Source organism: Hymenobacter ginkgonis (genome assembly GCF_009755225.1).
Lineage (GTDB): Bacteria > Bacteroidota > Bacteroidia > Cytophagales > Hymenobacteraceae > Hymenobacter > Hymenobacter ginkgonis.
The window spans coordinates 1,147,119-1,204,789 of the sequence record NZ_WQKZ01000002.1 but is presented as its reverse complement, the minus strand read 5'-3'; the positions used below and the strand labels follow the sequence as shown (position 1 = coordinate 1,204,789).

53 protein-coding genes (2 of these 53 cut by a window edge) are annotated in these 57,671 nt (G+C 59.2%); 32 read left to right on the top strand and 21 right to left on the bottom strand.

What is annotated here, in order from left to right:
* Positions 1-423, top strand: the 3' portion of a protein-coding gene (locus tag GO988_RS10915; RefSeq protein ID WP_157565120.1) for a hypothetical protein. Its footprint begins 60 nt before the window's first position; 423 of the gene's 483 nt are visible here — the last part of the coding sequence; its start codon lies off the left edge, out of view; the stop codon is at positions 421-423.
* 28 nt (positions 424-451) lie between these two features.
* Here the strand turns inward: GO988_RS10915 and GO988_RS10910 are convergent, their stop codons facing one another.
* Positions 452-721, bottom strand: a complete 270-nt coding sequence (locus GO988_RS10910) for a hypothetical protein (RefSeq protein ID WP_157565118.1) — start codon at positions 719-721, stop codon at positions 452-454.
* Positions 722-725: 4 nt separating this feature from the next.
* Between GO988_RS10910 and GO988_RS10905 the strand changes: the two genes are divergently transcribed.
* Both GO988_RS10905 and rlmB read left to right on the top strand, forming a co-directional pair.
* A complete protein-coding gene (locus tag GO988_RS10905; RefSeq protein ID WP_198172630.1) occupies positions 726-2,021 on the top strand; it encodes a GWxTD domain-containing protein in 1,296 nt (431 codons plus the stop codon).
* The gene (gene rlmB / locus GO988_RS10900) at positions 1,994-3,055 is read left to right on the top strand and encodes a 23S rRNA (guanosine(2251)-2'-O)-methyltransferase RlmB (RefSeq protein ID WP_157565114.1); all 1,062 of its coding nucleotides are present in this window, start codon (positions 1,994-1,996) and stop codon (positions 3,053-3,055) included. Before GO988_RS10905 ends, rlmB begins: the two co-directional genes overlap by 28 nt.
* 187 nt (positions 3,056-3,242) lie before the next feature.
* On the opposite strand, the gene GO988_RS10895 is transcribed toward rlmB, so the two are convergent.
* The 3 genes from GO988_RS10895 to GO988_RS10885 all read right to left on the bottom strand — a co-directional run bounded on the left by GO988_RS10895 (position 3,243) and on the right by GO988_RS10885 (position 6,446).
* The gene (locus GO988_RS10895) at positions 3,243-4,331 is read right to left on the bottom strand and encodes a mannose-1-phosphate guanylyltransferase (protein WP_157565112.1); all 1,089 of its coding nucleotides are present in this window, start codon (positions 4,329-4,331) and stop codon (positions 3,243-3,245) included.
* A 52-nt stretch (positions 4,332-4,383) separates the two neighbouring features.
* Positions 4,384-5,217, bottom strand: coding sequence for a dolichyl-phosphate beta-glucosyltransferase (locus GO988_RS10890; RefSeq protein WP_198172628.1), 834 nt, complete (start codon positions 5,215-5,217; stop codon positions 4,384-4,386).
* 230 nt (positions 5,218-5,447) lie between these two features.
* Positions 5,448-6,446 carry a KpsF/GutQ family sugar-phosphate isomerase gene (locus tag GO988_RS10885; protein ID WP_317164840.1) on the bottom strand — a complete coding sequence of 333 codons (999 nt, stop codon included), beginning with the start codon at positions 6,444-6,446 and terminating at the stop codon, positions 5,448-5,450.
* A 186-nt stretch (positions 6,447-6,632) separates the two neighbouring features.
* On the opposite strand from GO988_RS10885, the gene recQ reads away from it, so the two are divergent.
* Positions 6,633-8,843: a DNA helicase RecQ gene (gene recQ / locus GO988_RS10880; protein ID WP_157565107.1), complete on the top strand. Its 2,211-nt coding sequence runs from the start codon at positions 6,633-6,635 to the stop codon at positions 8,841-8,843.
* 194 nt (positions 8,844-9,037) lie between these two features.
* Here recQ and GO988_RS10875 read toward each other — a convergent pair whose 3' ends face one another.
* Positions 9,038-9,460 (bottom strand): BrxA/BrxB family bacilliredoxin, encoded by a 423-nt coding sequence (locus GO988_RS10875; protein WP_157565105.1) that lies wholly within the window; start codon positions 9,458-9,460, stop codon positions 9,038-9,040.
* 306 nt (positions 9,461-9,766) lie between these two features.
* Here GO988_RS10875 and GO988_RS10870 point away from each other — a divergent pair, with 306 nt between their 5' ends.
* From GO988_RS10870 to GO988_RS10855, 4 genes are all read left to right on the top strand, one after another.
* On the top strand, positions 9,767-13,543 hold the full coding sequence (locus GO988_RS10870) for a PKD domain-containing protein (protein WP_157565103.1): 3,777 nt from the start codon (positions 9,767-9,769) through the stop codon (positions 13,541-13,543).
* A gap of 300 nt (positions 13,544-13,843) precedes the next feature.
* Positions 13,844-17,497 (top strand): hybrid sensor histidine kinase/response regulator, encoded by a 3,654-nt coding sequence (locus tag GO988_RS10865; protein WP_198172626.1) that lies wholly within the window; start codon positions 13,844-13,846, stop codon positions 17,495-17,497.
* A 137-nt stretch (positions 17,498-17,634) separates the two neighbouring features.
* Positions 17,635-18,384 carry a LytR/AlgR family response regulator transcription factor gene (locus GO988_RS10860; protein WP_157565098.1) on the top strand — a complete coding sequence of 250 codons (750 nt, stop codon included), beginning with the start codon at positions 17,635-17,637 and terminating at the stop codon, positions 18,382-18,384.
* A 181-nt stretch (positions 18,385-18,565) separates the two neighbouring features.
* Positions 18,566-19,114, top strand: a complete 549-nt coding sequence (locus GO988_RS10855) for a PKD domain-containing protein (protein ID WP_157565096.1) — start codon at positions 18,566-18,568, stop codon at positions 19,112-19,114.
* A 20-nt stretch (positions 19,115-19,134) separates the two neighbouring features.
* On the opposite strand, the gene GO988_RS10850 is transcribed toward GO988_RS10855, so the two are convergent.
* Positions 19,135-20,607, bottom strand: coding sequence for a hypothetical protein (locus GO988_RS10850; protein WP_157565094.1), 1,473 nt, complete (start codon positions 20,605-20,607; stop codon positions 19,135-19,137).
* A gap of 400 nt (positions 20,608-21,007) precedes the next feature.
* Between GO988_RS10850 and GO988_RS10845 the strand changes: the two genes are divergently transcribed.
* From GO988_RS10845 to GO988_RS10830, 4 genes are all read left to right on the top strand, one after another.
* Positions 21,008-21,226 carry a hypothetical protein gene (locus tag GO988_RS10845; protein ID WP_157565092.1) on the top strand — a complete coding sequence of 73 codons (219 nt, stop codon included), beginning with the start codon at positions 21,008-21,010 and terminating at the stop codon, positions 21,224-21,226.
* A 185-nt stretch (positions 21,227-21,411) separates the two neighbouring features.
* Positions 21,412-23,007: an ABC transporter substrate-binding protein gene (locus GO988_RS10840; protein ID WP_198172625.1), complete on the top strand. Its 1,596-nt coding sequence runs from the start codon at positions 21,412-21,414 to the stop codon at positions 23,005-23,007.
* Positions 23,008-23,010: 3 nt separating this feature from the next.
* Positions 23,011-24,081 (top strand): ABC transporter permease, encoded by a 1,071-nt coding sequence (locus GO988_RS10835; protein WP_157565088.1) that lies wholly within the window; start codon positions 23,011-23,013, stop codon positions 24,079-24,081.
* 50 nt (positions 24,082-24,131) lie between these two features.
* Positions 24,132-25,163: an ABC transporter permease gene (locus GO988_RS10830; RefSeq protein ID WP_198172623.1), complete on the top strand. Its 1,032-nt coding sequence runs from the start codon at positions 24,132-24,134 to the stop codon at positions 25,161-25,163.
* A 290-nt stretch (positions 25,164-25,453) separates the two neighbouring features.
* Here GO988_RS10830 and GO988_RS10825 read toward each other — a convergent pair whose 3' ends face one another.
* The 8 genes from GO988_RS10825 to GO988_RS10790 form a co-directional block, all read right to left on the bottom strand.
* The gene (locus GO988_RS10825; protein WP_157565084.1) at positions 25,454-25,594 is read right to left on the bottom strand and encodes a hypothetical protein; all 141 of its coding nucleotides are present in this window, start codon (positions 25,592-25,594) and stop codon (positions 25,454-25,456) included.
* 255 nt (positions 25,595-25,849) lie between these two features.
* The gene (locus GO988_RS10820) at positions 25,850-26,761 is read right to left on the bottom strand and encodes an SDR family oxidoreductase (RefSeq protein ID WP_157565081.1); all 912 of its coding nucleotides are present in this window, start codon (positions 26,759-26,761) and stop codon (positions 25,850-25,852) included.
* A gap of 75 nt (positions 26,762-26,836) precedes the next feature.
* Positions 26,837-27,448 (bottom strand): peptidylprolyl isomerase, encoded by a 612-nt coding sequence (locus GO988_RS10815; protein WP_232341458.1) that lies wholly within the window; start codon positions 27,446-27,448, stop codon positions 26,837-26,839.
* An 84-nt stretch (positions 27,449-27,532) separates the two neighbouring features.
* Positions 27,533-28,474 (bottom strand): hydroxymethylbilane synthase, encoded by a 942-nt coding sequence (gene hemC, locus GO988_RS10810; protein WP_157565077.1) that lies wholly within the window; start codon positions 28,472-28,474, stop codon positions 27,533-27,535.
* 69 nt (positions 28,475-28,543) lie between these two features.
* Positions 28,544-29,500 (bottom strand): DUF2279 domain-containing protein, encoded by a 957-nt coding sequence (locus GO988_RS10805; RefSeq protein WP_157565075.1) that lies wholly within the window; start codon positions 29,498-29,500, stop codon positions 28,544-28,546.
* A 52-nt stretch (positions 29,501-29,552) separates the two neighbouring features.
* Positions 29,553-30,686 (bottom strand): DNA polymerase III subunit, encoded by a 1,134-nt coding sequence (locus GO988_RS10800; protein WP_157565073.1) that lies wholly within the window; start codon positions 30,684-30,686, stop codon positions 29,553-29,555.
* A complete protein-coding gene (locus tag GO988_RS10795) occupies positions 30,687-31,895 on the bottom strand; it encodes a GlmU family protein (RefSeq protein WP_157565071.1) in 1,209 nt (402 codons plus the stop codon).
* Between the two features lie 171 nt (positions 31,896-32,066).
* Positions 32,067-32,336 carry a type B 50S ribosomal protein L31 gene (locus tag GO988_RS10790; protein ID WP_157565068.1) on the bottom strand — a complete coding sequence of 90 codons (270 nt, stop codon included), beginning with the start codon at positions 32,334-32,336 and terminating at the stop codon, positions 32,067-32,069.
* A gap of 350 nt (positions 32,337-32,686) precedes the next feature.
* Here GO988_RS10790 and GO988_RS10785 point away from each other — a divergent pair, with 350 nt between their 5' ends.
* The 9 genes from GO988_RS10785 (at position 32,687) to GO988_RS10745 (ending at position 40,976) form a co-directional block, all read left to right on the top strand.
* Positions 32,687-33,010, top strand: a complete 324-nt coding sequence (locus GO988_RS10785) for a hypothetical protein (RefSeq protein ID WP_157565065.1) — start codon at positions 32,687-32,689, stop codon at positions 33,008-33,010.
* A 142-nt stretch (positions 33,011-33,152) separates the two neighbouring features.
* On the top strand, positions 33,153-33,734 hold the full coding sequence (rdgB, locus tag GO988_RS10780) for an RdgB/HAM1 family non-canonical purine NTP pyrophosphatase (protein ID WP_157565063.1): 582 nt from the start codon (positions 33,153-33,155) through the stop codon (positions 33,732-33,734).
* Positions 33,735-33,798: 64 nt separating this feature from the next.
* On the top strand, positions 33,799-34,431 hold the full coding sequence (locus GO988_RS10775; protein ID WP_157565061.1) for a uridine kinase family protein: 633 nt from the start codon (positions 33,799-33,801) through the stop codon (positions 34,429-34,431).
* 24 nt (positions 34,432-34,455) lie between these two features.
* Complete coding sequence (locus GO988_RS10770) at positions 34,456-34,923, top strand: DUF4268 domain-containing protein (protein ID WP_157565059.1); 468 nt, start codon at positions 34,456-34,458, stop codon at positions 34,921-34,923.
* A gap of 52 nt (positions 34,924-34,975) precedes the next feature.
* Positions 34,976-35,359, top strand: coding sequence for a hypothetical protein (locus GO988_RS10765; protein WP_157565057.1), 384 nt, complete (start codon positions 34,976-34,978; stop codon positions 35,357-35,359).
* A 145-nt stretch (positions 35,360-35,504) separates the two neighbouring features.
* Entirely contained in the window at positions 35,505-38,492 is a 2,988-nt protein-coding gene (gene secDF, locus GO988_RS10760; RefSeq protein ID WP_157565055.1) for a protein translocase subunit SecDF, read from the top strand.
* Between the two features lie 605 nt (positions 38,493-39,097).
* Entirely contained in the window at positions 39,098-39,376 is a 279-nt protein-coding gene (locus GO988_RS10755; RefSeq protein WP_157565053.1) for a hypothetical protein, read from the top strand.
* A 48-nt stretch (positions 39,377-39,424) separates the two neighbouring features.
* Complete coding sequence (locus tag GO988_RS10750) at positions 39,425-40,045, top strand: YceI family protein (RefSeq protein ID WP_232341457.1); 621 nt, start codon at positions 39,425-39,427, stop codon at positions 40,043-40,045.
* A 19-nt stretch (positions 40,046-40,064) separates the two neighbouring features.
* Positions 40,065-40,976, top strand: a complete 912-nt coding sequence (locus tag GO988_RS10745; RefSeq protein ID WP_157565051.1) for a DUF5777 family beta-barrel protein — start codon at positions 40,065-40,067, stop codon at positions 40,974-40,976.
* A gap of 68 nt (positions 40,977-41,044) precedes the next feature.
* Here the strand turns inward: GO988_RS10745 and GO988_RS10740 are convergent, their stop codons facing one another.
* The 4 genes from GO988_RS10740 to GO988_RS10725 all read right to left on the bottom strand — a co-directional run bounded on the left by GO988_RS10740 (position 41,045) and on the right by GO988_RS10725 (position 45,555).
* Positions 41,045-41,902: a CPBP family intramembrane glutamic endopeptidase gene (locus GO988_RS10740; RefSeq protein WP_157565049.1), complete on the bottom strand. Its 858-nt coding sequence runs from the start codon at positions 41,900-41,902 to the stop codon at positions 41,045-41,047.
* A 91-nt stretch (positions 41,903-41,993) separates the two neighbouring features.
* Positions 41,994-42,596, bottom strand: coding sequence for a NifU family protein (locus GO988_RS10735; RefSeq protein WP_157565046.1), 603 nt, complete (start codon positions 42,594-42,596; stop codon positions 41,994-41,996).
* Between the two features lie 341 nt (positions 42,597-42,937).
* Positions 42,938-44,017 (bottom strand): chorismate synthase, encoded by a 1,080-nt coding sequence (aroC, locus tag GO988_RS10730; protein ID WP_157565043.1) that lies wholly within the window; start codon positions 44,015-44,017, stop codon positions 42,938-42,940.
* Positions 44,018-44,043: 26 nt separating this feature from the next.
* Positions 44,044-45,555 (bottom strand): BatD family protein, encoded by a 1,512-nt coding sequence (locus GO988_RS10725; RefSeq protein WP_157565040.1) that lies wholly within the window; start codon positions 45,553-45,555, stop codon positions 44,044-44,046.
* 331 nt (positions 45,556-45,886) lie between these two features.
* On the opposite strand from GO988_RS10725, the gene GO988_RS10720 reads away from it, so the two are divergent.
* The 11 genes from GO988_RS10720 to GO988_RS10670 all read left to right on the top strand — a co-directional run bounded on the left by GO988_RS10720 (position 45,887) and on the right by GO988_RS10670 (position 55,847).
* Positions 45,887-46,624 carry a ferritin-like domain-containing protein gene (locus tag GO988_RS10720; RefSeq protein WP_157565038.1) on the top strand — a complete coding sequence of 246 codons (738 nt, stop codon included), beginning with the start codon at positions 45,887-45,889 and terminating at the stop codon, positions 46,622-46,624.
* Positions 46,625-46,659: 35 nt separating this feature from the next.
* Entirely contained in the window at positions 46,660-47,487 is an 828-nt protein-coding gene (locus GO988_RS10715; RefSeq protein ID WP_157565035.1) for a ferritin-like domain-containing protein, read from the top strand.
* Positions 47,488-47,768: 281 nt separating this feature from the next.
* Entirely contained in the window at positions 47,769-48,587 is an 819-nt protein-coding gene (locus GO988_RS10710; protein ID WP_157565033.1) for a ferritin-like domain-containing protein, read from the top strand.
* Positions 48,588-48,626: 39 nt separating this feature from the next.
* Positions 48,627-49,628, top strand: a complete 1,002-nt coding sequence (locus tag GO988_RS10705; protein WP_157565031.1) for a ferritin-like domain-containing protein — start codon at positions 48,627-48,629, stop codon at positions 49,626-49,628.
* A 420-nt stretch (positions 49,629-50,048) separates the two neighbouring features.
* On the top strand, positions 50,049-50,780 hold the full coding sequence (locus tag GO988_RS10700; RefSeq protein WP_157565029.1) for a ferritin-like domain-containing protein: 732 nt from the start codon (positions 50,049-50,051) through the stop codon (positions 50,778-50,780).
* Between the two features lie 45 nt (positions 50,781-50,825).
* Positions 50,826-51,884, top strand: a complete 1,059-nt coding sequence (locus GO988_RS10695; protein ID WP_157565027.1) for a ferritin-like domain-containing protein — start codon at positions 50,826-50,828, stop codon at positions 51,882-51,884.
* A gap of 169 nt (positions 51,885-52,053) precedes the next feature.
* Entirely contained in the window at positions 52,054-52,836 is a 783-nt protein-coding gene (locus GO988_RS10690; protein WP_157565025.1) for a ferritin-like domain-containing protein, read from the top strand.
* Positions 52,837-52,876: 40 nt separating this feature from the next.
* Positions 52,877-53,809 (top strand): ferritin-like domain-containing protein, encoded by a 933-nt coding sequence (locus GO988_RS10685; RefSeq protein ID WP_157565023.1) that lies wholly within the window; start codon positions 52,877-52,879, stop codon positions 53,807-53,809.
* A 133-nt stretch (positions 53,810-53,942) separates the two neighbouring features.
* Positions 53,943-54,635, top strand: a complete 693-nt coding sequence (locus tag GO988_RS10680) for a ferritin-like domain-containing protein (RefSeq protein ID WP_157565020.1) — start codon at positions 53,943-53,945, stop codon at positions 54,633-54,635.
* A gap of 27 nt (positions 54,636-54,662) precedes the next feature.
* Entirely contained in the window at positions 54,663-55,532 is an 870-nt protein-coding gene (locus GO988_RS10675) for a ferritin-like domain-containing protein (protein WP_157565018.1), read from the top strand.
* Between the two features lie 102 nt (positions 55,533-55,634).
* Complete coding sequence (locus tag GO988_RS10670; RefSeq protein WP_157565017.1) at positions 55,635-55,847, top strand: hypothetical protein; 213 nt, start codon at positions 55,635-55,637, stop codon at positions 55,845-55,847.
* Here GO988_RS10670 and queG read toward each other — a convergent pair.
* The 3 genes from queG to ruvB all read right to left on the bottom strand — a co-directional run.
* Positions 55,844-56,794, bottom strand: a complete 951-nt coding sequence (queG, locus tag GO988_RS10665; protein WP_157565016.1) for a tRNA epoxyqueuosine(34) reductase QueG — start codon at positions 56,792-56,794, stop codon at positions 55,844-55,846. The genes GO988_RS10670 and queG overlap by 4 nt on opposite strands.
* Before the next feature lie 15 nt (positions 56,795-56,809).
* Complete coding sequence (locus GO988_RS10660; protein ID WP_157565015.1) at positions 56,810-57,292, bottom strand: YdeI/OmpD-associated family protein; 483 nt, start codon at positions 57,290-57,292, stop codon at positions 56,810-56,812.
* Positions 57,293-57,361: 69 nt separating this feature from the next.
* Positions 57,362-57,671: the 3' end of a Holliday junction branch migration DNA helicase RuvB gene (ruvB, locus tag GO988_RS10655; RefSeq protein WP_157565014.1), read on the bottom strand. It continues 743 nt past the right edge of the window; the window shows 310 of its 1,053 coding nt (coding positions 744-1,053); the start codon falls outside the window, past its right edge; the stop codon is at positions 57,362-57,364.

The following is a 57,671-nucleotide window of genomic DNA, read 5'->3' as shown; positions in this document are numbered from 1 at the left end:
AAAATAGCTGCCAAAAAAAATTTGATTACCGTCGATAAGCAGCCCTATGCGAGCATCGAATACGATGGCGTAGACACGTACTACGTGAGCTCCCCACAGAACGAGCGTCTTTTTGTAGTGAAATGGCTGTATTTCAACGACCCCGCAGCAGCTAGCGCTACCAACGCAGGAGGTGCTACCAGCTATTTACAATTCATTTTTCCGGGCTCTCATACGCTCGTTGAAACGGCCACTCCCGCTCCTAGCTTTACAGCGTTTCCACTTATTCTAGCCCGCCAGATATACACTGCCCGGCTGCTCAAAAACGGCGCCCTCGACTCGCAGGCAGTGGCCGACTTTGCCTCCATCAATGGCCTGCTGTATTCGGCGCGGCGCCAGGCGCTCGACCGCCCCATAGTGGTGCCCGTGGGCAGCGGGTATTAAGTAAAAGGCCGGCCCTACCCGCTGCTTTTTACTTCACTTCTTCATAATCTACATACTCGCCACCCCGAAATTCGGGCTTGTGCTCGGGCTTGGTTTGCGGCGGCACGTAGTCGACGCGCACCTGCCCGGGGGCGGGGGGCGGGCCAGCAGGCGGCGTGAAACCCGGCGTAGGGCCGCCCCCGAACTGCGCCTTGTGCACCTGCTGCCGCACAAAACTGCTCAGCACGGCGCGTAGCACCCGGGGCAGTACATACCGTACAAGCAGGAAAAAGAGTAGCAGCGAAACCGTGAAGCCCATGAGGATGAAGAAAAGAGAGGCAATTTACGAACGGCCGGGTGCTGTGCTAGCCGCCGCACTGTTGCTGACTGGGCTGGCAGGCGGGGCCGCCGCGCCGCGGCTGCTGGCCCCGCCCGATTTTGCTGGCCTGTACCACGCGGTGCCCAATCGGCTGGCGCCTACCACTCGCCGCGAGGGCGACAGCCTGCGTATTTTTCTAAACCAACCTAGCCCGGCGCTGGGTTCCCCCGCACCCGCGTGGCGCCTCACGGCCTGGGCCAGCTACGAGGCCAAGCAGCCGCTGTGGCAAGAGGTGCGCCCAGCGCGCCCCTACCCCCGTAAAATGGCCGCAGGTCCGGCGCAGGTATTCACTACCGCTTTGCTAGCTAGCCGCTTAGCTCCCAGCACGGTGCTGCAAATCAGCCTCGACCAACCCACGCTTACTAACCAGCCCGCCAGCCCCGACCAAGACCCCGCTACTACCGCCTGGCTGCCCCTCACGGCCGAGCGCCTGGCGCGCCCCTTCATGCTACTCGATTCCATGGGCCTGGTGCTGGCCCACCCGTACCTGCGCGCTGGACAGGGAGTAGTGGTGGCAATGTTTGGGGCCAGCCAGCCAGTGCGCTGGCGGCGCTACCCTACCGGCACGCCAGCCCTACCCCCCTTCGCTGACCCACGCACCCAGCCGGCGGCGCCCCGCACGCTGGGCGTGCTCGACTCGTCGGCCGCGCCAGTGGCGGCGGGCGAGTTGCTGCGCTTTCCGCAAAATGGGCTGTATGCCCTCAAAGTGGGGGGTAGCGGCGGCGAGCCCGTGCGCACGGTGCCGCTGCTGGTGGTGCAAAATAGTTTTCCAGGCCAAAGCACGGCGCCCGAGCTCATTGAGCCCCTACGTTATCTCACTACTTCGGCCGAGCGCCAGCAGCTGACGCAAGCCGCCGAGCCGAAGAAGGCCGTGGACCGTTTTTGGCTGCAAGCCGCGGGCGGCGACCAAACCCGTGCCCGCGATATGATTCGGCGCTACTACGGCCGCGTAACGGTGGCCAACGAGGTGTTCAGCGGCCACAAGGCCGGCTGGCTCACCGACCGTGGCTTGCTGTATGTGGTGCTGGGCCCGCCCCAAAGTGTGCGCCACTTGCCCGATGGCACCGAGCACTGGCGCTACGACGATGCCGGCCGTCAGGGCGAGGCCGTGGCGTTTACCTTCCGCCCGCGCCCTAGTACCTTAGCACCTGATAATTACGAATTGGTGCGCCGCCCCGAGTACGAGTTGCTTTGGTATGCCGCTGTAGAACGATGGAGAAAAACGATGAGCGCCCGCTAAACGACGGGCTTAGTGACGATTACGTACCGCGCCGCTTCCGCGAAGGAGCCGATAGCGGCGAGCGCCGGGCGGGCCGCGACGCGGGCCCCAGCCGCGACGACCGCCACCCCGGCGGCAACGACGGGGGCAACCGCGCGCGCCCGCAGCGCCCTTTTTATGATGAGCGCGGCCGCCAGGTGCCAAACAAGCCCAGCAACGACCGCCCCGACCGCGGGGGCGACCGCAACGACCGGGGTGGCGACCGCGGCGGGGCTTCTTTCTTCAAGCCGCAGCACACTACGCGCCCCAACGCCGACCGCAGCATCGACATGCTGTTTGGTCTGCGCCCCATTTTGGAGGCGCTGAATGCGGGCCGCACCCTGGACAAGATTTTCCTGCTGCGCGGCACCAAAAATTCGATGACCCAGGACATTTCGACGCTGGCCCGCGAGGCCAACGTGCCCGTGTCGCTGGTGCCATTGGAAAAACTAGAGGGCCTGACCCGCAAAAACCACCAGGGCGCGGTGGCTTTTGTGTCACCCATCGACTTTGCCCCGCTCGACTCGTTGCTGGCTGGTTTGTTTGAGGAGGGCAAAGTGCCATTTTTGCTGCTGCTCGACCGCGTGACCGACGTACGCAACTTCGGCGCTATTGCCCGCACTGCCGAATGCCTGGGTGTGCAGGCCCTGGTAGTGCCCGCCCACGGTGCTGCCCAAATCAACGGCGACGCCGTGAAAACGTCGGCCGGCGCGCTCAACATTCTCCCCGTGTGCCGCGAAGCCGACTTGCGCCAAACGATTAACTTCCTGAAAGAAAGCGGCCTGACCGTCATCGCGTGTACCGAAAAAGCTGATGCTGACCTTGGCCACGCCGATGCAGCCAGCCTCAGCGGCCCGGTAGCCGTCATCATGGGGTCGGAGGAAGACGGTATCTCGCCCGAATTGCTGCGCCTCTGCGACCAGCGCCTGCGCATCCCCATGAGCGGCCAAATTCAGAGCCTGAACGTGGGCGTGGCCGCCGGCATCATGCTGTTTGAAGTAGCGAAAGGGCGATAGGCAATGATTAATGAATTAGTTGTCAATGATTAACCCATTAACAGTTAATAAAAGAACGTCCTGCTGAACGCTAGTGAAGCATCTCTACCACGCCGTAAGGATTAGTAATCCACTAAAGCGATAGAGATGCTTCGGCAAGCTCAGCAGGACGTTTTTTATTGACCGTTACCAGTAATCAATTAACAATTTAATTATACCCTACCCCCTTCTTCGCCTTCACATCGGCCACGAATTCCTTCACGCGCTGCTCTTCGCTGCGCTGGCAGATGAGCAGCACGTTGTCGTGCTCGGCGATGATGTAGCCTTCGAGACCCTGCACCACTACCAAGCGCTCGTGCGGGGTTTTGATGATACACTCGCGGGCTTCGTAAAGGAGCACGTCGCCATCAACTACGTTGCCAAAGGCGTCCTGCATTCCAATCTGGTGCAGCGAATCCCAGGTGCCGAGGTCGCTCCAGCCAATGTCGGCGGGTAGCACGTACACGTTATCGGCCTTTTCCATCACTCCAAAGTCGATGCTGATGTTGCGGCAGCGTGAGTAAGCTTCGTTGATGAAGGCTTCCTCCTGCGGGGTACCCAACTGGTCGCGGCCTTCCTCGAATACCTCGGCAATGTCGCTGAGCGACTTGTGAAACGCGTCGATGATAACCTCCGCCCGCCAGATAAACAGGCCGGCATTCCAGAGAAAGTCGCCACTCTCTACAAACATGCGGGCCAGTTCAGCGTTGGGCTTCTCCGTAAAGGTCTTGACCTTGAATAAGTTGCTATCGGGCAGCCGGTTAGCCGCACCGTCCATGTACTGAATATAGCCGTAGCCCGTGTCGGGGCGCACGGGCTGCACGCCGAGCGTGATGAGCACGGGGTGCTGGCGGGCAACCTCTACCGCCTCGCGGATAAGGCGCCGAAACTCTTCTTCGCGCAGCACGGCGTGGTCGGCGGGCGTCACCACGATGGTGGCTTGAGGGTCGCGCTGGGCAATGCGGTAGCTGGCGTAGGCGATGCAGGGCGCCGTATTACGCCCAATGGGTTCGCCCAGAATTTGGTCGAGCGGCAGCTCGGGCAAGTGCTCGTGCACCAAGTTGATGTAGTCGCGGTTGGTTACTACAAACACGTTTTCGGGCGGGCATACGCCCCGAAAGCGGTCAACGGTGAGCTGCAGCATGGAACGGCCCACGCCCATTACATCGTGAAACTGCTTGGGGTGCTGCGTGCGGCTAAAGGGCCAGAAGCGGCTGCCGATGCCGCCCGCCATCACGACGAGATATGTATTGTGCATAGTAGCAGAAAGTGCGTGGTAGAAGCACGAAGATAGAGAGTTGCTGGGTTCCCTAGCTTATCGTGGGCGGCGTGGCGCTGGCAAGCGGGGGTAGGGCTGGGTCGAGCGGGCTAGCTGCCGTGCGGGCGCGTTGCATAGCAGCATCGTAGTGGCCCTGGCCGGCGCGGCGGCGCAGTTGGCGCAGCTCGCGGAAGCCGTCGATGCCGCTCCAGATACCGACTTTGCTGCCCGCGGCGTCGTTCCACTGCACCGGCTGCTCGCGCAGGCGTAGGCCGGCGTAGTGGGCCAGGTAGAGCAGTTCCACATCAAAGCCAAAGCGGTCGAGTTGCGCGCCCTCTACCAATGGGCGGCACACATCGAGCCGAAAAGCCTTGAAGCCACACTGCGTATCCCAGTAGGGTAAGCCAGTGGCAGCGCGCATGATAAGGTTAAAAAACCGGCCGCTTAGCTCGCGTAGCAGCGGCTGGCGCACCCCAATGACGGAGCGGTCGAGGGCACGCGAGCCAAACACTACGTCGTAGCTGCCCGCCATAATGGGGTCGAGCACTAGGGGTAGCTGCGCAATGGGCGTCGAAAGGTCGGCATCCGAAAATACGGCCACTGTACCCTGAGCCGCGAGCAGGCCCTGGCGCACGGCGTAGCCCTTGCCCCGATTGGGCTGGTAGCTGATAACGCGCGTGGTCACGGCGCCCGCCTGGGCCGCGTGCTCGGCAAAGTAGCGCTCGGCTAGCTGCGCCGTGCCATCGCTGGAGCCATCATCTATCACCAGCAGCTCGCTGGTGTAGGGCTGCGCGTGCAGGTACGCCAGCACCTGCCCCAGCGTGTGGCCAAGGCGAGCCGTCTCATTATAAGCCGGAATGAGGAGCGAAACGAAGGGAGTCGGCAAGGCAAGAGCAGCGCCGCCCGCGGGCCAGCGCCTTACAGTAAAGGCATGTAAAGAAGCAGGAGCGGCCTGCGGGCGACTATGGGCACGCCGGTGCACAAAGGTATTGAGCAGCCTACTCTTTCATTTCTAGTCGAGCTTACGAAATTATTTCTTTGATAATTTATTGTATTTCAGCAATTTACAACAATAAAACCTCGGCATTACGACCAGTAGGCTGCCGCCCCTACCCCCTATACCAGCCCCTCGCGCAGCAAATCGTGCAGGTGGATAAAGCCCGCAAATGCGCCATCTTCCAGCACAATAAGCTGGGTAATGTTGCGGGCCTGCATTTGGGCCAGGGCCTCGGCGGCAAACTCGCTGATGTCGATGGTGGCCGGCCGGGGCGTGAGGATGTCGCGGGCCCGCAGCGTTTCGAGCTCGGCCAGGTGGCCGCGGCCGAGCATGCGGCGCAGGTCGCCGTCGGTAATAATGCCGGCCAGCGCGCCTGCTGCGTCGAGCACGGCGGTGGCCCCTAGGCGCTTGCCCGATATTTCGAGCAGCACTTCGCGCAGCGGCGCTTCTACACCTACCTGGGGGCGCTGGTTCTGGCGGCTAAGGTCGCCCACGGTTAGGTACAATTTTTTGCCCAGCGTGCCGCCGGGGTGCAGGCGGGCAAAATCCTGGGCCGAAAACTGGCGGCTTTCGAGCAGGCACACGGCCAGGGCATCGCCCAGCGCCAGCGCAGCGGTGGTGCTGGTAGTGGGCGCCAAGTCGTGGGGGCAGGCCTCGCGGCGCACGGGGGCGTGCAGCACGTAGTCGGCCTGCCGAGCCAGGTACGAATCGGCGTTGCTAACCAGTGCGGCCAGCCCTACCCCCTTGCGGCGCAGCAAGGGCACGAGCACCTTTATCTCGGGCGTATCGCCGCTCTTGCTAATGGCTACCACAAAATCTTCGGCCTGAATCATGCCCAAATCGCCGTGGATGGCATCGGCCGCGTGCATAAACAGGGCGGGTGTGCCCGTGCCGTTGAGCGTGGCCACCAGCTTGCCCGCAATGTGGGCGCTTTTGCCTACCCCCGTCACTACTACGCGGCCTTTGAGCTGCAGCAGGGCAGCCACGCAGTTCACAAAATCGGGGGTAGCGCCCACCGCCTGCGCCACATCGCGCAGGGCGCTGGCTTCTTCGAGCAAGACTTGGCGGGCTACGGCCAGCACATCAACAGATACGGAAGGGGGGGAGGAAGATTGCACGGTCAAATTTACGCCTTCCCGCTTCAGCACGGCCGATTGCTGGTCTAGCAGCTACTAACGACCACGCTTTGCGGAACTTTTCTGAAATGTTACGTGTCAATGACGGGTTTTTTTCAAAAAAATCCACTTTGTTCTTATCTTCGCTAATCCCGTTCCTGCTACCTGTCCGCCTTACACCGCTATTCTATGACCCTCTCCGTTCTGGAACCACCCATTACCCACGCTACCGAACTCAAAACCAAGCTAAAAGAAGTATTCGGCTTCGGCCAGTTTCGGGGCACCCAAGAGGCTGTCATTCAGAATATTTTAGCAGGTAATAACACGTTTGTTATTATGCCCACGGGGGCAGGTAAAAGCCTGTGCTACCAGCTGCCGGCGCTGGTGCTACCGGGCACGGCCATCGTGATTTCGCCGCTCATCGCCCTGATGAAAAACCAGGTCGACCAGTTGTCGGCCTTCGGCGTGAACGCACAAGTGTACAATTCGACGCTGACCAAGACGGAGATGAACCGCGTTAAGAAAGACGTGATTTCTGGCGAAGTACGGCTTTTGTACGTGGCACCTGAGAGCTTGACGAAAGAAGACACTATTGCTTTTCTCCAAAAAGCCAGCATTTCGTTTGTCGCTATTGATGAGGCGCACTGCATCTCGGAGTGGGGCCATGATTTCCGGCCCGAGTACCGCAAGATTCGCGGCATCATCGACAACCTGGGGGGTAAGATTCCGCTCATCGCGCTCACGGCCACCGCTACCCCCAAGGTGCAGCTCGACATCCAGAAAAACCTGCACATGGATGATGCGAGCGTGTTTAAAACCAGCTTCAACCGCACCAATCTCTACTACGAGGTGCGCGCTAAGCGCAACACCAAGAAGCAGCTCATTCAGTACGTGCAGCAGCACAAAGGCAAGGCAGGCATTATTTATTGCCTAAGCCGCAAGAAGGTAGAGGAAGTAGCCGAGCTGCTGCGCGTAAACGACGTGCGCGCCCTACCCTACCACGCTGGCCTCGACCCGCATACCCGCATGAACAACCAGGACGCCTTCCTCAATGAGGACTGCGACGTGATTGTGGCCACTATCGCCTTCGGCATGGGCATCGACAAGCCCGATGTGCGCTTCGTTATCCACTACGACGCGCCTAAAAGCATTGAGGGCTACTACCAGGAAACTGGCCGCGGCGGCCGCGACGGCATGGAGGGCAACTGCTTGATGTTCTACAGCTACGACGACATTCTGAAGCTCGAAAAATTCAGCAAAGACAAGCCCGTGACGGAGCGCGACAACGCCCGCCAGCTCTTGCTGGAAATGACGAACTACTCGGAAAGCGCCGTGTGCCGCCGCCGCCAGCTGCTGCATTACTTTGGCGAAAACCTGGACAAGGACTGTGGTTTCTGCGACAACTGCCGCCATCCCAAGGAGAAGTTCGACGGAGCTGAGCACGTGGGCTTGGCCCTGCGCGCGGTAGTGCAAACCGAAGCGCGCTTCGGCCTCGACCACGTGGCGCAGGTGCTGCTGGGCCTCAACAACCCGCACATCGAGAGCTATGGCCACAACGGCCTGCCGGTATACGGCCAGGGCAAGGCCCTGAGCGGCGACATGCAACACTGGCTGTCGGTGCTGCGCCAGTGCTTGCTCAACGGGTTGCTATCCAAGGATATCGACTCGATTGGCATGGTGCACATCACCGAGAAGGGCATCGATTTTATCGAAAACCCGCACGCGTTCACCCTCACCAAAGACCACGATTTCGAGGCCGAAAAGCAGGAGGAGGAAGACGAGGAGAAGGTGCAGCAGGCCGCCGGCCACGACGAGGCACTGTTTAGTCAGCTTAAGGAGTTGCGCCGGCAATACGCCAAGCAGAAGAACTTGCCGCCCTACGTGCTTTTTCAGGACCCGAGCCTGAAAGAAATGGCCACCACCTACCCGCAAACCCTGCACGAGCTGACCCACATTTCGGGGGTAGGCCAGGGCAAGGCGCAGAAGTTTGGCGCGCCATTCGTGGCGGCCATCAAGAAGTATGTGGAGGATAATGACATCGAGACGGCGGCCGACGTGATTATTAAGTCGACGGTGAACCGCTCGAAGCTCAAAATCTACATTATCCAGCAGATTGACAAGAAGATGGACCTGGCCGGCATCGCCCGCAGCCAGGGTATCACAATGGGCGAACTAGTGGAGGAAATCGAGCACATTTGCTACTCGGGCACCCGCCTCAACCTCGACTACTACATTCAGGATGTGGTGGACGAGGACAAGCAAGATGAGATTTACGACTACTTCATGAAGGCCTCTACCGACAGCATCGCAACTGCGATGAATGAGCTAGGCGCCGACGATTTCAGCGAAGAAGAGGTGCGCCTGATGCGCATCAAGTTCCTGAGCGAAGTGGCTAACTAGCCCACGGATTAGCGGGGAGTATAGCAGAGTGCACGGATTTTGTGGACAGCGCTAAGCAGCGAAAACCAGCAAAAAGGCCGCCCAATTGGGCGGCCTTTTTGCTTTATGTACTACTGCTACCGGTCTACAGGTGCGGGTACTAGCGCCGCCCACAAAATCCGTGCACTCTGCTATACTCCCCGCTAATCCGTGGGCTAGCAATACTCTTCGAAAGCGCCTTGCAAGTTATTCACAATGCGCATCAGGTCAGAGCCTTCGATGTGGTAGCGCTCAATCATGTGCACCAGTTCGCCGTCTTTGAACAGGCCGATGCAGGGCGAAGAGGGGGGGTAGGGCAGCATGTGCTCGCGCATTTTAGCCACGGCATCGGTTTCCATGCCGGCAAAAACGGTTACGAGTTTGGTGGGTTTTTTCTCGGCGCTGGCCAGGGCCAGTTTGAGGGCCGGGCGGGCTTTGCCAGCAGCGCAGCCACACACCGAGTTCACGGCTACCAGCACGGTGCCTTCGTTGGCGGCCAGGGCCGCGTCTACTTCCTGTGGCGACATCAGTTGCTCGAAGCCAGCCTCTACCAAGTCCTGGCGAATGGGGGCAACCATGTATTCGGGATAAACAGCCATCTTTTTACAACAAAAAATAAGGTATAGAACTGCGCGGAATGCTCGCCGGCGCACGTACAAAATTACGGCAGCCTCGCGCTAATTGCTAGAAACCACCAGGCTAGCAAAAGGTTCGGCCGCGGCTAATGTCTGGCGAAATGGCGATGTACAAGCTCCGATTGGTCGACGCGCGGCGGCGGCTGGGCGGCGGCGCTGCCCAACTTAGCTAGGCTAGCGCTATCTTGCTTAGCAAGCGCTAGCGCGTTGATTAGACGGCTCCTAGGTGGCCTTTTCATTCATCATTCCCTCACCCCACCCCTTGTTCGCATGAGTAAAAACGTATTCTCTCCGCCGCTGCGCTGGGCCCTGCTAGGCGTAGCAGCATGGGCTGGGCTCGGCCACGCGGCGCTAGCTCAAAAACCCGGTATAAAACTGGGGCAGCCTTCGGCGAGCCGGCTAGCTACCCACCGGCAGGCGCCCAAGCCCGCCATAGCCGCCCTGCGCACCGACCCAAAGGCGCGGCTCAGCAGCGACTTGCAGCGCCTGTACACCGCGGGGCAGGCCAACCGCAGCCTGCGCACCAGCGCCGCGGCGGCCAATGCGGCGTTTCCGCTGCTGCGGTTTAGCAAGGATGGCACGGCCGTGATGGTGCACATCACCGCTCAAAACGTGGCCGCACTGCTACCCAACTTGCAAAGCCGCGGCTTTGTAGTGGCCGCCGCCTACCCTACCCTACACTTTGTGGAGGGCCTGCTGCCGCTGAGCCAGCTAGCGGCCGGCAGCCAGGGGGTAGGCGCTTTGACTACGCAGGGGCTGCTGGGCGTGGTGCCCGCCTACCGGCCGCAATCGCGCGCAGGCGTGATTACCAGCCAGGGCGACTACGCGATGGAAGTGGCCCGCAGCCGCGCTACCCGCCCCAAAAACCTCGACGGTTCGGGGGTGCGCGTAGGGGTGCTCAGCGACTCGTTTAATTCGCAGAACGGGGCGGCCACGGATATCTCGACCGGCGACTTGCCCACCAACGGGGTGCAGGTGCTGCTCGACGATGGCACCACCGACGAGGGCCGCGCCATGTGCCAGATTGCGCACGACCTAGCGCCGGGCTCGCCGCTGGCCTTCAGCACGGCCAACGTGAGCGAGGCCGATTTTGCCAACCAGATTATTCGGCTGGCCGACCCGGCGCAGGGCAACTGCAAAGTAATTGTGGACGACGTCGGGTATTTTTTGGAGCCATTTTTTCAGGATGGTATTATTGCCCAAGCCATTACGCAGGTAGTGGGGCAGGGCGTGGCGTACTTTTCGTCAGCGGGCAACAACGCTAATAATAGCTACGAAAACACGACCCCGGCTTTCGTAAACGATGCGCAGGGGGTAGGGCGGCTGAATTTTTCAACCACCGGCACCCCCGACCTCACCCAGCGCTTTGTGGTATCGGATGGCTACGACCTGCTTTTGCCGCTGCAATGGTCAGACCCTTTTTACACCAGCACAGGCGTAAAAACCGACCTCGATATGTACCTGGTGAAGGTGCGCCCGAGTGGCGTCGTACAGAAGGGCGACACGGTGGCCAGCTCGACCATCGACAATGTTGGGTTTCAGTACCCAGCGGAAATTATTGGCTTTTCGAATGACAGCAGCCAGACGCACACTACAGCGTTTGACCTGCATATTGTGCGCCGGGCTGGCACCGCCAACCCTACCCGCCTCAAATACATCAACGAGCTTAACGGCCTGCCTGCTACCGTTGTCGGACCCACCGAGTGGCAAACGAACAGCGGCACCCTGGTGGGCCACCCAGCCGCCGTGGCCGCCATGGCGGTGGCGGCCGTGCCCTACTACAGCCCGCGCGTGCCCGAGCCCTACACGTCGCTGGGCCGGCCTACCATCTTGTTTGCGCCCAATGGCACGGCCCTAGCCACGCCCGAAGTGCGCCAGAAGCCCAATTTTGCGGCCGCGGATGGCGTGAATACGTCGTCGTTTGGCACCAGTGCAGATGACTTGGAAGGCGATGGCTTCCCTAACTTCTTCGGCACGTCGGCGGCGGCGCCGCACGCGGCGGGCATCGCGGCCCTGCTGCGGCAGTCGGAGCCAAATTTGACACCCGCCCAGGTGTACGCCCGCCTCACCTCGACGGCCCGCCTGCTGGGCGCCACTACGGCCGATTTGCAAACCGGCGCGGGGCTGATTGATGCTTTTACGGCGATTTATGGACCTGCCGTGGCCATTACGCCGCCAGCGGTAGAAGACCTCGAAAAAGGCGCCTTGCCCACTAGCTGGACGGTGAGCAGCACCCGGGGGGGTAGGGTGCAAGTGATAAATACCCTGAACCCGGCCTCGGGCACGCAGCACTTGCTGCTCGATTCGTACCCCGGCATAACGGCCAACGCACTGAATGAAGTAGTGTGGTACCTACGCGGTGTGTCGGCCAGCAGCGCGCTGCTGACTTTCCGCGAGCGCAAGTTTGCGGCCGAAACCGACCAAGTGATGCCGGCGCAGTTTACGGGCTCCAGCAACACTGATGGCGTCGCGCTGAGCGTGGATGGCGGCACCACCTGGTACCGCGTGTTCGACCTCACAGGCACCAACGCCACTACTACTTACCAAACCAAGTCGGTGAGCCTAACCCAGCTAGCCACTGCCAACGGCCTCACCCTGGGCAACGATGTGCGCCTCAAGTTTCAGCAGTACGGCACGGGGGCGGCCACGGGCAACACGGCTAGCAGCCGCGCCGGTCGCGTGTTCGACGACATTGCCGTGACGGGCCTGACGCCCGCGCCGGTAGCGCTTTATAACTCGACTCAGCCCCTCATCGGCTGCCCCGGCCTAACGGTGCAGTACGCTGATTCCTCGTTATTTAAGCCCACGAGCTACGCTTGGACGTTTGCTGGCGGCACGCCCGCCACTTCTACTTCGCGCACGCCGGCGGTGGTCTACAACACGCCCGGCCACTACGCCGTGACGCTGAGCGTAACCAATGCCAACGGCACCGTGGCGCGCACCGATACGGGCTACGTATTTGTGTACGGCCGCGCGCCGCTGGCCACCGTCACGACCACCAACGCCAGCATTTGCCCCGGCGGCACCGTCACGTTTGGCAGCACGGCAGCCTACTGCCCCGGCACGTATAGCTGGAGCTTTCCGGGCGGCTCGCCGGCTACCTCGTCGGCCCAAAACCCGGGGGTAGTAACCTACGCGGCGGCCGGCAACTACGTGGCCACGCTCACCGTGAGCAACGCCTACGGCAGCACTACTACAAACATTGCGGTGGCGGTGGGCGGCCGGGCGCTGCCCTTCACCGAGACGTTCGACAACACCGCCAACTCGCAAACCCTGCCCGCCGGCTGGAGCATCGTCAACCCCGACCAGGGCGTCACTTGGCAGATAGCCGAAGGCATTATCGGCCGCAATGGCCAAGCTAGCCGAGCGCTGCGGGCGCCCTTCTGGTTTGACTCCAATGTGGGTGAGCATGACGCGGTGTATACGCCGGCCCTGAGCCTGGTGGGCCGCACTACCCCCACCCTGCTCTTCGACGTGGCCTATGGTAAGGTGACTGATAACCAACTCGATTCGCTAACCGTGCAGATTGCCGACGCCTGCACCGGCGCCATCCTGGGCAAGCCTTATGCCAAGGGCTCGGCAGGCACGCTGCCCACCACTTCGCCCAAGGATGAGGCTATTTTCTTGCCCGCCTCGGGGGCCGACTGGCGCCAAGAGCGCGTAGACCTGACGCCCTACGCTGGCAAGTCGGTGGTGATTCGCTTTGTGGGGCGCAACGGCTTCGGCCAATACTTGTACCTCGACAATGTGCAGGTAGGCAATAACTTGTTAGCTCTCACCACCGCCGCCACCGCCGTGGGCCTCGAAGCCTGGCCCAACCCTACCCCCGCCGGCAGCAGCCTGCACGTAACGCTACCAGCCTACTCGGGCAGCGTGAGCCTGCGCCTCTTCGACAACCTGGGCCGCGTGGTGTGGCAAGAGCAGGTGCAGCAAACCGGCGCCGCCCTCGAGCGCACCCTTAGCCTGCCCGTGGCCACTGGCCTCTACAACCTGGTGTATACGCCGGCTACAGGCACGCCCGCTGCCCGCCGCATTGTGCTGGAGTAGCAACTTTTGCAGAATACCTCGAAATGGCCGGGCGAAATTCGCCCGGCCATTTTTTTATTTAGCTTACTAGTTATCCACACAAGTTATTAACATGCAAGCATTTTATCCACACAATTGCTAATAACCGGTGAAAGACGGCGCGCTAGCGGCACGTGGGCCTAACTTGTACTCAGCAATTAAGCTGCTGCTTTTAACCAGCAAAAAGGCTTGCTTAGCCAAAAGCCTCTAGCTTTCGCCCGCGCTCCAACTAATTTGCTGCCTTATCTGCTATGGACTACCAGCACTGGCGCTATTTTTTACGTGATTGATTTTAAGTATTTGCGGCAGAAGTCGCTTCACTGGCTAGGGGTAGGGCTGCTGGCTTGGCTGCTGCCCGCCGCCGCCTGGGCAACGCCAGCCCCCGCGCCGGCGCGGGCCTACGTGCGGCAGTTTGGGCCTACAGAAGGCCTAAGCCAACCATTTATTTATTGCTTGCTGCAAGACCGGCAGGGCTACCTCTGGCTGGGCACCGCCGAGGGCTTGGTGCGCTACGACGGCAGCCGCTTTGTGACCTTCACTACCCGCGATGGCTTGGCCGAAAACTTCGTTACCGGCCTGCGCGAAGACCCGGCCACCGGTAGCCTCTGGGTGCGCCACTACCAGGGCGGGCAGTCGGTGCGAACGGCGGGCGGCCCGAATTTTCGGACCGCCCCTACTCCCACAGCGGGCGGGCAGGCTGCGCTCGTCGGCCCACCTAGCCCCGATAGGGCCCGCCTCAATGCCTACCTACACCGCTACCCGCTGGGCCTACCCCCGGAGGTAAGCCTGACCTGCCTGCTCGAAGACCGCGAGGGCAATACCTGGCTCGGCACTGCCGGCCAGGGCCTGTGGCGGCACTCCGACAAGCACCTGAGCTTGCTGCCCTTACCCAGTGGCCCCAGCGGCGCTAGTTTAGTAATAGTCAACCAATCAGCTACTAAGAGGCCGTCCCACGTATGGAGCACTTTCAATGGGGGGCCGTTTTTCCGGTTACCCAGTGCGACTAGTGGCTCAATTGTGGCGGCGGGCAGTCAGTTGCCCCCGCTACCCGGCGAGCCGGCCACAGCCTTGCTGGCCCGGCCGGCTGCCTTGGGAGGCGGCTTTTGGGTGGGCAATGCCTTGGGAGTATGGGCAGTTTCTGCGCCAGGGCAACCCGCCCAAGCAGTAGCGGGGCTGTCGGATAGCCTGGGCTCGGCCGTTACGGCGCTGGCGTATGCGCCCGGCTCGGGGCTGTGGGTAGGCACAGCCGCCGACGGCATTTATTTGTTGCCCAATGCCTCGGCCTCGGCTCCTGCCCCAGTCGTGCAACACTTCAGCACAGCCAATGGCTTGCTGCACAACAGCATTTTTGCCCTGCTGGCCGACCATACCGGCCGCGTGTGGGTGGGTACGCACAATACCGGCTTGGCCGTGTGGGAGCCCGCCCGCAAGCGCTTTACCTACACCCGCCTCAACCGCGCGGGCCTTGATGCCAGCGCTTTAGCTGAAACAACCGACGGCACAATTTGGGTGGGCACCGAAGGGCAAGGCTTGTACTACCATCCGGCTAAGGCGGGCGCTTGGCAGCACCTCACGACCGCTACGGGCTTGCCCGACAACTATTTTACTGCCCTCCTACCCCTGCCGGCTGCCGGGGGGGGTAGGGCCGCCGGCCTGCTGCTGGTGCACCCGCAGGGCCTAAGCCGGCTCGACCTTCAGGGGCACCGGGCTACCCCCCTCGCCACGCCCGACGACCCGTTGGTGCGCGGCTGCCTACCGGCTGCGGCCCTGACGGCTGGGCCGACCTCCGTGGCCTGGGTAGGCACCCGCACCGGCCTGCTGCGCCTCGACTTGGGCACCCTGGGCTACCCTGCCCTGCCCCCAGCTGCTCCTGGCTTAGCGCTGGCGAGTGCCGAGGTAGATGGCGAGGCGCGGCCGGCCGCAGCGCTGGGCCAACTCAGCGCGGGGCAGCACCACGTAAGCTTTGTTTTTCAAGGCATTAGTCTAGCTGCCAACGGCACCCAAGGCTTGCAGTACCGCTACCGGCTACGGGGGCTTTCTACGGAATGGAGCCGGCCCAGCCTGGCCGGCGAAGCGCAGTTTGTGGGCCTGGGACCGGGCCACTACGTGCTCGAAGTGCAAGTGCGCCGCGCCGGGCCAGCTGCCAGCTGGAGCCCGGCGCGGCGCAGTGAGTTTGGCATTGCTACGCCGTGGTGGCGCCAACCGTGGGCGCTGCTAGCGGGCCTGGGGCTGCTGGCGGGCGCCGCAGTGGCCATAGTGCGGGGCCGCGAAGGCGTGCTGCGTCGCCAGAAATTTCAGCTCGAACACACTGTGCGCGAGCGCACTACTGAGCTACGCCGCCAAAACCACCACATCGAGCAGATAAACAGCGAGCTGCTGGTGGCGCGCGATGCGGCTGAGGCATCGCGCCGGGCCAAGGCGCAGTTTTTGGCCAACATGAGCCACGAAATCCGCACCCCGATGAACGCGGTTATCGGCCTCACCAACTTGTTGCAGCATACCAGCCCTACCCCCGAGCAGGCCGAGTACCTCACGGCCATCGGCTCGTCGTCGCAAAACTTGCTAGTGATTCTCAACGACATCCTCGATTCGTCGAAGATGGAAGCTGGCAAACTTACGCTGGAGCAGGTGGCTTTCCGGCTGCCCGAGGCCGTGCGCGGGCTCAGCACCATGTTTCGCTACGCGGCCGACAGCAAGGGCCTGCGCCTAAGCGTGTTGGTAGATGCGACTGTGCCCGTGGCGGTAATCGGCGACCCGGTGCGCTTGCAGCAAGTGCTGGTAAACTTGGTGAGCAACGCCTTGAAGTTCACGCGCCAAGGCGGCGTTACGGTGCGGGTGGCGCCGGTGGCAGGCGGCCCGGCCGGGCACGTGGTGCTTCGCTTTACGGTGCAGGATACCGGCATTGGCATTGCGGCCGATAAGCTGACGGCCATTTTTGAAGATTTTTCGCAGGCCAATGCCAGTACTACCCGCGAGTTTGGCGGTACCGGCCTGGGTCTCAGCATTGCCCGCAACCTGGTGCAGCTGCACGGCGGCCAACTGGGGGTACGCAGTGAGGAGGGGGTAGGGTCGGAATTTTATTTTGAACTGACATACCCCGTGGCCGACGCCGCGCAGGCCCACCCCAACGCGGTGGCGGGCCCGCTGCCGGCCTTCGAGCCGGCCCTGCGCGTGCTAGTAGCCGAAGACAATGCCCTCAACCAGCTGGTAGCGCGCAAAACGCTGGAAAACTGGAATGTGCAGGTGGTAATAGCCGACAATGGCCGCTTGGCCGTGGAGCAAGCGCTGGCCGCCACCACGCCCTTCGACGCCATTTTCATGGACATTCAGATGCCGGAGCTGGATGGCTACGCCGCTACCCGCGCATTGCGCCAGCACTTTCCGAGCCTGAGCAGCTTGCCCATTATCGGTCTCACTGCCTCGGTGCTGCCCGAAGACCGCAGCTTGGCGCTGGCGGCCGGTATGAACGACATTTTGGCCAAGCCCTTCGAGCCCGCCACGCTGTATGCGCGGCTGGCGCACTGCACCGGCCGGCTAGCAAGCGCCACCAGCCCAAGCCCTACCCCCGCACCCAGCCCTGAGCTAGCAGCCCCCGCCAGCCCTCCCCCGCTGCGCCCCAACTGGCAGCAACTCGAAGACTTGGCGGGCGGCAATGCAGGCTTCATCAAGCAGATAGTCAATACTTTTCTTACCGAAGCACCCGCCCTAGAACAGTTGCTCGCGGCCGCCTACCCCCACGACCCCGCCGGCCTAGCCAGCTTGGCGCACAAGCTGAAAGGCCAGGTCGCTTACTTCGGGGTGCCCATCCTGCATACGCAGCTCGACGAGCTAGAGCGCAGCGCCCGCCAGCCCAACTGCCCCTACTGCGAACCGCTGCTAGTAGCGGTGCGGCAGCAATTGGGCCAGCTCTACCCCTTGCTGCACGAGCGAGCCTAGAGCATGCCGCTCCCCTAACCTGCACAATACACGCACCAAAAGCGGTGGTTAACGGGCTTTTTATAGCGCAATTTCAGCTTGTCGTGCTGCTAGCCTGCATATTTGCACTATAAGTGTCCTTTTTCTATAATAATTCTATGGCTGTTGTTACCCCCGAAACCGAGGCTGGCTTGGCGCCCCCCCTCCGCTGCCTGGTCGTTGATGACGACCCCCTCTCGGTACAAATCGTGCTCAATTGCGTGGCTAACACACCTTTTTTGCGCGCGGCGGGCTCGTGCAACAGCGCCATCGAAGCGGCCGAAATCCTGCGTACCCAGGAGATTGACGTGCTGTTTCTAGACGTAGAAATGCCGCTGATGTCGGGCCTCGACTTGCTGCGCACCCTACCCCACCCGCCGCAAGTGGTGCTCATCACGAGCAGCCAATCGTACGCGGTGCAGGCCTTCGAGTTCGCCGTGGCCGACTATTTACTAAAGCCCCTCAGCTACCCACGCTTTTTGCAAGCCGCCAATAAGGTACTGGATGCCATCACGGCCCAACGCGCCGCCGAGGCCGACGCCCTGCCGAGCAGCTCGGCTGAGTTCACGTTTGTGAAAGTTGATACCAAGCTGGTACGCGTCGATTTTGCCGATGTTTACTACGTGGAGGCGTTGGGCGACTACGTGCACATTGTGATGAAGAATAGTAAGTTCATCGTTTACAGTACTATGCGGGCCATCGAGGATAAATTTCCGGTGGGCCGCTTCGTGCGCGTGCACCGCTCGTTCATCATCAACATCGACCACGTGCAGGCTTTGGAAGATAACTCCTTGCTGATTAAGGATAAATACATTCCGATTGGCCAAACCTACCTGCGGGGCCTGTCGCAGCGGCTCAACAAGCTATAAGGGGGTAGGGCCCGGCTATTTGGCAGTTGCGGAAGCGCGGCAGCTAGTATTTTAACTCGTATTTTTCGTGCGCTTTCCTGGTTTTTCTTTCGTAATTGCTGGCCCGCTGGGCGATTTTCGCCGGCCTGCTTTGTTAGCTCACGCTTGGCATGGGCTGCTGGTTGTGGCAGGTTTGTGGGCTATGAGCTTCACCGCCCACGCCCAGGATGCCGCCGTGTGCGGCCCCATGCAGCCCGCCGAACTCTGCGTTGACTTCGACGCTAGCCGCTCGGTTGACCCCGGCGCGGGGCCGCTCGAGTACCAGTGGCGCATGGGCGATGGCACTACCCTCACGGGCCTCACCATCACGCACTGCTACCAAGCCCGCGGCCACTACCAAGTGGTGCTCGATGTGGTGGTGCCCGCCACGGGCGAAGTGCGCCGCGCCGAAAAAACCTTCGATGTAGACCTCACTACCAAGCCGGTTCTCAACTTTAGCCTCGCGCCAGCGGCGGCCATTAAGGTCAATCAGCCCGTCACGTTCGACGCCCTCGACTCGGTACTCCCCACCTGCCAGGCCGTGAAGGTGACCTGGGATTTTCGCGACGGCACCACCCAGCAGGGCACGCGCGTCGAGCACACGTTTCGCAAGCCCGGCCGCTTCCAGGTGCGCATGAGCCTGCGCGGCTACGGCCCCGGCGCCTGCGTCGATAGCAACTGCGTTAGCCAAGAAGTAGTGGTAGCGCCCTAGGGCGCCCTACCCCCCTGGCATTACTCGGGGGTGCCTTGGCGCAGCAGCAGCAGGGTAATATCCCAGAGGGCTTCGTAGGGTATAATTTCCGCCACAGCTTCGGCTTCGCCTACCAGCGGGGCCTGCTGCAAGTTGGCCAGCAAGGGTTTACCGCGAATAGCTAGTACTTCGGGGTCAAATTCGGCTTCGGGCAGCAGCAGCAACATGCGCAAAAAGGTGCGGCTGCGCAGCGTGGCCGCATCGCGCAGGTGGCGCTGCTGGTACTTGCGCAGGCGTTCTAGGCGCGTCAGCACCGGTTCCAGCAACCGTTGCCGCAAATAGTGTAGCAGCTGCAATATCAAAATGGCTACGTTGTAGCCACGCTTATCGCGGCTGTATTCGGGCACGGTAAGGGCCGCAAACACGGCTAGCTGTGCCCGGCGACGCACCGGTAATTTATCAACCGGCTGCACAAATTCGGTGTAGGCTTCCAGCAGTTCCCAGCGCTCTAGGGCCGCGGCCCGCTGCTTGGCAAACGACGGGTTTTTGTGTGCCACGTGTAGCAAGCGCAACGCCTGCTCGTATTCGCCGGCGTGCAAAGCCAGCATCAGGTAGTGCTCGTAGAAGTAAAACCAGTTGCTAGACGTGGGGTGCATATCCTGCGCAAAAGCCTCGGCCAGCTTGAGGCCGGCCACGGGCTGCCGGCTGCGCAAATGCGCATACACGTTCATAAACTGATTGAAGCGTTGGTCAAACCGCCGAGCGTTCAGCTTGCCCTCTTGCAATTGCTTGGTAGCCTGAGTAGTGTAGCGAATAATTCCTTTATAATCACCCACCAGTTCGGCATGGGCTAGCCGCAGCCGATACAGCGCCAGAAAAGTGGTAAACGTGCGTGTTTCGCGGTGCAGCGCCTCTATTTTCTCCAGGTAAGCCGGTATTTTAATTAATTCGGCGCGTCGCGTCGCCACGGTGCGCGCCAAGTTCGAGTTTACCTCGCTCAGAATTTGCTCTACTTCTTGCTCGCCCGCCAGCTTTTTGCGCAGCTCAGCTAGTTGTTTACTCGCCACCAAATAGAGCGGCCGCTTGTGCTGCTCGGCATACAAGGTGAGCAAACGCCGCACTGCCTGTTCGGCATAGCTGGTAAAATCGCTCTGTTGTGCCAGCCGCAGGCAGCGGCGCAGCAACTTTTCGGTCAGTACATATTCCCCTTCCAGGTAAAGAATGGTCACTTTATGTAGCAAATCGAGGCATTCGAGCTCGTAGCGCCGCGATACCAGCAGCCGAGTATCGGAGTGGTCCAGAAAAAACAGGTGATTCAGCAGTTTATCTTGAACCCGGCCCCGCAACTGGCGCAAAGCCGTGCGATTACTGGCCGAATTAGCGCCGTACAGTAGCTTAGTAAGCTGAATAGTAGTCAAGTCTGGATTGGCGGCCAGCGCTTGCATCATCTTCTCTTCCTTGCCAGGGTGCGTCGAATCTAAATCAAGTAATGGACGGCGTGTGTTCCGTCTCAATGTCACAATTCGAGCCAAATTTGCAATTTCTTTCATATAAAAAGTGCCTTCACAGGCTCTAATCGCAATTTGAATGCTAGTGGAATGACAAAATAAGCCATTAAAAAAACAACAATAGTTTCCTTTCAGCTTGCATCAGTGGCCCAGACCTTTGTAATCTGGAATGGTAGGCACAAATTACACGAACCGATGTCACATTTGAACCTTTTTTCGCAAAATTATCCAGACTAATCTTGCTATTTTAGTGCGACGCCGCTTCGGAAACTGATTTTTTTCTGGGAATACTACAAACCGTTCTTGCTATAGTGATTGTCACAATTACTTCAGCTTTGTCCTTTTGTGAGGGGATGAGATAGAGGAGCTTTGTAACAAGAAATCACCACAACAATTCTCCTCCACCATGTTTGAACTCTTCGCTCTCGCCCTCCTTCAGTTCGCTACAATCACGGGCCAGCCTTCCGACTTCACAGGCAGCAGCGGCTGGGGGCACGACATCGTAGGCGGCACGACTACTACTGATAGCGTTACGGGCAGCAGCGGCTGGGGCCATGACATCGTAGGCGGCACGCCTACTACTCCCGCTGGCGTTACGGGCAGCAGCGGCTGGGGCCACGACTAGGCTGGTATCTGGCTTCGGCTAACTAACTTGCCCAGCGACTTGCTCTACGTCGCTGTTGGATGAGATTTAATTGGTTTACTTGCTTACTGGTATTAGGCTGCGGCGGGTGCTCTACCTCCACAACCAGGCTACCGGATGCGCCCGTCCGAATTCGGTGGGAGCGTGACCCGGAAAGCCTGGACCCCATGGCACAGGTAAATTCGCGGGCGGTAGATGTTATCAATCTGATGCACTACAGCCTGCTGCAAACGGACTTTGCAACCGGGACGATGGCGCCCACGCTGGCCGCCGCATTGCCCAGTGTGCAGTTTGTGGGCGACTCGCTTACCCACCTGGATTATCATCTGCGCGATGCTACCTGGGATAATGGCCGCCCGGTGCTCGCTACCGATGTAGCGTTTACCCTGAAGCTGATGCACTGCCCCGAGCTGCCCAATGAAGGCGAACGGACGCACTTCAGCTTTATCCGCGAGCTGCTGCTTGACCCCGCCGACCCGCGCCACTTTACCCTAGTATGCCGGGGCCAGGCGCCCGAGTACCGGCTGGATTCGGGAGATTTTCCAATTTTACCTGAAAATCCGCTTGACCCGACGCATAGCTTGCGGCAGTTTTCGCTGGCTACCCTGCAAGATTGGCCGCGCAGTACAGCTCCGGCGCCCGCTGTGGCAGCGCTGGTGCAGCGCTACCAGCAGGCCGACCCAGGCCACCACCCCGAGCGCCTAGCCGGCTGCGGCCCTTACCAGCTAGCGGCTTGGGAAGGCAACCACTCCCTTACGCTACAACGCAAGAAAAAGTGGTGGGGCGACCGCTTGCCGACGGCACCCTTGGTGCTACAAGCCCGCCCTAAACAGTTGCAATTCCTCATCTTGCCCGATGATGCCGCCGCCACGCTAGCGCTGCGGCGGCACGAACTGGACTTGTACCCTCAAGTATCGGCGCGCGATTTTCAGCGGTTGCAGGCTTCCGCTACGGCCCACCGCGAGTTAGCTTTTTACAGTGGCCCGTCTTATGATATAGTAATTGCGGGTTTCAACACCCGCCGCCCTGCTTTCCAGGACAAGCTTACGCGGCAAGCCCTTAGCTGCTTGTTTGATGCCAAAAGCTTACTGGCTGGCACTCAGCTAGGGCAGGGTAGCCGCACGGTAGGCCTACTTCCCCCCACTAGCCCCTTCTACAACGACAGCCTGCCGCTACCTGCTTACGCGCCGGCCCGTGCCGTGGCACTGCTACGCCAGGCTGGCTGGCAGCAAATAGGGGGCACGTGGAAGCGGGCGGCGCAGCAGTTGGCGTTTTCGGTGCGCTACCGCGCCGACGAAACCACGTTTGAAACGGTGGCGCTGCAGTTTCGAGCGGCAGCGGCGGCAGTGGGTATTCCCGTAGCGCTGCGGCCTACCGAGGCCTCTACCCTTACCGAGGCGTTGCGCCAGGGCGACTTCGATGTGTGCGTACGCAAGCTCAAGGGCAATCCCTTTGCGTTTAACTTCCTACCTATTCTGCACTCACAATCGGTAGGTGAGGGCAATTTTACGGGCTTTGGCACGCCAGCCAGCGACCGCCTGCTTGAGGCTATTGCGGCAGTTGGCCAGCCGGGCCGCAAGCGCTTATTGCTCAAACAGTTTCAAATGATGCTGCAGAAAGAAGCTCCTTTGGCTCCGCTCTTTGTATTGCCCTATCGCCTGGCCGCCGACCGCCACCTGGTACAGGTGTACCCGTCGGGCCTGAGGCCGGGCTATTCGGCCGCTACCCTTACCTGGGCCGCTACCCCTAGCCCAGATCACTAACCCATGGGGCGTTGGGTAGTAGCCCGGCTTGGGCGTGCACTGCTGGCAGCCTGGGGCATCGCCTCGGTGGTGTTTTTGCTTATGCACCTGCTGCCTACGCCGCTGGAGGAGCTGACTTTGGGTGAGAGCAGCGACCTCAGCCACGTGGGCAGCCCGCGGCGCCTGGCCGACCGGCAGGCGGCGCAACGAGCCCTCTACCATCGCCTCGGCCTAGAGGAACCGGTTTTTTATGTTAGCCGCTCGGCGCATGCGCCTATTCGCTGGTACTGGCACGGCACCCATAACCAATACCACCGATGGGTGCAGCAATTACTACGTGGGAACCTGGGCTACTCGTACCGCACTGGCCAACCAGTGCTAGCACTCCTGCAATCTGCCCTGCTTTATACCCTCCCGCTGATGGCCATTGCCATTGGCCTCGCCACCAGCCTCGCTATCTGGCTGGCTTTGGGTTTTGCCTTAGCTCCTGCTGAGGGAGGGGGCTGGCAGGCGCTGGGGCGTACCCTGCTCATGAGCCTGCAAGCAGTACCGTTGTTCGCGCTGGCTTTGGCCTTGTTGCTTTTATTTGCTAATCCTGATTTGCTTAACATATTACCGGCCGATGGCATGGGTACCGCCTACCCCCCCCTAGGCGGGCTAGCCTGGCTGGCGGCCTATGGTGCACACTTAGTATTGCCCTTGCTGAGCTTGGTTTTGGCAGTATTACCGGGGTTGGTTTTGCCGCTCGAAAATGCCCTACGCCACGAGCTTGCCACGCCGTATAGCAGTACGGCGCGGGCTAAAGGCCTAACGGCTTGGCAAGTAGCTTATCAACACGCTTTACCCAATGCCCTGCTGCCCCTATTCACCACATTTACGGGGCTGCTACCCGCCCTGGTGGCTGGGGCAGTAGTAGTAGAAGTATTATTTGCCCTGCCCGGCACCGGCCGCCTACTGGCCGAAGCCGCTGCCGCCCACGACTACCCCGTGGTGCTGGCAGGGGTACTGCTAACGGCGGGAGCCCGCCTGCTGGCGCTGCTCGTAGCAGATGTGCTGTATTACCGCGCCGACCCCCGGTTGCGGCCTAGTTCATGAATGCGCGTGGGCCTACTAGGTTCGCTAGCGGCAGTGCATATTGGGGAGCCGTGGCATGGCTGGCCTTGGTAGTGGGGGTAGGCGTACTAGGCCCCTGGCTACCCCTGCCCTACCCCCCCGCCACTCCCGACCTTGCGCACATAGCAATACCTCCTGGCTGGGGCAACTCAGCAGCGGCGCACTACTTTGGCACTGACCCAGCGGGCCGCGACGTGTTGGCTGAGCTGGTTTTTGGCGCGCGCGAGCTACTCACCCTTAGCTTGCCGGCCACCGCACTGGCTACCTTGCTGGGAGCCAGTGCGGGTGGGGCCGCCGGCTTTTGGGGCAATCGTGGGCTAGCCCTACCCCTTGCAATAGGCCCACTTGCACTGGCGGCCGGCTGGTGGTTATTAGCCCTGCCTTATTGGCTTATTTCCTCTATTATATTATTGATTATTAGTTTTTTAATCTTTATTTATCAATGGAAATTCGCTAGACTGGGGCCGCGTCGTTTTGCTGGCGTCACGTTGCCCCTCCCCCTCGATAGCCTAGTGCTGGGGGTAGCCACGCTGCTTAGTGCCGTACCACGTCTGGTGCTGGTAGTGGCGCTGGCGGCTGGCCCACCGCTCAGCACAAGCCAGCTACTAGCCGTGCTAGTGCTAGTAGCCTGGCCCGATACCGCCCGCTTGGTACGGGCCCAAATGCTACGGGTGCGCGTGCAGCCGTTTGTGGAAGCCGCCTGGGCCAGCGGGCTGCCGGAGTGGCGCATTTGGTGGCGGCACGCGTTGCCCCATGCTTGCCAACCGCTCTGGGCTTCTGCGCCCCTGAGCCTAGCGGGGCTTATCGGGCTCGAAAGCACCCTGGCGTTCTTGGGTATCGGCCTGCTGCCTACTACTGCTAGCTGGGGGCATTTGCTTGGTACCCTGCGCCAAGAGCCTACTGCCTGGTGGCTGGTTGTTGGGCCGGGCTCGGCGCTATTATTCACTTTGCTAGCCCTTCAGGAGGTGGCGCGCCAGCTTTCCGGGCTGCATTCCAGCAAAGAATATTTCAATAAAACGGCCTCTGATGTCACCGCTGCGCATTTACGAACCAAAATAAAGTAATTGATTTTTTTCTTTAATTTGCTTAAATTTAAATGGTTACAAAACTAACCGTTTATTTTTATTTCATTAATCCTGGTGTTTTTATAAGATTAGCAGGCTAACATATTGAAGCTGGCATGTCACAAAAGAGGCAACAATGTCCTTTAGCCTGGCACATGCAGCTTCTAATATTGTATCAGAGTTCCGCCCGGAACTGCGCCACGCTATCCTATTCTTTTTCCTGATTTATCAAAACACCGATGAAAGCGTCTTATTCTTCAGGCCATGCAGTAACCCGCGTTGGCACTGCTTTAACTGCCGCCGACCAAGCTGTATTGGCAGCTGGCCGCGATTTTACCACCCTCGATGGCCGACTGATACCCCGCGCCTTGGGTGAGGCTGCGCTGCGCCAGCGCACTGCCATACTTGTTGGAGGTTTGCTTATCGGCCATTGGCCCGAATTAAGCTAATTTTTAAGCATTTGTGCTTGTAAAATAACTTCACACTCACCGACTACTTATTGATAAAATAACTACTTTAAAATTTTACGTTGGATGCTATTGCAGCGCGCAGTACACCAACATTTTAGAAGTCCTCTATTCGTGTCCTTATATTGTTGTAGTTTGTATACTTAGAAGCGGAAGGCTTATAGCTAAAAAACCCGTTGGCCTTGCCAATGGGTTTTTTTTATAGCCTCTGCAACCGCTTTAGGCCGAAGCTTCCGTTTGGCGCGCAAGCAGGGCAATGCCTTCCGCAAAGGAGTGGGGCCGGTAGCCTAGTTCGCGCTCCGCCTTGGCAATGATAAAACCTGTGCGCAGCGGCCGCCGGCCGGGCTGCGTAAATGTGCTGCTATCGACCCGCTCAAGCAGCGCTTTATCGAGTTCGAAAAAATCGGCAACCTGCTGGGCCATTTGGTAGGGGGTAAGCAGCTCGCGCCCACTGAGATGGTAAATGCCCTGGGCCGACTGGCGGGCGAGCAGCCAGCATCCCTGGGCTAGGTCTTCGGCCAGTGTGGGGGTACGCCATTGGTCGTCTACCACTTTGATTGCCTGTCCCTTGCGCAACGAATCGCGCACCCATAGCACAATATTGCTGCGGCCACCGCCGTGCAGCGTGCCGTACACGAGCACCGTGCGCGCAATGGCCCAGCGCAAGCCGGCTGTGCCCTGCACCACATGCTCGGCAGCCAGCTTGCTGCGGCCGTAGTGGCTGAGGGGGTCGGGGGTAGCCTCTTCGGCCAGCGGGCCCGCTTGGCCGTTGAAAACAAAGTCGGTACTGAGGTGGGTGAGGTGAATAGCGTGCTGAGCGCAGGCGGCAGCTAGGTAGTCTACGGCCGTTACATTTTGCGTCCAGCACGAAGCCTGATTCAGTTCGCACTCGTCCACGTTGGTCATGGCGGCGGTGTGGATGAGGTGCGTGGGGTGCTCTTGCGCCAGCACTTGCTGCACTTGGGTGGCCACCGTCACATCGAGGGGTACGAAGCGCAGGGTGGGGTAGCGATTAGCGAGCCGGTTAGCGCCGCGCGCAGTGGCTACTAGTTCTATGCCAGGCTGCTGGTACAGCAGTTCAACCAGTTTTTGGCCAAGCAGGCCGTTGGAACCAGTGATAAGAATTTTCATGCGTTCTGGCCGTTAGGCCCGCCGCGGGTCAAGCAGACAGGCAACTGCTTAAACCAGGGCGGACTGGTATTTCGCTTAGAATTGACGCCCGTACAAGGCCGTAATTTTTTTGCGCTTGAGCTTGGTCACTTTCATCGTCATCCGAAGGTCGGTGAGAGGACGGTCGCGGCTGTCTTTGGGCAACGCCGCGATTTTATCCAAAACCTCCAGCCCTTGAATGACCTGGCCAAATACGGTGTACTGGCCGTCGAGAAAGTGCGACCCTTGGTGATTTTCGACTAGATAGAACTGACTGGAACTGCTGAGCCGCTGCGGATTAACGAAGTCGCCCTGGCGGGCGGCGGCCACGGCGCCGTAGTCGTGCTTGTGGCCAGCGGCTAGCTCGGCCGCAATAGTAGGCTCGTTGGGGGGGCCTTGGCCATCGTTGGTGGGGTCGCTATCCTTGGAGTTAGGGTCGCCACCCTGCACCATAAAATTGGGGATAACGCGGTGAAAAGTGGTGCCGTTGTAAAAGCCATCCTTTGCTTTCTTCAAGAAGTTGGCCCGGTGCAAAGGGGTATCTCTGAATAAGATAAGACGGATATCGCCTAGGCTGGTGCTAATAGTTACAACTTCCTCCTTCTTGGTAATCTTCGGGGCTTTATCGGCCCATGCGGGTAGGCTGAGCAGCCAGAGCAAAGGTAGCAACAGGCAATTCAGGCGAAGTTTCCGGGTGGTTATACGCATGCGAGTAAAACGGCTAAGGGCAGCAAAATTACACGTATTGCCACCCTACAATTCGCCGCGGTGCTCCCGGATGCTGGCCAGAATGGCCGCACCGCCGTGCCCCAGCACATGCTCGGCCACGGCCATGCCCAGGCCCTCGGCCTGCGCCGCGGGGGCAATCTGCTCGAAATCCACGTATTCCTCGCCGCTCAGGCTGATAAGGCCGCCGTGCAGCCGCACCTCACCGGCCGGCGTGAGCGTAGCCAGGGCGAACGATGGAATGCTGCATCCGCCTTCCATGGTACGCAAAAAGGCCCGCTCGGCTAGTAGGCAGCGGTGCGTATTGGGGTGGTCGATAGCTTGCTTTATTCTGTCTTTTAGCTTATTATCCAAAAAACGTGAGCATTCAACGGCAATGCTACCCTGCCCTACGGGCGGCACGAACTTACCGGCCGGCAACTCGTGCCGAATGAGGCCGTCATAGCCCATGCGGTGCACGCCAGCGTAGGCTAATACCAAGGCATCGTACTGGCCTTCTTCGAGCTTGCGCACGCGCGTTTGGAGGTTGCCGCGGGCTTCGGCAGTGCTGGCCTGGGGGTAAAAGCGACGCAGCAGTGCCTTGCGCCGCGTGCTGCTGGTGCCCAGCACAATGCCGGGCTTACTGATGTCAAAGTTTTCCTGAAAGCTGATTACGACGTCGTTGACCTTCTCGCGCTCCAAAAAAGCCAGCAGCTCCAAGTCGGCCGGGATAGAGCTTTGCACGTCTTTGGCCGAATGGATGGCCAGGTGCGTATCGCCGCGGCGCAGGCTTTCTTCCAGCTCTTCGGTGAACACCCCTTTCGACCCAATTTTATCGAGTGAGCGGTCGAGCACTTTATCGCCGGTGGTTTGCATCGACACAATTTCGGTGGGTAGGCCGGCTTGGTTAAGCAAGGCAGCTACGTGCTCGGTTTGCCAGAGGGCAAGGCGCGAGGCGCGGGTGGCAAGGCGAATGAGGGTTTCGGGCATAAGACACTTAACTTGACTGCCTACCCCGAGGTTCGCCAAACAGGCGGGGGTAGCAGCCGGCAAAAACAATTAATCGGTAGGCAGCAGCAAAGGGTGAAAACGCACGCCGTGCAACGGGCTGAATTCCAGTGAGGGAGCCGAAATTTTGAAAAACTGCCCGGCACTAACCAGCGGCTGCGCTCCCGCCCCATTTATTCCCGGCAGGCGGGCCAGCGAAATATCGGGCGAAAGATAAAACTGGCGGTAGCGGGTAAATTTCACTTCCTGGCCCGCAGCATCGAAGTAGGGCGGGTTGGCGTGGCCGCCCGTCATGCCGCTGCCGCTATAGCCCAAGTCGAGGTTAAGCCAGCGCGGAAACGAAGGGCCCACCGGCAGCACCGACGCCACATTTACCGACAGCCAGTATTGCTGCCCGTTGTAGTCCTTCAGCAGTTGGCTGCGTGTGGTACGCCCCAGCAAATCGGGCCGGTACTGCGGGTAAATGCTCTTGCGCCAGCCGTAACGCATACTTACCTTCTGCTCCCCAAAGCCGTATTGCTGGCCCATGAATAGGGCTACCCCCGTGAGATTGGCCGCCATGTCGCCCTTCGAAAACCCCCAGCCCTCGGAGCGGCCGTCGAAAACTTCGATGGTGGTTTGGTACAGCAAGGCAATGAGGCCACCGGTAAGCACCGCGGCGCGCTCGTTCACACCGCTCCACTTAAACAGCTCGTACTCGCCGCGCCCGATGGCGTAGGCGGTGGTCGCGTGGCCTATTTTGTCCATTTGCAGCCACTCGCCGTTGTCGTTGAAAGAGTGGAAAGGTACCCGCTTGGTGTACCACGTTTTGCCTAACAGATAAGAAGTTAGCGTGTACACCACGGCCGTACCTACCACCACCCCAATAAAGCGGCCCTGGTGAATACCAGGGCCGCCGGCAGCACTGGGCTCGGGCGGGGGGGGTAGGGGCCCTACCACTTGCGCTTGCACCGGCTGCCCCAGCCCCAGGCTGGTAGCAAGCAAAAACGGATACAATCGGTGGCGCATCAGGCAAAGGTCGGCAGGAAAAGAAGTGGCGCGAAGCAGTTGCTACGCGCAGTTACGCTCGGCGCAGCTGCTGGCCCATGCGCAACGAAGCATCTACGAAAACCATGCGCGGGTTGGCGTTGCGCTCGATGTGGTAGTGGGCCGTGTTCAGCTCTTCGGTGAGCTGGTCGGCATTGCGGGCCGTTACGAAGCGGCTGAAACCCTGCACGAACTGCTGCTCGCCGCTGGCCAGGTGCGGCACCATTTGTGGGTCGATGCCGAAGAGCAGCACCTTGCGCAGCAGCCCCAGCGAGAAGCTGAGCTGCTCCTTCTGGTTTTCGCGGCCCATCTTCTGAAACTCATCCGCCAGCGCCATCACCTCCGTCATTTTCAAGGAGTAGCACTTGCGCATCCAGTTGATAAAAAACTCGGCGTAGTTGTGGTCAGCGCTGTGCTCGCGGCTGGCAATGGCGGCGCCCAGGTTGCCCTCGGCCAGCTGAGCTACCTGCCGGGCCTTTACCTCGGGCACGTGGTAGTGCGCCGTGAGATACGCCGTAATGTCATCTTCCGAAAACGGGCGCACCACCACCGGCTGCACCCGGCTGATGATGGTAGGCAGCAGCCGTTCGGGCTCGTTGCTAACGAGCAAGAATACTGTAGCGGGCGGGGGCTCCTCTAGCAGCTTAAGCACCGCATTGGCGGCGGCCGGGTGCATCAATTCGGGCAGCCAGATGATGACGATTTTAAACCGCGCCTCGAACGCTTTGAGCGACACCAATTTAAGCAACTGGCCAGCCTCTTCTTTCGAAATGCTCCCCTGCTTGTTTTCGGCCCCCATGTGCTGCATCCAGTCGTTGAAACCCTGGTAGGGGCTTTCGGCCAGAAACGTGCGCCACTCGGCCATAAACCGGCCGCTGGTCGCATCCTTGGGCACCGATTTAGTAGTGGTGCTGGGGAAGATAAAATTGAGGTCAGGGTGCGCCAGTTTGCTGATTTTCAGACAGGCTGGGCAGTGGCCGCAGCTGTCGGGCGCCGCTTCAGCGCGGTCTTCACAGTTGAGATACTGCGCGTAGGCCAGCGCCAGGGCCAGCGCCGCCGAACCCTCGGCTCCGCGAAAGAGCTGGGCGTGCGCCACGTGCCCGCGCTGCACCGACTGGCGCAGCACTTCTTTGAGGGCAGCTTGATTGGGAATAGCGGCGAAGGTCATTTAGCTATGTCTCTCCCAGTTTCTATCGCCAGTCGTGGCCTGAAATATTTCTTCCATAACGCCTTGCTCCACTGCGTCATAGCTCAGGCCGCGGCGGGCCATCACACGCTCGGCTACCTCGGCTACTTTGGGTAGGCGGAAGGTTTCGAAGCCCGAAGCGCCGCCCCAACTGAAGCTCGGGATAAACTGCCGCGGAAAGCCGGCGCCAAAAATATTGGCCCCTACCCCCACTACCGTGCCGGTATTGAACATGGTATTGATGCCGCACTTGCTGTGGTCACCCATGAGCAGGCCGCAGAAGGTTTGGCCGGTATCGACGAAGCGGTGCGCGGCGTGGCTCCAGACTTTTACCGGGGCGTAGTTGTTCTTGAGGTTGCTGGTATTAGTATCGGCGCCTAGGTTGCACCATTCGCCAATAACCGAGTTGCCAAGGTAGCCATCGTGGCCTTTATTGCTGAAGCCCAGCAAGATACTATTACCAACTTCGCCGCCTACTTTAGAGAAAGGCCCCACTGTGTTGTCGCCGCGCATCTTAGCGCCAACGTTGATGTGGCTGCCCTCGCACAGCGCCAGCGCCCCTTTAATGATAGCTCCCTCGTGCACCTGCGAGTTCCTACCCAAGTAAATTGGGCCGTCCTCCGCATTGAGAATCGCGGCGCGAATCTTCACGCCGGGCTCAATAAAGATGTTTTCGGGTGCGTATACAATGGTGTGCGCATCGCCCACCGGCTGCGAAGTGCGGCCGTGGGTAAGCAGGGCAAAATCGCGGCGAATCTCGACGCCGTTGTGCAAGAAAAGCTGCCACGGACGGCTGATAACCGTTATTTCCTCTGCCACTTCCCGCTGCGACTGCAAGCCATCCTGGATAAGCTCAGCCACCTTAAAAGCATCGGCTAAGTGCGCGGCCACCAGTGTTTCGCCAAAGTATAGGCCCTGGCCGGGCGCCAGCGCCAGCACCTGGCGCACTAGCAGGTCGTCGGGGCATACGGCACCGTTTACCACCAAGGCCGGGCCCGCCACTACATTGGCCGGAAACTTGGCCTGCAAGTACGGCTGCGTGAGGTGCCCTACCCCCTCCGTACCCAGCCGGCGCTGCCACTTCTCGGCAATGGTGAGGATGCCGCAGCGCAGCGCCGCCACCGGCCGCGTAAAGGTGAGCGGCAGCAGGTGGGGCCGAATAGCCGGGTCGTCGAACAGCAAAAGGTGCATGTAGTAAGCTAGGGCTGATGGCTATTCGCTATCAGCTTTATCGTAAGAATAAACCCAAATTTACGGCGGGCTGCTTGGCTTGGGGCCAAAAAAAACTCCTTCTGGGCTTGCCAAAAGGAGTTTCTTGCAGGCTAACTGCTAGTAGCCAAGGGCTAACAGCTGGCGCAAAAGCTATTCTTTGCCCGCGCTGCTTTGCGTCTTGTTGGCGTAGCGGCTGCGGAACTTCTCCACGCGGCCGGCGGTGTCGATAAACATGTTTTTGCCGGTATAGAAGGGGTGCGAGGCGCTGCTCACTTCTATTTTGATTACCGGGTAGGTGTTGCCGTCTTCCCACTGAATCGTCTCGGCCGACGTCATCGTGGAGCGGGTGATGAACTTGAAGTCCGACGAGGTGTCTTGGAAAACTACCTGGCGGTACTCGGGGTGCGTGTCCTTTTTCATTATCGGGAGGGCCTATTTACCTATTAAACCCTGCCGGTTTTGCGGAAGGGATTGCAAAAGTACGAATTATCGCCGACATAGTCAACCTTTTGACCTTCTTGAGACTCTTCTCCCTAAAAGAGCCGCGGCATTAAGCTGGGCCACGCGCCCTTCGGCACTGGGCTGGGGGTAGCGGCGCATGGCAGCCACGGCCTATATTTGGTTATCAGCCATTCTGTTGGTCGTCTTTGCCTATGCTGTACTTCTCCCAATCCCGCCGTTTCGCCGGCCTTGGGCTCCGCTTAGGGTTGGGGCTAGGGCTGCTGCTCGGCAGCGCTGGGCTAGCGCTGGCTACTACGTTGCTCCTTTTTATGGCTACCTACGATGGCTCGGCAGTGCGGGTAGAGTGGGAAGTGAATACAGAAACCGACGTTACGGGCTTCGACCTAAGCCGTAAATCCCCGGATGAAACTGACTTCCGGGTTATTAGCAGGGTAGTGCCTACTGGCCAGCTTCGCTATTCTTTTGCCGATACCTGCCTCTACCGCAGCCATTCGGGCCTGCTGCAAGGCCCCGTGGCCTATCGCCTCACGGTGCGCGGCCCCGGCCCCGACCAAGCTTATACCACCACCGTGGCCGGCACCGTGAGCACGCTCGAGCGCTCGTGGGGCACCATCAAATCGATGTTTCGGTAAGGCCACTTACTTGGCCTGGTACGCACAAGGGGGATAGGGATTTTTAAAAATGCGGGGCAACTTTGCGGCTTCCTTGCACTGCCGGAAGAAAAATTTTCATTCTGCTTGTGCAGAATTTTCGGCCTTTCCCAAGTTTTTTCTCATGCGTCTCTGCTTTGCCTCCAACAATACTCATAAGCTGGATGAAATTCGGCCGCTGCTGCCCGCCGGTTTGCAGTTGCTAAGTTTGGCCGACATTGGCTGCCACGAAGAGCTACCCGAAACGCAGCCCACGCTCGAAGGCAACGCACGGCAAAAAGCTCAATACGTATTTGACCACTACGGCGTGGCTTGCTTCGCCGACGATACCGGGCTCGAAGTAGCCGCCCTGGATGGAGCGCCCGGCGTGTATTCGGCGCGCTACGCGGGGCCCGAGCGCGCAGCCGCAGCCAACGTAGCCAAGCTCCTGCATGAGCTAGGCACTCAGCCCAACCGCCAAGCCCGTTTCCGCACGGTGGTGGCGCTGGTGCGCGGCGACGAGGATGTGCACGAGTTCAGCGGCGAGGTAGCTGGCATTATCGCAGCGGCACCCATCGGCCGCGGGGGCTTTGGCTACGACCCCGTGTTTGTGCCTAACGAGGGCGACGGCCGCACGTTTGCCGAAATGACCACGGCCGAGAAAAACCTACTCAGCCACCGGGCGCGCGCGGTGGCGGGGTTGCTAGCATTTTTGGGAGCGGAATAAATCGCAGCGGCATTAGGCTGGGGTACGCCAAACTTTACCGCAGGCGCTACCTTTGCCCTCCGTTATGCAGCATCCCTACCTCGTTGGTATCACGGGCGGCAGCGCATCGGGCAAAACTACGTTTTTGCGCCGCTTGCTGGCCGCTTTTCCCGAAAACGAAATCTGCCTGATTTCGCAGGACAATTACTACCACCCGCGCGACCAGCAATTGCGGGATGCGCAGGGCGTTGAAAACTTCGACCTACCGGCCAGCATCGATTCGGATGCCTACGCCAGCGACGTGCGCCACTTGCGTGCCGGCCACGAGGTGCGCCGCAAGGAGTACACCTTCAACCAGCCCGGCGTGGTACCTAAGGAGTTGGTGTTCAAGCCGGCTCCTATTGTAGTGGTAGAAGGCATCTTTGTTTTTTACTTCGAAGAAATTGCTAAGCTCCTCGACCTCAAGGTGTACATTGATGCCCAGGAGCACGTGAAGCTGCACCGCCGCATTGTGCGCGACCGCGACGAGCGTGGCTACGACTTGCAAGATGTCCTGTATCGCTACACCCACCACGTGGCCCCGACGTACGAAAAGTATATTCAACCCTTTAAGAGCGAGGCAGATATCATTATCCCCAACAACCACCATTTTGAAAATGGCTTAGCCGTGCTCACTGGCTACTTGCGTGGCAAGGTCGCGGCGGCGGGGGTAGGGTAGTTTGCTCATTTAAGAACGAGCGTCTTGTATAGCAAAGCCGAAGCTTCGCAGTTGCGCCAAGCATTCTGGACGGTGTTTGGCCAGTATATGGCTCCTATCCCCTCTGCCGAAGGGATGCCCACTAACTGGGTGAATTACAAAACCGGCGTAAAAGGTGTGCAATTCAAGCTACACGCCGACAACCGCCACGCTAGCATCGCCATCGAGCTCACCCAGCCCGATGCCGGAGTGCGCGAGCTGTTTTTTGAGCAATTTGCAGAGCTGAAAACGCTGTTGCACGACACATTGGGCGAGGCCTGGCGCTGGGAGCCGCAAGCCACCACGGAGCACGGCCAGCCACTGAGCCGCATTTACCAGAAGTTGGCGCCCATTAATCTCTTCAACCGCGACGACTGGCCGGCGCTGATTTCTTTTTTCAAGCCGCGCCTCATTGCCCTCGACGAGTTCTGGAGCGATGCGCAGTACACCTTCGCGGGCCTAGCCGATAGCTGAGCGCTTGGTGAGTGCCGAGCAAACGGGCTATATTTGTAGCCCTGTCCCTCCTATGCGCAATTCACTTTCTCAGTTTCAGCACTTTCTGCGGGTGGCCCTAGTGGCCCTACCCGTGCTGCTGCTGCTGGGCCTGAATGGCCGAGCGGTGACCTTGCTGCGCCCCTTGGGCACGCCGACGCAGTCGCGGGTGAGCGCCCTACCCCGTGCCACGGTCATCAAGCAAAAAATAGTATTGGAAGCGGCCTCGCCGCTGGGTGCCTACGTGGCGCCGGCCGCCGTGTTGGGCTGGCTGCCCCCTACCCTGCCCCTAGCTTGGCAGCCGCGCTTAGTGCGCCGGGCCATTGCCGCTGCTACGGCGGCCGCCCCACTGACCTTTGTGGCGCAACAGTGCCACCAGTTGCTTTTGCGCGCGGCGCTGTCGCCGCAAGCCCCGTAGCGGGGAACTCGGAGTTACGACCTAGTACGTAGGGATTGGCTTGGGCAGTACCTGCCCCTGGGCCGGCATCCACTTTCTAGCTCACGACAACTCCACCTTCCGGCTCACAATTTCCCATCTGCCAATCACAAATATTTATAAATCAATGCGTAACAAAGGTATCATTATCGCCCTCACCGTCGTTGTTTCGGTGCTGTGCGCGTACTTTTTGTTCTTCACCTACGTCTCGCGTGGGGTGCAGCAAAAAGCAGTGGTCTACGCCACGCACAACGGCCAACTCAACGAAACCCAGCGCCAGCACTACCTCGACTCGGTATGGCGCGCCCCCGTTTTTGGGCCCTACACCTACCGCGACGTACGCCAGAATGAGCTTGGCCTCGGCCTCGACTTGAAAGGCGGCATGCACGTGACGCTGGAAGTTTCGCCGGTAGAAATTGTACGCGCCATGGCCGGCAATTCGAAAGATGCGGGCTTCAACAAGGCGATTGAACTGGCGCAGGAGCGTCAGAAAACCAACTCGGGCACGCCATTTACTACCCTGTTTTACCAGGCTTATAAGGAAGTATCGCCCGATAAACCACTGGCGCGCATCTTCGCTAACTCGGTTAACAAAGACCGCAAAATTGACCTCAACACGTCGGACGACCGCGTGCTGTCGGCGATTAACAAGGAGGAGGAAGACGCCATCGACCGCTCGTTCGACATTCTGCGCAAGCGGGTGGATAAGTTCGGCGTCAACCAGCCCAACATTCAGCGCGTAAAGGGTACTGGCCGCATTCAGGTAGAACTACCCGGCGTGGATAACCCCGACCGCGTGCGCAAGCTGCTGCAAGGCCAGGCCAAGCTCGAATTTTACGAAGTGTGGCCCCAGAATGAAGTAACGCCCTACCTGGCGCAGCTCGACCAAGTGCTGACGGCCAAGGAGAAAGCCGGTGCTACTACCCCTGCCGCTACGGCCAAGACCGACTCGACTGTTACCACTGGCGACGCCAACTCGCTCGCCGCGCAGCTTGCCAAAAAGACGCCCGCCGCTGCGGCTAAAACTGACTCGGCCGCCGCTCAAAAAGGTGGTGTGCTGGCGCGGCTGCTCACGATGCCCGGCACGCTGGGCGTGAACCTGCGCGATACGGCCCAAATGAATGTGGTGCTGCGTTCGGAAGAAGCTCGTAGCATTATGCCGCCCAACATGGCGCTGCTTTACATCGCCAAGCCGATTGATGCTGATAAGCAGCAGTTTCTGCGCTTGGTGGCCGTGAAGAAAGACCGTACCGGCACTATAGCTGCCCCCATTAGCGGCGAGGTAGTAAGCGATGCCCGCCAGGACTACGACCAAACCGGCCGCCCCGAAGTGAGCATGAGCATGAACCCCACGGGCTCGCGCAAGTGGCAGAAGATGACGGGTGCCAACATCGGCAAGCAAGTAGCCGTGGTACTCGACGACGTAGTGTATTCGGACCCCGTAGTGCAGAGCGAAATCTCGGGTGGCAACACCAGCATTTCGGGCAATTTCAGCATCGACGAAGCGCAAGACTTGGCCCAGGTGCTGAAAGCGGGTAAGCTACCCGCCCCTACCCGCATTGTCGAAGAAGCCGTAGTAGGTCCTTCGCTGGGTAAAGAAGCCATCAACCAAGGCTTATATTCGTCGCTGGCTGGCTTGCTCATTATCATGGTCTTCATGACCGTGTACTACGGCCGCGCCGGCCTCGTGGCCGATGCCGCGCTGCTCTTCAACATGTTCCTGATTCTGGGAGTGTTGGCGCAGTTTGGCACTGCCCTTACCCTACCCGGCATCGCCGGTCTTATCCTCGTTATTGCCTCGTCGGTGGATGCGAACGTGCTGATTTTTGAGCGGATTCGGGAAGAACTTGACCACGGCCACTCGCTGCACGATGCCGTGAACGCAGGCTATTCGCGCGCTTTCTCGGCCATCTTCGACTCCAACGTGACGACGATGCTGATTGCCATCATCCTCGGTTTCTTCGGCACCGGCCCAGTGCAGAGCTTCGCCGTGACGCTGGGTATTGGCGTACTCACCTCGTTCTTGTCGGCGGTGTACGTGTCGCGCCTCATCATCGAGGCTCTCATTAAGGGTAAGGAGACGAGCCGCATTACGTTCTCGACCTTCCTCTCGCGCAACCTGTTTAAGAATGTCAACTTCGACATCGTGGGCAAGCGTAAAATTGCCTACGCTTTCTCGACTATCGTTATCGTCATTGGCTTCGTGCTGATGTACTTGCAAGGCGGCCCCAACCTGGGCGTTGACTTCCGCGGTGGCCGCGCTTATGTAGTTGATTTCAACAAGGCCATGGTCGCTTCCGACGTGCGTTCGACCCTAGAACCCGTCTTCAAAAATGCCGGCCTTGAGGTGAAGCAGTACGGCGCCCCTGACCGCCTGCGCATCACGACCAGCTACCTGTCGGAAGACGAAAGCCAGACCGCTGACAAGCAAGTACTCGATGACCTCAACCAAGGCCTAACCAAGTATTCGGCCGACGCACCGGTTATTAAATCGACCTCTAAAGTAGGCGCCACCATCGCCGACGACATCAAACGCACCTCGTTCCTGAGCCTGGCACTCACGCTGCTCGGCATCTTCGTGTACGTATTGTTTCGCTTCGAAAAGTGGCAGTACTCAATGGCTGCCGTTATCGCCCTCTTCCACGATGCGCTGTTGGTAATTGCTTCCTACCCCATCGCCCGCGCCTTTGGCATCAACTACGAGATGGACCAGATTTTCGTGGCGGCCGTACTTTCCATTATCGGCTTCTCGATGAACGACACAGTGGTGATTTACGACCGGGTGCGCGAATACCTGCGCGAAAACCCCAAGCTGACGTTTGCCCAAGTAGTGAACCCGGCCCTGAACTCGACGTTCTCGCGCACCATGATTACGTTCACGACTGTGTTCCTAGTAGTAGTGATTCTCTACATCTTCGGCGGCGAAACGCTGCGTTCGTTCTCGTTCGCCATGATTATTGGCATCATCTTCGGCACGTATTCGTCGCTGTTCATCGCTACCCCCATCATCCTCGATACCTATGGTAAAAAAGAGGAGCGCGAGCGCAAAGCCGCGGGCGAAGAAATTGACAGCTTAGCGGGCGATGCCCCCAAACTGAACCGCGCTACGGTATAGACCCCCATTACCACGCCATAAAAAAAGCCTGACCGTTTGGTCAGGCTTTTTTTATGGCTACTTGTCAGCGTTGTCCCCAGCTTACTGCGGTGTCGCGCCCTGCGCTGGCCGCGTTTAAGTGGATGGCCAATGCCAGCAACTGTTCGCACACCTTCAACTGGCCAGAAGGTTTATTTAACGAAAATAGTCAATTATGCGTTTCTCGCAATCTTAGTTTTGCCCGGCCGCGTAGGTTGCTATCCGTTAAAATTAACTGGCCAATAGCGGCGTGCTCTAGGCTACCGCAATTGAGCTGTAAAATGGATGCTCCAGAGAGAATTTTGAAGGAAATGAAACAGGTAATTAGATGAAGGCAAAAACCTGAATCTTAATCCAATTCAATCGCATTTTCTTTAAGATTCACTATTTTATCCATAACTTTCCTGCATTAAATTGCCTAAATTACTAAAATTCCTTTTTTTGTGAAATTATTTATACTTTCTGTTTCTCGCAATCGTGCATTATTGCTGGCAACCGCATTAGGCACTTTTCTGCTCTCTGCTTGCTCGTACACGAATGGATATAAGGAGCCAGAACCTACCACGGCCTGCAACGTCCCTCAGGCGGTGAGCTACCAATTAGATGTACTTCCCATCCTAACGCAGAATTGCCGCAATGCCTGCCACAATCCTATTTCGCTGCAGGGCAATTTTAATATGGATGACTTTTCGCAGGTGCATTATTATGCCTTGCCAACCAATGGCATCAACGGCGTGCCTTACATGGTAGGCAATATTCGGCACGACCCCGGTTTCCCGGCCATGCCGCAGGTAGGCGCCAAGCTTAACGACTGCCAGATTGCCGTTATCAAGGCCTGGGTAGATGCTGGCGCGCTCAATAACTAAGCCTCGGGCGGCGCCCTACCCCTCCCTTCTGCTCCTTACTCTTTTTGCATGACCGGTCTTTCACGAAGTATGCGTCCGCCGGGGCCGCTGCTGCTCGGGCTGTTGCTGTGGCTAGCTGGCCTGCTGGCCGGGCCGCGGGTTGCCCAGGCCCAGGGCAAGTATATGACGCGCGCCGGGCATATTTCTTTCTTCTCAGCTTCCATTATGGAAGACATTGAGGCACGCAACGACAAGGTGGCGGCGGTAATCGATATGAGCACCGGCCAGTTGGCTTTTTCGGTGCCCATCCACGAGTTTCAGTTTAAGCGCACCCTCATGCAGGAGCACTTCAACGAGAATTACATGGAATCGGAGAAGTACCCCAAAGCCACTTTCACCGGCCAACTAGTCAACATGGCTCAAGTGCAGAAGCAACTGAGCGTCGGCCCCCAAAACGTGGAGGTAGAAGGCACCCTCAACATGCACGGGGTAAGCCACAAAGTACTGGTATCGGGCACGTTGCAGCTACGCGATGGCCAGCTGGTCATCTTTGCCTATTTCAACGTGGCACCGGCCGACTACTCCATCGATATTCCGCTGCTCGTGCGCGAGCACATTGCCAAGTCGGTCAGCATCCGCGTCAACCTCACGTGCGACGTCGTAGCGCCGGCCCTGGTTTCCCAACCCTAGCTTTCCATTTATTCTACTTATGAATCAAGTATTTACTTTTATTTCTCGCGTAGCCGGGCTTAGTCTACTGTTGGGTGGGCTGGCGGCGCCCGCGGCGCACGCCCAAGACGACCTGCTGGGCCAGCTCGAAAAAGACGCGAAAAAGGAAGCGCCTACCGAGCTAGTAGATGCTACCTTTAAGAGCACACGCCTCATCAACGGCCACACGGTGCAAACGCCCGGCGAGGGCACGCTGGTATTTCTGTTTTCGCACAACTTCGGCACCCTGAACCAAGGAGCTTACCAGTTTTTTGGTCTCGACAATGCCCAAATTCGCCTGGCGCTGGAGTACGCCGTGACCAACCGGCTGGAGGTAGGCCTCGGCCGTTCCTCGCTGGTTAAAACCATTGACGGATTTCTGAAATACAAGCTTATTCAGCAAACAACTGGCATGCATACCGTGCCGGTGTCGGTCACGCTGTTTACGTCGGCGGCGCTGGCCACCTTTCGTTATACCGACGGCTACCCCCGCAGCGTGAATGACCGGATGGCTTATACCTACCAGGCACTCATCGCCCGTAAGTTCAGCAGCGACTTGTCGTTGCAACTTATGCCGACCCTCATTCACCGCAACCTGGTGCTGGGCGAAGGCGAAAACAACGACGTGTATGCTCTGGGCGGCGGCGGGCGCTATAAAATTACCAAGCGTTTCTCCGTCAACGCCGAATACTACCAGCTGCTGAGCAAATACACCGCCGACCACTACCACAACGCCGTGGCCGTGGGCGTAGATATTGAAACCGGGGGCCACATCTTTCAGCTGCACCTCACCAACGCGCCCGGTATGATTGAAAAGCAGTTTATCGCCGAAACTACCGGCAACTTCTTTAAGGGTGATATTTTCTTGGGCTTCAATGTAAGCCGCAATTTCACAGTAAAGCAGCGGCGCTAGAGCACGTTACTACTTTACGCAAAAGGGCGCTGAACTCGTGAGGTTCAGCGCCCTTTTGCATGGGGCAGTTACGCCTGCGGTGCCACTGGCCCAGCACTAGCTGCACCGGGGGGCAACGGTAATTTATTAAGCTGCCATAGATAGGCCCCTACCCCCCCTGCGGCAACTACCACCAGCACCCAATACCCAACCGCATACTGGTAGTTTTCCAATGCAGCATAGTGCGACGTTTCTGAGAGGCGCATCATGCTGAAGGCAAATAGGTTGTTGAGCGCATGAAGGCCCATGCATAAACCCAGCGACTGGGTGCGGTAATAGAGCCAGCCTAGTAGCAAGCCCATCAGCGCGGCTGAAACGCTTTGCGCCGGATTGAAGTGAAACGCTCCGAATAGCAGCGCTGACTGCCCAATTGCCACCCACGGCCGGTAATTGCGCAGCAACCCACGGAGCAGAATGCCTCGAAATAAGTATTCTTCGAGCACAGGCCCCACAATACCTCCTATTCCGAACGCTAGCACGGGGTAGCGCGCCCAATCTTGGAAGGTTTTGTCCATCCAATTAGGTAAGGGTAATAGCGCCAAGGTTGTCAGCAGTATGGCCTGCGCTGGCGCCAGCACGGGCAGCCAGGCGTAAAGCGACCAAGGCAAGGCCTGCTTGTGCCATACCAGATGCGGCCAGCGCCCGGGCCCTGCCCGGCGGTGCAGCCACCAAATGGTAAGGAGCAACCCGCCCTCGCCTACTACTGCCGTAGTCAATTGCCGTGCCTGTGCCTGCTGGTGCCACAAGGCTCCGACCGGCACCAGCACGACCAGCGCCACCAGGATGGTGCCTAGCAAAAACCAACCTAGGGCTGCCCAGCTTTCTTTAATCGTCGGGTAGCTGGGTAAAACCGACGGCGGTAATTCGAGCAGTACCTCTTGTTCCAAGCCATTCAGGATAAAATTCTGGCTAAAGTAACGGCATAAAAAAAGGCTGGGCAACGCCCAGCCTTTTCACTGCTGCACTGGCAACTGACTACTACACCAGCACGCCTTCGGCTACTACCTCGCGCACTTCGGGCACCATGCGCTTGAGTAGGTTTTCGATGCCCGACTTGAGGGTAACCGTGGCCGAAGGACAGCCCGAGCACGAACCTTGCAGGTTCACGGTCACGATGCCATCGTGGTACGACTTGAAGGTGATATTGCCGCCGTCTTGCTCCACGGCGGGGCGCACGTAGTTATCGAGCAGGTCGATGATTTTTTGCGACGTGAAGCCATCTTGCTGCGTAGGGTCGCCGGCGCTAGCAGCTTGGGCTGCCTTTTGCTCGGCGGCGGGGTCAACGAGAAACAGTTCGCCGCCGGCCTCCACGTAGCTCTTAATAAACTGCCGCAGCTCGGGGATGATGCTGGTCCAGTTCAGTTGGGGCTGCGTTTTGGTGACGGTTACGAAGTTTTGGGCAATGAACACCCGGCCCACGTAGTCGAAGTTGAACAGCTCCTGGGCGATGGGCGAGTTGGCCGCCGCCTCCAGGTTGGGGTAGTCTACGCTCACGCCATCGGGCAGCAAGGTAGAATTGAGCACGAATTTCATGCTCTCAGGGTTGGGCGACGCCTCGGCGTAAATCGAAATGGCAGACATAATGGCTAGGAAATTAACGACAGAAAAAAGCCGCGTGGCAGCCTCCTAAACTGGAATTTACATCCCGAAGCTACTGCGCGATAAACCAGAAAGTGCGGGTATAACAACAACACTAGGACAGAGGTTGCGCCAAGATAAAGGCCACGACCTGCTAACCCATACTCATGCTGTTGGTTTACAACGAAATACCCTCCATAAGAGTTGTTTGCTCTGGCTTAAATTATTCCTTTTTTAATTAGATTGCTTATAAATAGCTTCGCTGAGCGACTCTGCTTTAAGCTGGGGGGGTAGGAGGCAGAATTTGCCCCATTCCCTACCCCCGCACATTCTGCTTCGTTGGTTTACAGCTGGTTGGCCCGAGCGCGCAGGAGCAAATCAGCTAGCACAAGCTGCGTCATGGCCTCTACGATGGGCACGGCGCGGGGCAGCACGCAGGCGTCGTGGCGACCGCGGCCCACTAGCTCGATGCTTTCGCCTTGGTCGTTGATGGTTTGCTGGCGCTGCAAGAGCGTAGCCACGGGCTTAAAGGCGACGCGAAAATTGACATCTTGGCCGTTGGAAATGCCGCCCTGGCTGCCGCCGCTGTGGTTGGTGCGGGTGCGCACGCGGCCCGCTTCGTCGGTATAAAACTCGTCGTTGTGCTGCGAGCCGGGCAGCTTGGTGCCCGCGAACCCCGAGCCAAACTCGAAACCTTTCACAGCGTTGATGCTCAGCAAAGCGTGGCCCAGCACGGCAGGCAGCTTATCAAAAACTGGCTCGCCCAAGCCGGGGGGTAGGCCGGTGGCCACGCCGGTTATTACGCCGCCTACCGTATCGTGCGCCGCCTGCGCCGCCCGGATGCGGTCTTCCATGCGGGCGGCCGTTTCGGGGTCGGGGCAGCGCACAAGGTTGCGCTCTATTAGGCTAAGGTCTAGCTCCTCGTAACTTTTGGTTACTTCTACCTCACCCACGGCCGAGACGTAGGCTTTTACCGCCACACCGAAGTGGGCTAGCAGCCGGGCGGCCACGGCGCCGGCGGCCACGCGGGCGGCCGTTTCGCGGGCCGAGCTGCGGCCGCCGCCGCGGTAATCGCGGCGGCCATACTTCACATCGTAGGTGTAGTCGGCGTGGCTGGGGCGGTAGGCGTGCGCAATGTGCGAGTAATCGTCGGAGCGCTGGTCGGCGTTCGGAATAAATAAGCTAATGGGCGTGCCCGTCGTCATGCCCTCAAACGTGCCCGACTGCACCTGCACGCGGTCCGCCTCCTGGCGGGGGGTAGTAAGCGCCGACTGCCCCGGCCGCCGCCTATCGAGCGCCGCCTGAATCTCGGCCAAGTCGAGCGGCACACCCGCCGGGCAGCCATCAATAATTACCCCAATCCCTACCCCGTGCGATTCGCCGAAGGTGGTGATGCGAAAAAGCGTTCCGAAACTATTTGACATACCGTAGTTATAAGCTGTAAAAGTAGCTAGCCCCGCCTGGCCCGCCACCAGCCGCCGGTAGCTACCACAAGCAGGCCCGCCACCAGCCAACTGGCGTAGCGGCTCACCTGCTGGTAGATGTCGAGGGGTTGCAGCTGGGCATCGGCGCGGGCCAGGGCGGGGCCGTAAAACGGGTCGTCGGCGGGCTGCGCGCCGGTGGCCAGGGCTTGCGCGGCACCCTCCACGAATGGGTTCACTTCGGCCCGCAGGGTGCCGTAGTGGGCCGTGGTAGGGTTGAAAAAAAGCAGGTGAAACAGGCTGTCGAGTGGCACCGGGCCGGGCCGGTGCGCCACCACCCGAAAGCGGAAGCTCTTGCGTTGGCGGCCATCGGGCAGGGCTTCCTCCCGAATGGTGGGACCGTATATCTCTAGGCCCTGGCCAGGGCGTAGGCGGGGCAGCGGCAGCTGCAACGCCGCCATATTGCCGCTGCCCTCTACCCCAAATGTGTAGGTGAAAGCCTCGCCCGTGCGGAAGCGCGTGCCGCTGATGCCCTCGCTCAGCACGTAGTCGCCCACGGCCACGCTGCTGCTATCGGCTCCGCCAGGGCGGGGCGGCAGCGGGCGCACGGCAATGGTAAGGGCCGGCGCCGTGTAGGTTTTGTAGATGGCTAAGCGCTCGGTATCACCGGGCTGCGGCTTTTTAAGCAGCTTAAACTTGGTCAGGGTTAGGGCCAGCGCTGGGAAGCGCAGCGGCTGCGCCGTGAGGGGGTAATAGGTGTTTTCGGCCAGCCGAAAACGCAGGTACACCTGCCCGCCCGCCCGGCGCACAGTGTCGGGCAGCACGGAGGGCTGCACGGCGGGCACCTCCCACGTAGTAGGCTGCCGCAGCTGCCGCAACAGCTCGGTCAGCTGGCCGTTGAAGTCATAGAAATTGAGCAGCGCTTGGTCGGCAGGCCGCAGGTAAAAGTACAAGGCCACGTGTACGCCCTGGCCCATGTACACCCGCGGCTGGTCGGCCTCCAAGGCCAGCGAGGCAAAGTCGGGCGGCTCGTAGAAGTTCTGGGGCTTAGGCTTGCCCAGCAGTTGGTCGAGCGAGCCGACGGCCGTGCCCGGTGGCATGGCGGCCCCGGCCGTGGCGGGGGGGGTAGGGCCCGCGCCCACGCGCACCCGGCCCCCGGGGCTGTGTAGCACCTGCCCGTTCACGGTGAGGTCGAAGGGCGGCACCTGGTAATCCCCTTCGGCGTAGGGCAGGTAGCGCTGCGTGAAGGTAAGCTCGGTGGTGCGGCGGCCGCCGGGCAGCAGGCGGGTAGTGGTAGTGCGCGCCTGCCCTCCTTTGCGAAAGCCCTCTAGTTCTGGAAATTCGGGCTGCCCCACCAGTGCCACCCCGCTCAGCCGAAACGCCAGCGTGAACGGCCCCACCAACGGCACGGCCGTGGGCGGGGGCACTAGCACGGCCGTACCAGGGCCAGTGCTAGGCGCCGGCGCCGGCTGGGCACGCAGGGCCAAGCTGCCCAGCAGCCACAGCACCAGCAGCCAGCCGCTCCGTTTTCCTGCACTCAAAAAACTACGCGTGCGCACTTACTTTTTTGGGGTTGAAAATCCACTTCGGCCACAAAGGTCGTATTTTCTCCAGGCTCGGCCTACTCCGCCTGCCCGGAGGCAGCTGGTTGGCCGTGCCCTGTTTCCTTTTTCATTACTGGTATCTTCTCTATATCCTAACGCTACCTGCTTCCAACTGCTGAAATCTCACCGAGAAAACCTCGGCCTTCAGCGAGAATTAGTACTTGGATACCAAAAACCTGACCTCCTGCGAGGCCAGGTTTTTTAGTTTTGTGGCCTCTTCATTCCGCTGTTTAGCTTCTTGCTTTCTCCCCATTATTATTCATTAGCTATGGCCGCTGCTTTTGCCACCAGCCCTACCCCCCTTATCCCCGACGAGCCGGTGCTGCGGCAGCCGCTACAGCGGCGCTCTTTCCTCAAATATGCCGGGGCCACGGCTGGCGCTACGGCCCTAGTGCTGGCGGGCTGCAAAAAAGATGATGCCACCCCTACCCCCTCCAACACGGTGGTATTTGCGGCCGGCGATGTGGGCGTGCTCAACTATGCCTACGCCTTGGAGCAGCTAGAAGCGGCTTTTTACGCGCAAGTGGTAAAGACTCCCGCCACCGATTTTCAAACCGGCGAGCTGGCTTACTTCACCCAAATAGCGACCCACGAGGCCATTCACCGCGACTTCTTTAAGGCGGCCATCAACCGCGACGCACCGGGCCAGCTAATCCAGGACCTGACGGTCAACTTCTCGTCTATCGACTTTACCAAACGCGCCAGCGTGCTGGCCGCCGCCGTGGCATTTGAAGATTTAGGCGTGCAGGCTTACAACGGGGCCGGGGCGCTCATCAAAAACCCGGCGTATTTGGTGCTGGCCGGCAAAATCGTGTCGGTAGAAGCCCGCCACGCGGCCTACCTGCGCGACTTATTATACCCCGGCGATGCCACCAATTTCTTTGCCGGCGACGCCGTGACAGAGCCTACCTCGGGCCTCGACCGCAACCCCCTGAAGCCGGCCGCCCTGGTGGCCGCCGTGCAGAAGTACGTCACCCAAACCCTCGACGCCAGCCAGCTTAGCTAAGCCATTTCTACTAGTCTTTCATCTGATTTATCGCCATGAATTTCTTTGCTATTCTAGACCAGCTGGCTACCGCCGACCCCGACGTACTGGGCCGTTTCGACTCGCGCCGCGCGGTGTTTAAGCACTTGGGCAGTGCAGCTCGGCGCGCGGCCCTGGCGGCTACCCCCCTGCTGGTGGGTGGGCTTTTTAAGAAGGCCTACGCCGGCACCAATGCCGATACGCCTATCGACATTCTCAACTATGCCCTGGCTCTCGAATACCTGGAGCAAGATTTTTACGCCAAATTTATTGCCTCGGGCCTAGTGCCCGCGGGTGCGCCCGCCACGGCCATGGCTAAGATAAAGCAGCACGAGGACGGCCACGTAAACCTGCTAAAAGGCGTGATTACGACGCTCGGCGGCACGCCCCGCGCAATGGTGCAATTCAAGCAATCGGTATTTGATGCCAACAAAACCTACGCCGGCCTGCTGGGGGTAGCGCAACTGCTCGAAGACACCGGCGTGCGCGCCTACAAGGGCCGCGCCGCCGAGTTGGTGGTGGGCGCTAGCAACGGCCTGCCCTCCTCTACGCAAGTGAGCTTGCTCACTACGGCGCTCCAAATCCACTCGGTGGAGGCGCGCCACGCCGCCCACATCCGCCTGCTGCGCGGCCAAACACCTTGGGTGAGCAACTCCGACGACCTGGCTGCTAACGCTACGTACTCGGGTGCTACGCCCGAGGCTACCACTATTCAATCGAATGTGGACCTCCCTACCAAGCTGGCAGCCACGTACAGCGCCGCCGATGTAGCCGCCGCTTTCGACGAAGCCCTCACGCCGGCCGAAGTGCTCGACGCCTCCCGGGCTGGCGGTTTAATCCAATAATTGCTACCCTACTGTTTACTACGATTGCTTTCTTCCGCTTTATCAAAAAAAGAGCTACCTAACCGGTAGCTCTTTTTTTTGCATTCCATCTTTAGCAATAAACCAACTTAATAATTTAAAATCAAGTAGTAAACTACGGGCTACTGATACCAGGTTGAATGATTTTTTCCTTTTTTAGGCATCCGTTGAGCTAACTCAGCGTAGAGGGCATACAGCGGCGCGGAACGGCGCAGCTTACCCGTTGCCACGCCCATTTCCTTTTCCTCTTTCCTTTTTTTATCATGTCCAATCATCTCTCCTCTGGTTCGCAGCCGCTTGAGGCCGACCTCGACCGGCCGCTTTTGACGCCCATCAAACGACGCTCGTTTTTTATGTATGCCGGCGCTACGGCCGGAGCTACCGCCTTGGTATTAGCTGGTTGCAGCAAGAGTGATTCATCACCCGGCACGATAGATGTAGGTTCGGGCGATGGTGGTATCCTCAACTACGCCTACGCCCTAGAGCAGCTTGAGGCCGCTTTCTACGCGCAAATTAAGACGGGCACGTACTACACTGGCTTGGCTACGGGCAGCGCCGAGAAACAAATTTTTGACGACCTCGCTTTGCACGAAGGCATTCACCGCGACTTTTTGAAAGCCGCGTTGCTAGCCAACAGCATTACCCCGCTGAAAGACCTGACTCCAGATTTCAGTACCATTAATTTCAACGACCGCACCAGCGTTTTGAATGCTGCTCAGACGTTTGAAGACACTGGGGTAGCCGCCTACAATGGCGCCGGCCGCTTTATATCTGGCAACGCTTACTTGGCCCTAGCCGGTAAAATTGTATCGGTGGAAGCCCGCCACGCGGCGCTTATCCGTGACCTGCGCACCTACAACACCTTCGTAGCCAGCGATGTCGTGAACACGTTCACCCCATCGGCCCCGGCAGTTGCCGGACAATACGCAGGCGAAGGCACTCCTAATACTACCCCCAACACGCAAGGCAATGGCAACCCTGGCCCCGGCCAAGAGCGCTCGAAGCGGCCGCCAGTTATTCTGCAAGCGGTCAACAACTTCTTGGCTAGCGGCTCTAAGCTCTCGGCCAACAGCTTCGCTTAGTAGCCGTGTTGTCATTCACCATTTAATATTTGCCTTGTCATGGATTTTTTTCAACTTCTCTCTGACCTAGAGAAAGCCGACGCCGAGTTTCTCGACCGTATTAACCCCCGCCGCCGGGTATTTAAATACTTGGGTAATGCAGGCCAAAAAATAACTACTGCCGCCGTACCCGCTGTGCTGGCGTCGTTCTTCAACCGCGCTTATGGCCAAAGCGCTACGCTGACTGCGCCTGTGCAGGCCGTACTCACACTGGCTTTGCAGCTAGAGTACTTAGAATATCACTTCTATAATACTGCGCTAGGAATTGCAGGATTGATTCCGTCGCAAGAAACTGCGGCCATTACCACTATCCGCAACGACGAAGCTGGGCATATCAATGCGCTGCGTGCGGTACTGGGCACGGCAGCGCCTACCCCCTATTTGGTTACCGACTTCGACTATTCGGGTGGTAGCGGTACGGGCAACGGCCCCATGAAAAACGCCCTGATACCAGGTTCGACTGGCAACACCAACGGCGCCTTGTTCTTCGCCGCTGGCCAAGCTTTCTCCGACACCGGCCAACGCGCCTACAAAGGCGGTGCTCCCGTGCTGAACACAACGGCTACCAAAGACATTTTGGAGGCCGCGCTCAACATTCACTCGGTAGAGGCACGCCACAACTCGCACTTCCGTACGGTGCGACGCGCCATCGTGGCCAACGCACTTGGCTCGGCCGGTGCGCCAGCAGTATCTCCTTACGATGCCGCCCCCAAAAGCTGGATTAGCCTCGTTGACAACGGTGGCCCTACCGCGCCAGATGGTAGCAAGCCAGCCAGCAAAGTATATGGCCCTGGCACGCCCGCTACCGGCACGCCAGATGCCTCGTACCCCGGCGAAGACAACACTTCGCAAGCCGGCGTGAACCTCACTACGCTTGGAAGCACCTACACGGCCGCGGCAATATCGGAGGCATTCGATGAGCCGCTAGACCCCGCTACCGTCAAGAGCATTGCTTCGATGTTCACTTCGACTGCTGGCAAGGCAAAAGGCCTGTTCGTATAGGCAATAACCGGTTTTTTCTTAGGTTACAAAAAAAGCCGCTTCTTTGTAGGAGCGGCTTTTTTGTGTTTTTAAAATAAAGTTGCTTTGTCTGATGAGCTTTTTGGCGAGTTAAGTACCCACACGAGCATACCCCCAGCCAATAAGGTAACCTCCTCACTGCGCATATTTTATCCTACCCCCATCGGGTAACCCGACTCGCGCAAACTAGAATAATTACTTCGCTGACCAATCTGAGTGCTTGCTAGGCTACGTAGGTGAGCATAGAAGCCCAACAACTAGTTTGGGCAAGTAGCGTAAAGCGCCACCATAAGTAGCCTCGACACCTAGAATTATGAAAATCTACTGCTTAGTAAGTTAGTATATTTTTGATTTCTTTTAGGCCATTTTCTCTATTTCCTCTTTTTCCTTTTCTTTTCCCTTATGTCTAACAAACTCCTCTCTGGCTCACAGCAGGTCGAGACTGACCTGGACCAGCCGCTGTACACGCCCATCAAGCGCCGCTCATTCTTCATGTATGCTGGCGCTACGGCCGGGGCTACTGCCTTGGTACTAGCTGGTTGCAGCAAAAGCGACTCGTCACCGGGCATGGTAAGCGTAGGTAGCGGCGACGTAGGTGTGCTCAACTACGCTTATGCGCTTGAGCAGCTCGAAGCCGGTTTCTACACGCAGTTGCGTACGGGTTCGTACTACACTGGCCTGGCCGCTGGCAATGCCGAAAAGCTGATTCTAGACGACCTGTACTACCACGAAGTAATTCACCGCGAGTTCTTCAAAGCAGCTATCACGGGTGCTGGTGCTACCCCCATTAAGGCGCTGACGCCTGATTTCTCGAAAATCGACTTCACGTCGCGTACGTCGGTACTGGGCACGGCCAAGGCTTTCGAAGACCTCGGCGTAGCTGCTTACAATGGTGCTGGCCGCCGCATCACGTCGGCTAACTACTTGGTTATTGCCGGTAAAATTGTGTCGGTGGAAGCTCGCCACGCGGCTATCATTCGCGACTTGGTGTCGGAAGGCACGTTCGTGGGCAGCGACGTAGTAGCCATTGGCACGACTAGCACGGAAATTTCGAAAGACCCTGCGACGGTAGTGGCCACGGCCAACACTTTCTTGGCCGATGGTTCGAAGCTTGATGTTTCCGGCATTCAATAAAATAGCCGGCTCCGGCTTTTCCCTCATTCCAACTCCGTCTATATCATGAATATCTTTGAAATTATCTCCGAAATCGAGAAGGTAGACCCCGAGGTTTACGACCGCCTCGATTCGCGTCGCTCCATCTTCAAGCACATGAGCGGCCTGGGCCAGAAGCTGACGGCGGCTGCCGTGCCATTGGCTTTCGGTGCTGTTTTGAATAAAGCTTATGCTCAAACTACAGCCGCTCCTGGCGTAGTTGACGTGCTGAACTTTGCCCTGCGCCTCGAATACCTGGAGTCGACGTTTTACAACCTCGGCCTGGGCACCATCGGCGCTACGGCTACGGCTGCCCAAACCACTTTCCGCAGCGGCTTCAGCACCACTAACCTGGCATCGCTCGACATCATCCGCCTGGATGAGTCAAACCACGTTTCGGCTCTGATTGCTACCATCACCGCTTTGGGCGGCACGCCCATCGCCGCTCCGAACCGCACGCCGAACGCCTTGGGCGTAACCGGCGACTTCGACTTCACCGGCGGCAAGGGCACTGGTACTGGTCCGTTCGCGGGCATTTTTACTACGCCAGCTACTTTCCTGGCCGTAGCTCAGGCCTTGGAAGACACGGGTGTACGTGCTTACAAAGGCGGTGCTCCTTACCTGATGTCGAACAAGGACGTGCTCACGGCTGCGCTCAACATTCACTCGGTAGAAGCTCGTCACGCCTCGCGTTTGCGCACCATGCGCCGCGCCGGTGCTGCCAACAACACTGCTTCGGCTGTGGCCCCTACTAACAGCGGTACTAACGAAGCTGACCGTTCGGCTTCTCCAAAAAGCTGGATTTCGGGTAACGACAATGGTGGTCCGGCTCCAGCTGTAACGGCGCCGGTATATGGCGCTGGCACGGCTCCAGCCTACACGCCTACTACGCTCTCCGCTCCGGTATTCCCAGCCGAGAACAACGTTATTCAGGGTGGCGTAACGCTATCGGCTACCACGCTGACGGCCACCGCTAACTTCCCTACGCTGTCGTACTCGGAAGCCTTCGACGAGCCGCTTGACGTGCCAACGGTTCTGACGATTGCCAAGACCTTCGCTGTCACGGGCAGCACGTTCTTCGGTTAGTAGTTACCGTGCTGCGCCACCTGGCCCACGGCCAACCCTGGCCGCAGCTGAATTGAATAAAGGACTGACCTTTGCGGGTCGGTCCTTTTTTTGTGCCAACTTTGCTAGGAATTTAAGGACAGTAAGTATTGTCCTTGCTGCCCAGCTACTTTCTCTTATTCTGGTTGCTATGTCCTTTTCCCGTTCAGCCGGCGCTTCCGCTCCTACCCCCGGTTCGTCGCCGCTGCTGGCGCCCATCAAGCGGCGCTCGTTTATTAAATACGCCGGCGCCACTGCGGGCGCTACGGCTCTCACGCTCGCTAGCTGCAAAAAGGATGATACCACCACGGCGCTGCTCGATGTAGGCAGCGGCGATGTAGGCGTGCTCAACTACGCTTATGCTTTGGAGCAACTCGAATCAGCGTTTTACACCCAGGTACTGGCTGGGGCCTACTTCACCTCGCTGGCTGTGGGCTCGGCCGAGTACCAGCTGCTGAGTGATTTGGCGCTGCACGAAAAAATCCACGTCGATTTGCTTCGCACGGCACTGACTGCTAACAGTACGCCCATCAAGGCGCTTTCCTTCGATTTTTCGACTATTAGCTTCAGCGACCGCACCACGGTGACGGGCGCCGACAAAATGGGGGTGCTCAATGCCGCCCAGATGTTTGAAGACCTGGGGGTGGCTGCCTACAACGGAGCCGCCCGCTTTTTCAGCAACGTCGATTACCTCGGGCTGGCCGGCAAAATTGTGTCGGTAGAGGCACGCCACGCTGCCCTGCTTCGCGATATTCTGGTAGCCGGCGGTGCCAGCAGCCTCGGCAATGGGTTCGTTGGTGCCGACGTGATAGACAGCAGCACCACCAGCGCCACGGCCCGCATGGAAAAATCGCTGCTACCCGCCGCGGTGCTACCCAAGGTGAATGCCTACCTGGCCACCGGCTCGCAGCTCACCGCCCCCAGCCTGGTTTAGCCGCTGGCTCGTTCTTCCTACCCCGTGATTTTTTAGCTACATGAATATTTTTCAGCTTTTTTCTGACTTGGAGCGCGTTGACCCCGAAGTATATGGCCGCTTCGACTCGCGCCGCCGGGTGTTTAAGTACTTAGGCAGCACCGGTAAAGCCATCACCGCGGCTACGCTACCGACGCTTCTCAGCGGGCTTTTTCAGAAAGCCTACGGGCAAACGACTGCCATCACGGCCGATGTGCAAGCAGTCCTCAACTTGGCGTTGAGCCTGGAGTACCTGGAGCTGTATTATTACCAAGCGGGCCTCAACGCCAATATCTTATCGAGCAGCGACAATGTGGCTTTCACAGCCATCCGCGACGATGAGCGTGGACACGTGAACGCCCTGCGCGCCGTGCTAGGCAGCGCCGCCATCGCCGACCCTACTGCCGCTGCCTTCGACTACACGGCCGGTGCCAACCGCCTGACGCCTTTTGCTAGCTCGACCAACTTTTTGGCGTTGGCCCAGGCTTTTGAAGACACCGGCGTGCGGGCCTACAAAGGCGCTATCCCTGCGCTGATAAACAACAAAGACCTGTTGACGGCGGCCTTCAATATCCATTCGGTAGAAGCGCGGCACTCGTCGCACATCCGCACGCTGCGGCGCGGGGGCGTCACAGCAGCCGCCGATGCGCCTTCAGCCAATACCTTGGCTACCAAGCCCAAGAGCTGGATATCGCAGCGCGACAATAATGGCCCGCTGCCGGCCCTCACCGCTAGCGTGTACGGCGCTGGTACCACCACTGCCTACCCCGCCGAAGATAATACAGTGCAGGTCGGCATCAATACCCAAAGCAACTCGTCGTCGCCCGGCGCTGGGCTGGTGCTCACCTCCATCGCCGCCACCGAGGCCTTTGATGAGCCCCTGGACCCGGCCAAGGTGAAAGCCATTGCCCTCAACTTTGTGGCCAGCGGCAACCTCAAGGGTTTATTCGTGTAGCGGCCCTGGGCCAGCGCTTGCAACCTAGCGGGGGCGGGCAAGGCTCCGGCTGTTACCCCGGTGGCCCCCGCGGCGGGTGTAACTTTGCTATCCCTCCTACCGCGGCTACTTTACTTTTTGTCGCCTCAGACTTATGCATTTATCTTCCTGGGCTTCGCGCACGCTGCGTCGGCGCACTTTTTTGCGGGTAGCGGGCAGCGCTACGGCCACCGCTGGCTTGGCGCTGGCGGGCTGCTCGGCCAATGACCCCGAGCCCACCACTACCACGCCGACCTACGCGCTCACCAACGACGACACCGGCCAACTCAATTATTTCTACCTGCTGAAGCAGCTGCAAGTGGCGTTTTACCAGAAGGTGACGGCCACCGTGCCCGCCGACCTGACGGGCGCCGACCTGCTTACCGTAACAGACCTGCGCGACCACGAAATTGTGCAGCAGCTTAGCCTGGGCTACGCGCTGGGGGCTACGGCGGCCCTGCCACAGCTCATCTTCGACTTTAGTACCCTACCCCTCACCACGCGGGCCGGCGTGCTGGCGGCAGCCCAAACATTCGAGGATTTGTGCTCAGCGGCGCTCACGTTCAGCGTGCCGTTCCTGACTACGGCCGACACGCTCCGGTTTATGCTCAAGATTGCTTCGGTAGAAGCCCGGCACGCCGCCACGGTGCGCGACTTGCTCGCTCCCACCACGCTGGCCGCCCCCGATGCGGTGCTCACTAGCGGCGGCCCACTAGCCAACATTGCTACCCCCGCCGATGTGCTCAAGGCTATTACGCCTTATATCACGCTGGCTGTCATTGATGTATCGCTGCTACCCATTGCGTAGCTTCCTTAGGCTGTATAGCTACCCGTTATGAACGTCTTTTCCCTGTTCGATTATTTAGCTTCGGTCGACACGGCCCAGGCGGGGCCGGCGCCCCGCCGCGCGCTGCTGCACCAGCTGGGGCGGGCGGCCGCCGCCGCACTGCCGCTGGGCGTGCTGAGCACAGCCCCGGCCGCCGCCAGCACGCTGGCCAGCCTCGACCAACTGGCCCTATTGCTGCGCTTAGAGTACACGCAACGCGCGTTTTATACCCAGGCCCTGGCTTCTACCGCGCTAGGCTTAAGCGGCAGCTTACGCGACGATGTGGTGCGCCTGCAAAGCCAACAGCAGCAGCACATCGATTTCTTAAATCAAGCCCTGCTCAACTCGGGCGTGACGCCCCCTACCCCCGCCGCGACATATAACTTCAGCGGCAGCCGCACGGGCAGCATCTTGTTTCCCAATGCCTTGACGACGGAAGCTGGCTTCTTGGAGCTAGCCCAGCAGCTCGAAGATGCTGGTGTGCGCATCTACCTCGGCCAACTTTCCTTGCTCACCGCCGACCGGCCTTTGCTGGGCGGCGTGCAGCGCCTAGCCACCGTCGAGAGCCGCCACGCGGCGCACTTGCGCACGCTACGCCGCCGCCGCGGGGCTCAGGTAAAAGGCTGGCCCAGCGCGGCCGACCTGGTGCCCACTTACCCTGTGCAGTTTACCACGCAGGCCACTACCCCTGCCAGCACGGGTACTGTGTATTCGGGCGAGGCCACCGAGCAGCAATTTCTATCGGGCTACCGCCAAGTGCCGTTTACGGCGCTGCTTATTGGCACTTACATCGTGCAATCGACTGCCATTGCTGAGGCCTTCGACGAGCCTATGGTTACGCAAGATGCAATAAGCCTGCTGAATATCTTTAGCGCCTAGTTAATTGGCGTTAAAAACCCCTTAAAAAGCGGCCTCAGCCGCTTTTTTTGCGTATACGGGTACCGTTCCGAAATTACCCTACTCTTACCTTTCCCACCCGTTATGTTAGACTATGTGAAAATGATTTTGTTGAAAGTCAGTTTCAGCAAAAAGCTCTTTGAAAAAGAGCTGCGCAAGGCCTTGCAGTACATTACGCCCGCCGATTTGGTAGAGTTTAAGACGTGGTGCTACCAGCAATTCGCGCGCCTTTATCGCCGGGTGCTGAAACGCGTTTTTATTCAGCACAGTGCCCTACCCCCTCGCGCGGCGGGCTAGCTCCCGAGCTGGCTTTGGCCAGTCACGAATTTGATATTGCGCTTCAAGCCTTCGTAGCCAGTGCGCTTGAGGGCCGACTGTTTGAATAACGCTTGAAAGACCTCGTGAGTTATGTCCTGCCAGTCGCTGGCTGACAAATTTTTCAGCTCTGGATGCGGCTGAAACTGCGTCTCTTGCGTGGGCTTCGCGAAGCGGTTCCAGGGGCATACGTCCTGGCAGATGTCGCAGCCAAATACCCAGTTGCCAAACTGCCCAGCCACGTTTTGCGGAATTAGTTGGTCCTTAAGCTCGATGGTAAAGTAGCTGATGCACTTGCTGCCATCCACCACGTAGGGCTCGGTGATGGCCTGCGTGGGGCAGGCGTCGAGGCACTTGGTGCAGGTGCCGCAGTAGTCGCGGATGGCACCGTCGTACGCTAGCTCCACGTCCACAATTAGCTCGGCGATAAAATAGAACGAGCCCGCGCCGGGCGTGATGAGGTTGGAATTTTTTCCTACCCACCCTACCCCTCCCTTTTTAGCCCAGGCCTTGTCGAGCACCGGCGCCGAATCGACAAAGCAGCGCCCGCCTACCTCGCCAATGTTAGCCTGCATGTCGGCCAGTAGCGTTTTAAGCTTGTCTTTGATGACGAAGTGATAATCGCGCCCATAGGCGTACTTGCTGATTTTCAGCGTATCATCCGGCTGCTGGTCTTCGGCAGGGGGGTAGTAATTGAGCAGCAGCGAAATTACCGACTTGGCGCCGTCCACCAGCAGGCGCGGGTCGAGGCGCTTGTCGAAGTGGTTTTCCATCCAGGCCATTTTGCCGTGCATGCCGCGCTTAAGCCAGTTTTCGAGGCGTGGGGCTTCTTCCTCCAAAAACTCGGCCTTCGAAATGCCGCAGGCCATAAAGCCTAGCTCGGCGGCGCGCCGTTTGATATAGGGTGTCCATTCGGCGTGCAGGAGCATAAGTGAAGCAGTAACTTAGGGTCGGTCACGACCCACAAAACGGTTTTTACCCAGCAAAAATCCGACAGCGCGGTCGATGTTGCGCGTTAGGCTGGCTTCCGCCTTTAATCGGGCTAAGTAGCGTACTATTTCTAGCTGCCGCGAAGGAGGTAGCCCTTCGAACACCCGCCGGGCCTCGGGAGTTTCGGCCAGCGCTTCCTCTAGAGCTGAGCAGGTTGGCAGAAGCGGCTTTGCCGGGTCGAAGTCGATAGTGATAGTCAGCACCTCGCCAATCCGCCGCGGGGAGTGGTCGAGCATGGCCAGATTGATGTACAGCCGCCATACACCGACGTAGCGCACCAGCGTTTGTTGATAAGGCCGCCCATTGACCTCGCCGCACACCCGAATAGGGCCTTTGGCCTTCCCAGCGCGTAAGCAAATACCCGCCAGCACCTCAGGCGGTAGTGGCACAAACGGATTGACGCCAATCAACGCAAGCGGGGCAGTGAAGGTATACATGGCAGCGCATAAACAGTAAACAAGAAATGCACCGCTTGGGGCGGTGCATTTCTTGTTAGCAAGGCTTTCTTACTGTGTAATCTCAGCAAATAAATCGCCGTTATTCCCTCGTAAGTGATTGGGCAATAACCGCCCCAGGTGCTGGTAAGCAGCCTCGGTAGCCTCCCTACCCCGCGCCGTGCGCTTGATGTAGCCTTCCTGAATGAGGAAGGGCTCGTACACCTCTTCAATGGTTTCGCCCTCTTCGCCGCAAGCCGTGGCGATGGTGCTGATGCCCACTGGGCCACCTTTAAACTTGTCGATGATGGTGGTGAGGATGCGCTTGTCCATGTCGTCGAGGCCGCGGGCATCCACGTCGAGCGCGTTCAAGGCAAACTGC

Excerpts from the sequence above, each read along its gene's own strand:
- GO988_RS10800 (WP_157565073.1), bottom strand. The coding sequence starts at position 30,686 with ATGACCTTCGCCGCTATTCCCAATCAAGCTGCCCTCAAAGAAGTGCTG.
- GO988_RS10735 (WP_157565046.1), bottom strand. The coding sequence starts at position 42,596 with ATGTCTGCCATTTCGATTTACGCCGAGGCGTCGCCCAACCCTGAGAGC.
- GO988_RS10825 (WP_157565084.1), bottom strand. The coding sequence starts at position 25,594 with ATGGCCGATAAGCAAACCTCCAACAAGTATGGCAGTGCGCTGGCGCAG.
- GO988_RS10805 (WP_157565075.1), bottom strand. The coding sequence starts at position 29,500 with ATGCGCCACCGATTGTATCCGTTTTTGCTTGCTACCAGCCTGGGGCTG.
- GO988_RS10745 (WP_157565051.1), top strand. The coding sequence starts at position 40,065 with ATGAATCAAGTATTTACTTTTATTTCTCGCGTAGCCGGGCTTAGTCTA.
- GO988_RS10775 (WP_157565061.1), top strand. The coding sequence starts at position 33,799 with ATGCAGCATCCCTACCTCGTTGGTATCACGGGCGGCAGCGCATCGGGC.
- GO988_RS10795 (WP_157565071.1), bottom strand. The coding sequence starts at position 31,895 with ATGCACCTTTTGCTGTTCGACGACCCGGCTATTCGGCCCCACCTGCTG.
- GO988_RS10715 (WP_157565035.1), top strand. The coding sequence starts at position 46,660 with ATGAATTTCTTTGCTATTCTAGACCAGCTGGCTACCGCCGACCCCGAC.
- GO988_RS10910 (WP_157565118.1), bottom strand. The coding sequence starts at position 721 with ATGGGCTTCACGGTTTCGCTGCTACTCTTTTTCCTGCTTGTACGGTAT.
- GO988_RS10710 (WP_157565033.1), top strand. The coding sequence starts at position 47,769 with ATGTCCAATCATCTCTCCTCTGGTTCGCAGCCGCTTGAGGCCGACCTC.
- GO988_RS10700 (WP_157565029.1), top strand. The coding sequence starts at position 50,049 with ATGTCTAACAAACTCCTCTCTGGCTCACAGCAGGTCGAGACTGACCTG.
- GO988_RS10840 (WP_198172625.1), top strand. The coding sequence starts at position 21,412 with ATGGCACAGGTAAATTCGCGGGCGGTAGATGTTATCAATCTGATGCAC.
- GO988_RS10790 (WP_157565068.1), bottom strand. The coding sequence starts at position 32,336 with ATGAAAAAGGACACGCACCCCGAGTACCGCCAGGTAGTTTTCCAAGAC.
- GO988_RS10690 (WP_157565025.1), top strand. The coding sequence starts at position 52,054 with ATGTCCTTTTCCCGTTCAGCCGGCGCTTCCGCTCCTACCCCCGGTTCG.
- secDF (WP_157565055.1), top strand. The coding sequence starts at position 35,505 with ATGCGTAACAAAGGTATCATTATCGCCCTCACCGTCGTTGTTTCGGTG.
- GO988_RS10785 (WP_157565065.1), top strand. The coding sequence starts at position 32,687 with ATGGCTACCTACGATGGCTCGGCAGTGCGGGTAGAGTGGGAAGTGAAT.
- queG (WP_157565016.1), bottom strand. The coding sequence starts at position 56,794 with ATGCTCCTGCACGCCGAATGGACACCCTATATCAAACGGCGCGCCGCC.
- GO988_RS10720 (WP_157565038.1), top strand. The coding sequence starts at position 45,887 with ATGGCCGCTGCTTTTGCCACCAGCCCTACCCCCCTTATCCCCGACGAG.
- GO988_RS10895 (WP_157565112.1), bottom strand. The coding sequence starts at position 4,331 with ATGCACAATACATATCTCGTCGTGATGGCGGGCGGCATCGGCAGCCGC.
- GO988_RS10855 (WP_157565096.1), top strand. The coding sequence starts at position 18,566 with ATGAGCTTCACCGCCCACGCCCAGGATGCCGCCGTGTGCGGCCCCATG.
- GO988_RS10905 (WP_198172630.1), top strand. The coding sequence starts at position 726 with ATGAAGAAAAGAGAGGCAATTTACGAACGGCCGGGTGCTGTGCTAGCC.
- GO988_RS10675 (WP_157565018.1), top strand. The coding sequence starts at position 54,663 with ATGAACGTCTTTTCCCTGTTCGATTATTTAGCTTCGGTCGACACGGCC.
- GO988_RS10845 (WP_157565092.1), top strand. The coding sequence starts at position 21,008 with ATGTTTGAACTCTTCGCTCTCGCCCTCCTTCAGTTCGCTACAATCACG.
- aroC (WP_157565043.1), bottom strand. The coding sequence starts at position 44,017 with ATGTCAAATAGTTTCGGAACGCTTTTTCGCATCACCACCTTCGGCGAA.
- GO988_RS10765 (WP_157565057.1), top strand. The coding sequence starts at position 34,976 with ATGCGCAATTCACTTTCTCAGTTTCAGCACTTTCTGCGGGTGGCCCTA.
- GO988_RS10870 (WP_157565103.1), top strand. The coding sequence starts at position 9,767 with ATGAGTAAAAACGTATTCTCTCCGCCGCTGCGCTGGGCCCTGCTAGGC.
- GO988_RS10875 (WP_157565105.1), bottom strand. The coding sequence starts at position 9,460 with ATGGCTGTTTATCCCGAATACATGGTTGCCCCCATTCGCCAGGACTTG.
- GO988_RS10860 (WP_157565098.1), top strand. The coding sequence starts at position 17,635 with ATGGCTGTTGTTACCCCCGAAACCGAGGCTGGCTTGGCGCCCCCCCTC.
- GO988_RS10660 (WP_157565015.1), bottom strand. The coding sequence starts at position 57,292 with ATGTATACCTTCACTGCCCCGCTTGCGTTGATTGGCGTCAATCCGTTT.
- hemC (WP_157565077.1), bottom strand. The coding sequence starts at position 28,474 with ATGCCCGAAACCCTCATTCGCCTTGCCACCCGCGCCTCGCGCCTTGCC.
- rlmB (WP_157565114.1), top strand. The coding sequence starts at position 1,994 with ATGGAGAAAAACGATGAGCGCCCGCTAAACGACGGGCTTAGTGACGAT.
- GO988_RS10685 (WP_157565023.1), top strand. The coding sequence starts at position 52,877 with ATGAATATTTTTCAGCTTTTTTCTGACTTGGAGCGCGTTGACCCCGAA.
- GO988_RS10705 (WP_157565031.1), top strand. The coding sequence starts at position 48,627 with ATGGATTTTTTTCAACTTCTCTCTGACCTAGAGAAAGCCGACGCCGAG.
- GO988_RS10670 (WP_157565017.1), top strand. The coding sequence starts at position 55,635 with ATGTTAGACTATGTGAAAATGATTTTGTTGAAAGTCAGTTTCAGCAAA.
- recQ (WP_157565107.1), top strand. The coding sequence starts at position 6,633 with ATGACCCTCTCCGTTCTGGAACCACCCATTACCCACGCTACCGAACTC.
- GO988_RS10820 (WP_157565081.1), bottom strand. The coding sequence starts at position 26,761 with ATGAAAATTCTTATCACTGGTTCCAACGGCCTGCTTGGCCAAAAACTG.
- GO988_RS10835 (WP_157565088.1), top strand. The coding sequence starts at position 23,011 with ATGGGGCGTTGGGTAGTAGCCCGGCTTGGGCGTGCACTGCTGGCAGCC.
- GO988_RS10695 (WP_157565027.1), top strand. The coding sequence starts at position 50,826 with ATGAATATCTTTGAAATTATCTCCGAAATCGAGAAGGTAGACCCCGAG.
- rdgB (WP_157565063.1), top strand. The coding sequence starts at position 33,153 with ATGCGTCTCTGCTTTGCCTCCAACAATACTCATAAGCTGGATGAAATT.
- GO988_RS10750 (WP_232341457.1), top strand. The coding sequence starts at position 39,425 with ATGACCGGTCTTTCACGAAGTATGCGTCCGCCGGGGCCGCTGCTGCTC.
- GO988_RS10680 (WP_157565020.1), top strand. The coding sequence starts at position 53,943 with ATGCATTTATCTTCCTGGGCTTCGCGCACGCTGCGTCGGCGCACTTTT.